Here is a 57061-nt window from a genome sequence, read left to right as displayed (position 1 = left end):
GACTCGCGCGAGCAAACCCGCATGCCCATCTCGGAGCTACACGGTTACATTGCCCAGGCCGTAAGCCCGGCCCGTATTTTCGAGCAGCTGTAAGGCTGACAGACGGTTCTAAAAGCGAAAAGCCCCGGAAAATCCGGGGCTTTTTCATTGGGCGGGTGGTAAGGTTGGGGTGGGTGCGAAAGAACGTTACTGGCCGTTCAGCCAGGAAGCGGCCTCGCGGCGCGACGTGAAGTAATTAAACTCCACGCGGTCGGGCACGAAAGTGGTGCCACTGGCCGGGCAGTTGCTGATCTGGTACTGGTACTGTCCCTCGCTGAGCACGGCCGCAATGAACACGGGGCGCACCAAGGGCTCCGGGAGGCAGCGGGTAAGCGGCTTCAGGAGCAGCTCTTCCTGGTTTTCATCGGAAGGCGCGTTGCGCTTGAGGTCCAGCAGCAGTTTTCCTACGTTTTGCTTTAGCATTTGCTCCAGCGCGTGCTGGTAAGCAACACCGAAAGACAAGTCGAGGTGAGTCGCGTTAAAGCTCAGGTGCAGGGTGTCGGCAGACGCGTTGTAGCTCAACGACGCCTCAGGGGTGTGGTATAGGGTCATCTGGTGAGAAGAGCAGCTTCTGCATACGGTGGTTGCATCGGCTGGCGGCGAAAACTACGAGCTTGTACGGGTATTTCAACCTAGTGAGTTACATATACTTACCTAATTGATGAATTTTCGTGCTGGCGTCCAATCAGCTCAAAAAAATAGCCCACAAGGCATTGTGTACCTTTGCCCCAATTTTCCCGCTGTAGCCGATGTGGAGTAAGCTTGCCCTGCTGATTATCAAGAACCGCCGCCTGCTGGTTGGGCTGCTGGCCATTATTACCGCGTTCATGGCTTATAAGGCCAAGGACGTGGAAATGACCTATGATTTTGCTCAGGTCGTGAGCCCCGACGACCCGGACATGGTGTACTTCCAGCAGTTCAAAAGGACCTTTGGCGAAGACGGCAACGTGCTGGTGCTGGGCCTGCAGGACAGCAACGTGTACAAGCTGGGCAACTTTAACGAGCTGCGGCTGCTGACCGATACCCTGGCTAAGGAAGAAGGCGTGAATGGCGTGCTGTCAGTTACCAAGCTCATTCAGCTGACCAAGGACACGGCCAATCAGCGTTTTGCTACGGCGCCCATTTTTCGTACGGTGCCGCAAACGCAGCAGGAGCTGGACTCGCTCATGCGCATTGTGAACCGGCAAGAGTTCTACAAGGGGCAGCTGATCAGTCCTACAACCGGGGCCACGCTGCTGGCCCTTACCATGGACCCCAAGTACCTGAATTCCTCGCGGCGGCAGGCGGTAATGACCAATATTCTGGCCCACGCCGAGCGGTTCACCCAAAAAACGGGCATCCGATTGCACTACGCCGGCTTGCCCTACGTGCGCTCCACCATGACCAGCAAGGTGGCCGGCGAAATGAAGTTCTTCCTGATTTTGGCCGCGCTGGTGACCAGCGCCACGCTGCTGGTGTTTTTCCGCACGTGGTCGGCGGTGGTGTTTCCGCTGCTCATTGTGGGCGTGGCAGTTATCTGGTGCGTGGGCACCATTGTGCTGCTGGGTTACAAAATCACGCTGCTTACCGGTCTGATACCGAGTATCCTCATCGTAATCGGTATTCCGAACTGTACTTACCTGCTTTCCAGGTACCACTACGACTACCGAATATCGGGCAACCAGGTGCTGGCCATGGTGCGCGTGGTGCGCAAAATTGGCTTGGTAACGCTGATGAACAACACGGCCACGGCTACGGGCTTTTTCGTGTTCTGCTTCACCAACATTGCCATTCTGTACCAGTTTGGCTGGGTGGCTACCATCAGCATTTTCGCGGCGTTTTTCATCTCGATTATCCTGATTCCCATTGTATTCACTTACCTGCCGCCACCCACGCCCAAGCAGCTTGAGCACCTCGATGCCAAGCCGCTAACCAAGCTGCTGGAGTTCTTCGATTACCTGGTGCTGGAGCGCCGCGGCCTGGTGTACGGCATTGCGGTGGTGCTTAGCTTGCTGGGGGCGTTGGGCGCTTCGCGGTTGCAGTCGGTGGCCTACATGGTGGACGACCTGCCCAAAAACTCCTCGGTTAACTCCGATCTGAAGTTCTTTGAGCAGCACTTCAACGGCATTATGCCGCTGGAAATAGTGGTGGATACCGGCAAGAAGCGCGGCATTCTGAAGCTCAAAAACCTGGAGCGCATCGACCGCCTGGAAAACTACCTGCGCACCCAGCCCGAGCTTACCTCGCCCATCAGCATCGTAACGTTCCTGAAGGCCGCCACGCAAACGTTCTACAACGGCGACCCGCAGTACTACCGCCTGCCCGATAATTCCGAGCGCAACTTTATTCTGAGCTACCTGGCCCGCTCGCAGGGGCAAGGCGGCACCGGCATGGATAACAAGCTGCTGCGCTCTTTTACCGACTCTACGGGCCAGAAAGCCCGCATTTCGCTGAAGATTGCCGACATCGGCTCGCGCAACCTCGATACGCTGCTCATCAACAAGATTCAGCCACAAATAGCCGAAATATTCAACGGCACGGGCGTGGACGTGAAGCTAACCGGCACCACCATTCTGTTCACCAAAGGCAACGAATACATCATTGGTACGCTGCGCAACAGCTTAATTCACGCGTTTGGGCTGGTCGGCCTCATTGTGCTGGTGTTGTTCCGCTCCATTCGGGCGGTGTTTTTCACGCTGCTGCCCAACTTCGTTACGCTGCTGCTCACCGCCGGCCTGATGGGCTACTTCGGCATTGCGCTGAAGCCCGCCACGGCGCTTATTTTCTGCATTGCGCTGGGCATTGATGGCGACAACTCCATTCACCTACTGGCCAAATTCAGGCAGGAAATGGCCGCCAACGGGCGCCGCGTGAAAGCCGCCATCAGCACCACACTTAGTGAGGCTGGTACCAGCATGATCTACACCAGCATCGTGCTATTTGTTGGCTTTAGCATCTTCGCTTTCAGTGAGTTCGGCGGTACCAAAGCCCTGGGTTTGCTAATGTCGGCCAGCTTGCTGATTACCAACTTCTCGAACCTGATTTTGCTGCCGGCCCTGCTGGTCACCTTCGAGCACGGCAAAGACGAAACCATCGACAGCGCCCTCATTCAGCACTACGACGAGCAATACCACGAAGAAGACGACGACCTGGAGTTGAACCTGGATAAAATGACCGTGCAGCCGCGCGCCATCAACGGCCCAAATTCCGATGCTAACCGTTTGTCTTCTTAAGGTGTTAGCCCTGATAACAACTCACTCACGAACTATCAAAATCGAACGTCATGCCGAGCCCGACATGACCGACCTTTTTGATCAGCTGCCTTAGTTTTCCCGATGAAATACCCCGAATACAAGCAACCCTTCGACTACGCCAAAGTAGGTTCCGATATCCTCGATTGGTGGAAGCAGAACGGCATTTTCGAGAAGAGCGTGAGTACCCGCGAGGGCAAGGAAACCTTCGTGTTCTACGAAGGCCCGCCCTCGGCCAACGGCGCCCCCGGCATCCACCACGTAATGGCGCGCACGGTAAAGGACATCTTCTGCCGTTACCAAACCCTGAAAGGCTTCCAGGTAAACCGCAAAGGCGGCTGGGACACCCACGGCCTGCCCATCGAGCTGCAGGTGGAAAAGGAGCTGGGCATCACGAAGGAGGACATCGGGAAGAAAATCAGCATTGAGGAGTACAACCAGCGCTGCCGCGAAACGGTAATGCGCTTCAAGCACCAGTGGGACGAGCTGACCGAGAAGATGGGCTACTGGGTCGATCTGAACGACCCGTACATCACCTTCGAGCCGGAGTACATCGAAAGCTGCTGGGCGCTGCTCAAGAAGCTCTACGACAAGGGCTTGCTCTACAAGGGCTACACCATTCAGCCGTACTCGCCGGCGGCCGGCACCGGCCTGTCGTCGCACGAGCTGAACCAGCCCGGCACTTACCGCGACGTGAAGGACACGACCATCGTGGCCCAGTTCAAGGTGAAGCGGGATGAGAAGTCGGAGAAGCTGTTTACGGGAGCTGATGGCAACGCCGAAACCTACATCTTGGCTTGGACGACTACGCCCTGGACCCTGCCCGGCAACACCGGTCTGGCCGTAGGCAAGAACATTCCGTACGTGCTCGTTCGCACCTTTAACCCTTATACCCACGCCCCCATTCGGGTTGTGCTGGCGGAGGCGTTGGTAGGTCGTCATTTCACCGAGAAGGGCAAAGACGCTTCGTTGGAAGACTTCAAGCCCGGCGACAAAGTGCTGCCCTGGCGCATTGAAGGCCAGTTCAAAGGTTCTGAGTTGGTGGGTATCAACTACGAGCGTTTGTTCGGCCAAGACAAAGGTTTCCCGGCCTTCGAAGGGGAGGAGCGGGCTTTCCGCGTGATTCCCGGCGACTTCGTAACCACCGAAGACGGTACCGGCATCGTGCACATCTCGCCCACGTTCGGCGCCGATGACTTCAAGGTGGCGCAACTCAACGACGTGCCCGCGCTGCTGCTCACCGATGCCGAGGGCAAGCCCACGCCCATTGTCGACCGCACCGGCCGCTACGTGCCCCAGATGGGCGAATTTGGCGGCCGCTGGGTGAAAAACTACGACGGCCACGACGAGTCGGGCGCCGACTACAAGACCCTCGACGAAAGCATTGCCATCCGCATGAAAGGCAACGGCCGGGCTTTCAAGGTGGAGAAGTACGAGCACACCTACCCACACTGCTGGCGCACCGATAAGCCTGTGCTCTACTACCCGCTCGATTCGTGGTTTATCAAGACCACGGCCGTGAAGGACCGCCTCATCGAGCTCAACAAAACCATCAACTGGAAGCCCGAAAGCACCGGCACCGGCCGCTTCGGCAACTGGCTGGAAAACCTGGTGGACTGGAACCTGAGCCGCTCGCGCTACTGGGGCACGCCACTGCCCATCTGGCGCACCCAGGACGGCTCGGAGGAAATTTGCATCGGCTCGGTGGAGCAGCTTAAGCAGGAGATTGATAAGGCCGTAGCGGCCGACATCATGACCCACAACCCCTACGCCAACGGGGAGAAAATAGACCTGCACCGGCCGTACGTCGACGATATCTTCCTCGTGTCGCCCTCCGGCCAGCCCATGTACCGCGAGACGGACCTCATCGACGTGTGGTTTGACAGCGGCGCTATGCCCTACGCCCAGTGGCACTATCCGCTGGAAAACGAAGGCCAGTTCAAGAAGAATTTTCCGGCCGATTTCATTGCCGAAGGCGTCGATCAAACCCGCGGCTGGTTCTTTACCCTGCACGCGCTGGGCGTGATGCTGGAAGACTCGGTGGCGTTTAAAAACGTCATTGCCAACGGCTTGGTGCTCGACAAGAACGGCAACAAGATGAGCAAGCGCCTCGGCAACGCCATCGACCCGTTCAAAACCATCGACCAGTTTGGTCCCGATGCCACGCGCTGGTACATGATTGCCAACGCCCAGCCCTGGGACAACCTCAAGTTCGACCTGGCAGGCATCACGGAGGTGCAGCGTCGCTTCTTCGGCACGCTCTTCAACACGTACTCGTTCTACGCCCTCTACGCCAATCTCGACGGCTTCCAGGCCCGCGAATTCGACCGCGTGCCCTTGACCGAGCTGAGCGAGCTGGACCGCTGGATTCTGAGCAAGCTACAGTCGCTCATCCTCGAAGTGCAGGGCCATTTCGACAACTACGACCCCACCAAAGCCGCCCGCGCCATCCAGGATTTCGTGACTGATCAGCTCTCCAATTGGCATGTGCGCCTCTCGCGTCGCCGTTTCTGGAAAGGCGAGCTGACGGCCGACAAGCAAGCCGCCTTCGAAACCCTGCAGCAGTGCCTCGTGGTGGTGGCGCAGTTGATGTCGCCCATTGCGCCCTTCTTCGCCGAGTGGCTCTACAAGAACATGACCGACGGCATGCGCGCCGAAGCCGTGGAACGCGGCACCCCGCTGCGCTACGAATCGGTGCACCTCACGGAGCTGGTTCAGGCCGAAGAAGCACTGATTGACAAGGCCTTGGAAGAGCGCATGGACCTGGCCCAGCGCATCAGCTCGCTCACGCACTCCCTGCGCAAAAAATCGGTGCTGAAAGTGCGCCAGCCGCTGCAGCGCATCCTCGTGCCGGTGCTTACCGAGACGACGCGCGAGCAGGTAGGCAAGGTGGAAGACCTGATTTGCGCCGAGGTGAATGTGAAGCACGTGGAGTTCCTCGACGATACTTCAGGCGTATTAGTGAAGTCAGTTAAGCCCAACTTCAAGCGCCTCGGCCAGCAGTACGGGCCGCGCCTGAAGGCTGTGGCCGCCCGCATTCAGCAGATGACGCCGGAGGAAATTAGCCAGCTCGAGAAAGCCGGTCAGCTGGCGGTAGAAGTTGAAGGTCAGCCGGTAACGCTGGCACCCGACGACGTGGAAATCCGCACCGAAGACCTGCCAGGCTGGCTCGTGGCCACCGACGGCCCGCTCACCGTGGCCCTCGACGTGACTTTAACCGACGAGCTGCGCCATGAAGGCGTGGCCCGCGAGCTGGTGAACCGCCTGCAGAACCTGCGCAAGGACAGCGGCCTGGAAGTGCAGGACAAAATCCGCGTGACGCTCGGCGCCGATCAGCCCGAGCTGGTGCAGGCCGTGCAGAACTACGGCGACTACATCCGCACCGAAACCCAAGCCCTGTCACTCGATCTGGCCAGCGGTTTAGGCGACGGCACAGTGCTTGAATTCGACGAGTATAAAGTGCCGGTGCAATTGGAAGTCGTAAAAAGCTGATCATTCAATCCTCCAGAACGTCATTCCGAGCATGTTGCGCATCAAGCAAGGGACCGAGGAATCTCGCGTGCTGAATTCAGGTAGTAACCTGCTCTTTCACAGGAAGACTACTATCCGGCAAGATGTCTCAACTGCGCTCGACATGACGTTCGGCATTTTAACGGGCAACTCCCGTTAATTTCGCTGTCCGGCACACCGGCGCATAAAACGCGGCCGGGGTAGTTTGAAACGGTTCAAAATCCTTGTTTTTCGGTCCGAAAGGATCAATTCGTCAGCACAAAGCTCAGCGGAATTTTATGCTGCAGAGTATGTAATTGGGGTGTGATGTTGTGCCATTCACAGTGCAATTTCTGCTCGCGGCCAGATCAGCCTTAACATGAAGTATTGGAAATACTACCTGCTCGCATTGTTGGTCATCGTCATCGACCAGGTGGTGAAATGGGCCGTGCACGCCTACATGCAGCCGGGCATGCCGGGCGAAATCCCGCTCCTCGGCGACTGGTTTAAGCTGCATTACACGCTGAACCCCGGCATGGCTTTCGGCGTGGAACTACCGGCTCCTTATGGTAAAGTCCTGCTGACTTCGTTCCGCTTGCTGGCTGTTACGGGCATCAGCTACTACATCTACCACCTCTGGAAAAGCGGCGCGCCGAAAGGCCTGCTCTGGTGCATATCAGCCATTTTGGGCGGCGCCATCGGCAACCTTGTTGACTCTATTTTCTACGGGAAAATCTACGATAACGCCCCCTTCGGCGCCCCCACGCCGTGGTTTCACGGGCAGGTTATCGACATGTTCTACCTCGACTTGTACGAGGGCTTCCTGCCGGCTTCCTGGCCGCTGGTGGGCAACATGCACGTCTCGCTCTGGCCCATTTTCAACGTAGCCGACGCCGCCATTTTCCTGGGTGTGGTCTTCATTCTGCTCAACCAGAGCAAGTTTTTCCAGCACCACGAAGAGCAGAAGCAGGTGCAGCAGCCCGAGCCAAGCCAGCACCGACCCGATGCAGAAGCAGCGGAGGTGGTGTAGGTTTCAACTTGCACCGCCGGTTTGGTTGACTTAAGACAGCCCGCACTAAATAGTGCGGGCTGTTGTGTTTTATAGGCTTAGTCAGTTGAAGGCTCTCGATTGAGTTATCTTGAAACTATTATTTACAACTCTCAGCAATGAAAAGGCGGCTAGTATTCTACGTAGTGGTTAAAGACCTAAGCATTTGGGTTTTGTATTTTATAATTCTCAAATACAATCTTACGAACCAGGCTGGTAGTGAAGATATGCTGAATTTCTTACCTGAAAACTCCTATATCATTGCCTTCTCGATGATTACAGCCGCCTTGTATACAACTTGGTTGCCTTTGGTAATTGATATTTTTCTGTTGATTACGCTTGCTAAAGTCTTTGAGATAAGAATTGAGAAGCGAATCTGGTTTTTTGTAGCAGGCGCTGCTTTGCATCTTCCCATAGCTGCTTTTTGGAAGGTTACTGAAGTGCAAAGCAGAGTTACTATGGATGCTGCTTTCAACGCTAGCATACTGCTTAGCTTCTTGATTGCGGGACTAGCGATGTTGGTAGTTCAGTCAAAGCAACAGAGAGCAACAGATTGGCACAACAGGTCCTTCGACGTGTAAAGACCTGGAATTTCACCTAACCCAAACCAACAAATAGGGCCTGCGTGGCTCTCGTGCGGGTTGTTGAATTTTTACGCCAATTCCTGCCGTTCTTGCAGCTACGCAAGCTAAAGTCTGTGCTATTTCCTGTGTCGTATCCGCTTCTCTCCGTCCGCAACCTGACCATCGACTTCGCTTCGCACCGCGGCAATATCCGCGCGGTTGAAAACGTGTCGTTTCAGCTCAGTGCGGGCGAAACGGTGGCCATTGTGGGCGAGTCGGGTTCGGGCAAATCGGTGACGTCGTTGGCCCTGCTGGGGCTGATTCCCATGCCGCCCGGCCAGTTGAGTGGGGGAGAGGCGCGGTTTCAGTCGGAGGCGCTGGGCGGCGAGGTGGATTTGCTGCGGCTCTCGGAAAAAGAGCTGCAAAAGGTCCGGGGCAACGAAATTTCGATGATTTTTCAGGAGCCCATGACTTCCCTGAACCCCGTGCACACCTGCGGGGCGCAAGTGGTGGAGGCCCTGCGGTTGCACACCAGCCTGAGCAAGCAGGAGGCCGCGGCCCGCACCATCGAGCTGTTCACCGAAGCCCAGCTGCCGCGCCCCGAGAAAATCTTCAAGGCCTACCCGCACGAAATCAGCGGCGGCCAGAAGCAGCGCGTGATGATTGCCATGGCCATGGCCTGCCAGCCCGCCATCCTCATTGCCGACGAGCCCACCACCGCCCTCGACGTAACGGTGCAGGCCCGCATCCTGCAGCTCATCGACGACTTGCGCCGGCAGCGCAACACGGCCGTGCTTTTCATCACCCACGACCTGGGCGTGGTAGCTGAAATAGCCGACCGCATTCTGGTGATGTACCGCGGCAAGGTGGTGGAGCAGGGCCGCGTGCTCGACATTTTCACTAACCCGCAGCACCCCTACACCAAGGGCCTACTGGCCTGCCGACCGAAATTGTCGTTGGGTCAAAAAAGATTGCCCACCGTGGCTGATTTCATGCGGGAAGATGCCGCCGGTAGCTTTTTTAGTACCGGAACCGCTTCACTGCAAAGCCCTGCTAACGAAGACGCTGTACTAGCCGGCGGCGTACCTGTAATTGAACCCGATTCCTCCAAATTGTTTCCCGTGGAACATTCCGATGTTCCACGGTCCGAAGACGCTTTGGTAGGTTTTGAAGCCGCGCCGCTATTGGAAACCGGCCAGTCCGTACCCGATGCAGCCGCACCATCCGTAGCCACTGCTCCCGTCGAGTCAGTCGCCGCGGATGTACAAGCAGGAGGAACGCACACCGCTTCCTATCACACCTCCACCGGCGAGCTGTTGCTGAGCGTGCAAAACCTGCACGTGCACTTCCCCATTCGCAAAAGCTTTTTCGGGCGGGCTACCGAAGTCGTGCGGGCTGTCGATGGCGTGAGCTTCGACATTAACCGCGGCGAAACCGTGGGGCTGGTAGGGGAGTCGGGCTGCGGCAAGACCACGCTCGGCCGGACCCTGTTGAGGTTGGTGGAACCAACTTCGGGCAGTATTCTGTTCGATGGGGATGACTGGGCCAAGCTGCCAACCGGGGAGCTGCGCCGTCGTCGCCGAGACTTTCAGATGGTGTTTCAGGACCCGTACGCGGCTCTGAACCCCATGATGACCGTGGGCGAAGCCATATTGGAGCCGATGCGCGTGCACAACGTGGGCGGCACCGGCAAACAGCAAAAAGACCGTGTGCTGGAACTGCTGCGTACCGTGGGCCTGAAAGAGGAACACTACCTGCGTTACCCGCACGAGTTCAGCGGCGGCCAGCGCCAGCGCATTTGCATTGCGCGGGCTTTGGCGCTGCAGCCGAAATGCATCATCTGCGACGAATCCGTCTCGGCGCTGGATGTATCGGTGCAGGCGCAGGTGCTAAACCTGCTCAACGACCTCAAGCGCGACTTCGGCATCACCTACCTTTTCATCACCCACGACCTTTCCGTAGCGCGGTTTATGAGCGACCGGCTGCTGGTAATGAACGCGGGCAAAATCGTAGAGCAGGGCCCCGCCGCTCAGGTCTACGCGAACCCCCAGCACGAGTACACCCAGCGCCTGCTGGCCGCCATTCCCAAAGACGAGCCGGCCGACATCCGCGCTGCCGTAGCAAGGCGGCAGCTGGCGTAGGAGGGAAGCCACACCGAGGCTAAAACCAGCCCGTCATGTCGAGCTTGTCGAGACATCTCGCGTGCTGACGTGCGAGAGTAACTTCACTATCCGGCGAGATGCCTCGACTGCGCTCGGCATTACGAGACCAGAAGCAGCCATTACAATCCTTTTAATCACAACAATTAATTAACCCCATTCCGACTGCGCCTACAACCCCGAGCGTAGCGTATAGCGCCTAAAAACCGCTTTAACCCTGGCGCCCGCCTCACGTGTATCACCTGCGCAGCACGTCAACATCCCGTGAAGTATTCAGAAGTTCTGATCTTTCGCACAACTTAAGTGGGTCGAGTTTCGAACACTAGACCACTTTCACCCCGTCGGGCGCAACAAAAATGCGCCGGCACCCATATTCATCCCGCAGGCCCGCCCGAAACGCGGTGCGCATCGGCCTGCTTTTTTCAGCTAATTCGCCGCCCGTCAGAAACTACCAAAGCAGCCCGGCGGCGACCCTTTTCAACATGAAGAGAAACAACGATTCGGACGCCCCGCGCCCTCAGCGCGACCCGGCCCGCCGCCGTGACCAAGCCGCCCCGGCTGGCATCAACAAGACCCTCGTCTTCCGCATCTTCGCCGATAACCCCGGCAAGGTGTTCAACTATCGTCAGCTGGCGCGCCGCTTAGGCGTAACCACCAAAGAGCAGCGCGACGAGATTTTCGACGTGCTTAAAGGCCTCAAGAAAAGCGGCCACATTGCCCTACTCAGCAACGACGACTACCGCCTGGTAGAGCTGCCCGGTCGCGCCTCCACCTCGGAGCGCCCCGACCGCGACATGCCCGCCAAGGACCGTGGTCCGCGCCGTGGCCAGCCGGCCGAACCTACAACCGGCTATCAGCCGCGCACCGAGCGTCCGGTGGAAGAACCTTCCGACGACCTGCAGGCCACCGGCCCGCTGGTGCACCGTCGGCGTTCGGCTGGTTTCGATTTGCCCGGCACCACCGACCGCAGCCGCCGCCCCGGCAGCCTGCGGGAACACCGCGCGCAACACGGCCCCACCATTACCGGGACCGTGGACCTGGCCAACACCAAGTTTGCCTTTATTGTGAGCGACGAGCTGCCCGAGGACCTGCGCGTGTTTACCGACCGCCTAGCCTTTGCCATGGACGGCGACACCGTGAAAGTGCGCATGGGCCAGAACCGCGACGGGAAACCCACCGGCGACGTGGTGGAAGTGCTCGAGCGCGTGAAGGAAGAAGTGGTAGGCCGCATTCAGATGCAGGCCGGCTTCGGCTTTGTGCAGCCCGACTACAAGAAGCTGTACTTCGACGTGTTTGTGCCACCGCACGCCTTGGGCGAGGCCCAGGACGGCGACAAGGTGCTGGTGAAGATTACCGAATGGCCCACCGAAGCCGGCCGCCAGCCGGTAGGCGAGGTGGTGCGCACCTTCGGGCCCGCCGGTGGCCACGAGGCTGAGATTAACGCCATCATGGCCGAGTACGGCCTGCCCTTCGAATTCCCCGAAGAGGTGGAAGCTGAAGCCAACGCCATTCCGATAGACATTACGCCGGCCGAAATTGCCAAGCGCCGCGACTTCCGCCATATCACCACCTTCACCATCGACCCCGTCGATGCCAAGGACTTCGACGATGCCCTGTCGCTGCGCCAGCTCGAAAACGGCCACTACGAAATCGGGGTGCACATTGCCGACGTGACCCACTACGTGCTGCCCGGCACGCGGCTGGAAAAGGAAGCCAAGCACCGCGCTACCTCGGTGTACCTGGTCGACCGCACCATTCCCATGTTGCCCGAGCGCCTCTCGAACGGGCTTTGCTCATTGCGCCCGAACGAGGACAAGCTGACCTTCTCGGCCGTGTTCGAGCTCGACGAAAAAGGCAAGCTTTACGACTCCTGGTTTGGCCGCACCGTTATTCACTCCGACCGCCGCTTCACCTACGAAGAGGCCCAGGAGCGCATTGAATCGGGCGAGGGCGACTTTGCCGACGAGGTGAACCTGCTCAACCGCATTGCCAAGCAGCTGCAGGCCGAACGCTTCCGCAAGGGCGCCATCAGCTTTGAAGCGCCCGAGGTGAAGTTCAAGCTCGACGAAGAAGGCAAGCCGGTGGGCGTGTTCATCAAGGAACGCAAGGACGCGCACAAGCTGATCGAGGAATTCATGCTGCTGGCCAACCGCAAGGTGGCCGACTACGTGTTCCGCCTGAAGCCCCGCAAGCCGCGCCTCACTATGGTGTACCGCACCCACGATGCACCCGACCCCGACCGCTTGGAGAACTTCGCGCAGTTTGCGCGGCAGTTCGGCCACAGCCTGCAATTCGACGAAAACACGAACGTGAGCAAGGTGCTCAACAAGCTCACGGCGGAGGTAGAAGGCAAGCCCGAGCAATCGGTGATTCAAGCCCTGGCCGTGCGCGCCATGTCCAAGGCCATTTACACCACCGAGCCGCTGGGTCACTTCGGCTTGGCCTTCGACCACTACTCGCACTTCACCTCGCCCATCCGTCGGTACCCCGACATGATGGCCCACCGCCTGCTGGAAGACTACCTGCACGGCGCCAAGAGTGCCGATGCCGACGACCTGGAAGCCACCTGCAAGCACGCCTCCGAGCGCGAGAAGCGGGCCGCCCAGGCCGAGCGTGCCAGCATCAAGTACAAGCAAGTCGAGTTCATGGCCGAGCACGTGGGCGAGAAGTTCACCGGCGTGGTATCGGGCCTTACCGAGTGGGGCATGTACGTGGAAATGGGCGAGACCAAGAGCGAAGGCATGGCCCGCCTGGCCGATATTCCGGAGGATTACTTCGAATTCGACAAGGACAACATGCGCGTGATTGGCCAGCGTACCGGCCGCATCATCAAGTTCGGCGACAAGGTGGAAGTCGTCGTGAAAGCCGCCAACCTGCTCGACCGCACCATCGACTTGGAACTGGTAACGCCTGGCGGCGGCACCAACCAGCGCCGCGAAGGCCGCAGCAAATCCGACGGCTACGCCGGCCGCAACCGCGACGACCGCCCCCGTGGCGGCGGCAGCGGCGGAGGCCGTCCCGGTGGCAAGTCGGGCGGAGGTAAGTCTGGCGGCGGCGGCGGTGGCCGCAAAAACCGCAGCCGCTACCACGGCTAGCTAGTGCTTTAAGAAGATAAAAATCGACCCCACTGGCGCGCTGCCGGTGGGGTCGATTTTTTTGGTGGATTGCACAACTACAGCTACCGGAATACTACCGGATGGGCAATTTCAATGTCGTCGGGCTGTCCGTCGAGTTTGCCTCCCTCAAACCCCTTCAAGTTACTTATCAACTCCACTGCCGCCACGTCGTGGCGTGGATCAAGTCCGTTGCCTGGCTTTACGTGTACGCCGGTTATGCTACCGTTTTGCAACACAGTAAACGAAACCAGCACCTGCCCTGAAAGCCGTTTGCCCTTTGGGCGTTTCAGGTTCTTGCGGATGTAATGGTTCAGGGCCTCTATTCCTCCGGGGTATTGCGGCATTTGTTGAACGTGAAAGAGCCTCTCAGTTGTGCCAGTTGGGGGACTAACTACAGTTTTTGACTTCTCGGCGGGCTCGTCTTTAGCGACTGATTTTTTTGGAGGAGGGTTATCAGTGGGAACCTGAGTGGGTATCTGCCAGCGGTTGTAGGATCGTTGCGCGTGTACCCATTGTGGTAGCAGCCCGAGAGTCAAAACGATGATCCACGGCATAGGGCGAAGTAGCATGCTTAAAACGGATTTGGTGGTGGTAATACAATGCAAGCTGCTTGTGCCGGTTAACGTACCGCATGGCTTCTTAGTGCGGCTGAAACCCTTTCTCCAAACTCCGGTTACCTCCCCACCCGCAAGCAACCCCAGGCGTGCCGCCCCGCCTCCGTACCTTGTAGCCAAAATTGCCGCCTGCCCCCGTGGATCTTTCCGTATTCTCCAGTGCCCTCACCACCGCCCTAGCCGCCCTGCGCTACGGCGAAACCCCCGAAGAACTTTACGAGCCCATTCGCTACAGCATGCGCATGGGCGGCAAGCGCATCCGGCCGCTCCTCACCCTGCTCGGCGCCCAGCTCTTCACCGACAATTGGCAGCCCCTGGCCCTCAAGCCCGCGCTGGCCGTTGAGGTCTTCCACAACTTCACGCTGCTCCACGACGACATCATGGACCAGGCCCCGCTGCGCCGCGGCCAGCCCACGGTGCACACCAAGTGGAACCCCAACGTGGCTATTCTTTCCGGCGACGTGATGCTGGTGCGCGCCTACGAGCTGCTCTTCGACATCGAGCCCACCCTGCTGCGCGAGATGCTCCAGCGCTTCAGCCAAACCGCCGCCGAAGTCTGCGAAGGCCAGCAACTCGACATGAACTTCGAGACCGAGCCGCAAGTCAGCATTGCCCAGTACATCGACATGATCCGGCTGAAAACGGCCGTGCTCCTCGGCTTCGCGCTGGAGCTGGGTGCCCGCCTCGGCGGTGCTTCCGTTGAAGATGCCGACCACCTCCGCCGCTTCGGTACCGACATCGGCATTGCCTTCCAGCTCCGCGACGATTTGCTCGACGTGTATGGCGACGCGGCCACCTTCGGCAAGCGCGTGGGCGGCGACATTGTGAGCGACAAGAAGACCTTCCTGTTGCTTACCGCCCTGGAGCAGGCAAACGAGCCCCAGAACGCCACGCTACGCTCCTGGCTAGGTCGGAACACCCTCGAAACCGCTGAAGCCAAAGTAGAGGCCGTTACGGCCGTTTACGATCAGCTCCAGATTCGCCCGCAAACCGAGGCCCTCATCAACGAGTACTTCCAGGACGCCCTCTTTCATCTGGACGCCGTGCAGGTGCCCACCGAGCGCAAAGCCCTGCTCCGCGGCCTGGCCCTGCAGCTAATGGAGCGCGAGAGTTAAGAAGCCAGTGGTGAGTGTCAGTTGATAGTTGTCAGTTATCAGTTGTCGGTACAGGCCTTGGCGCTATGTATTGTTTACGCAGAAGCAAGCCGTGGCCCTTGCCCACGCGCTTTCCACCACCGACAACTGACAACCATCAACACCTAACCACTCCTTCATGCAATTTGATGCTGTCCTGATTCTGATCGGCGTAACCTGCGCCGTTTCCATGTACGCGTGGTCGAACCCCGGCCTTACCGAAAGCTGGATCATGTCGCCCTACCTCGTGCGCAAGCGCAACGAATGGTACCGCTTCATCACCTCCGGTTTCCTCCACGCCGACATCTCGCACCTGGCGTTTAACATGCTCGCGTTTTATTCGCTGAGCCGCCCGGCCCGCTACTTCTACGCCGATGCCTTTGGCCCCACCAACGGGCTGTTGCTTTTCCTGCTGCTCTACCTCGGTGGTATCGTCGTCTCCGACATTCCCACCTACTTCAAGCACCGCGACGATTACGACTACCGCAGCCTGGGTGCTTCGGGCGGGGTGTCGTCGGTCATCTTCGCCAGCATCCTGCTCATGCCCACGGCCAAGCTGATGATTTTTCCCCTGCCGCTGGAAATTCCCGGCTTCATCTGGGGCGCTATCTATTTGGCCTATTCCTACTACCAGTCCCGGCGTATTGCCGCCGATGGTATCAACCACGATGCCCACTTCTATGGGGCGCTGTATGGTATTGTACTCACAATCATAATGTTACCACAATCCATCCTCAATTTCTTCCTACAAATTCGCCAGTTTCTCGCTTAGTGTTCTATTAGTCAATTAGTTACGCCGTCAGCCAGCTTCTTTTATATCCTATGTCGAATACTTGCGTACAAAGTGGCAAATCATTCCCCCACACCACAAACGCAACCAATTCACATGAATCGTTCTTCTGTCCTCGCCGTACCCTTTCGTCCTTTTGCGGTATTGTTCGCTGTCATTTCCAGCTTTGTTCTCAGCAGCTGCTCGCGCCGCGACAGTATGGGCGGCTACACTGTTTGGGGTGCTCTTGTTCTGATACTGGACATTGTGGCCATTCTTGACGTTCTGCGTCAGCCTTGGTCGCTGGGTAAGAAGCTGCTCTGGGTTGCCATTATTATAATTCTTCCTGTGCTAGGCTTAATTCTGTACTACCTCATGGCTGGCCGGGGTAAATCATAAAATTCGCTTTCCACGTGAAACGCAAAACGGCCCGGTGTGCTACACACCGGGCCGTTTTGCGTTTATATCCTTTTAAACCAGCTTGGCTTCTCTCAGGCCTGCGTGCCCATTAGCGGCCGCCGAACACCTTGTTCTTTTCGAGGCGCGCCACGTGCTTGAGCATCTCACCGAGGTTGGTTACTTCGGTCACCTGCCAGTAGTCGCCACGGTCGCGCATCTTCACTTCCAGAACCATCGTCGTGTCGAATTTCGGCTGAGTAAATTCCAGCCCTACCAGGGCTTGCTCACCTTGTTCGTTCACGTACTTCACGCCCTTGAAACTGCTTTCCGGGCTCACCACTTTGCTGGCCAGTCCCGCCATCGAAACTTTCACCAAGCGTTGCGGAGTGCTTTCGGCTGCCGCTTCTAGTGAGCCGGTTTCCACAAAGTGCTGTACTTCCTTGCGGGCCGCGCGCGCAATCTGCGGCTTGGCCAGGCCCAGGGCGCCCTTCGTTAGAAAGCTAGCCGGGTTCAGCATGCCCAGTATGCTGCTCTGGGCTGTTACCTGGTCTACCAGGCTGCCGGTAACGCTTTCCACATTCACGTATTTCTCGAAGGTGGCAACGTCGTGGTCGTTCACGGCTTTTGCCGCCTGGGCCAGCGCGTATTTCGGTCCGGTCGTCAGGTCGCGGTAAAACCAGTAGCCGCCTGCCACCACGGCAATTAGCAATAGGACTAGCAGAAGTCGTTTCATGTTGTTGGGGTTAGGATTGGATCCTCAAAAATATCCCTTTGTTGCCAGCGCCCTACTCTCAGGTCTGGTTAAGTCTTTTAAATTCCGCAGGTAAAAGCAGCGCTTTCTCAACCGATTACAGCCTACTTCCAGTTCCTGCTTTAGCCGGCTGGCATTCCGCTCCTCCGCCTTCTGGTCATTAATACTCGGCCTGCCTTCTTTGCGTATGCCGCATACCGTTGTATTTATCAATGCCCAAAATCCATGCCCGCACACCGCCCCCATGTTTACGGTCACCGTGGTTGCCGGGGCCTACGCCCCGAAAATACCTTGCCGGCGTTCTTGCACGCCCTGCATTGGCCTATATCGGGTTTAGAGCTTGATGTAGTCCTCTCCGCCGATGGCCAGGTGGTCGTATCGCACGAGCCGTGGCTAAACCATCTGGTTTGCCTTGGTCCCGATGGTGAGCAACTCACGCCTGAACGAGGCAGGGCCTTCAACCTATACCAGGAGCCCTACGAACGAATTCGCCGCTGTGATTGTGGGCAGCTGCCACACCCGGCGTTTCCCGAGCAGCAGAGCCTGCCGGCGTACAAGCCCCTGCTAAGTGAAGTTTTTGCGGCAGTAGATGATTACGCGCAGCTCCACTGCCTACCATTGCCCCGCTACAGCGTCGAGCTTAAGAGTACCGCTGCTACCGATGAACTCTTCCATCCGAAGCCCGCGGCCTTCTTGGATGCCGTACTAACGGTGATAAGCCAAGCCGATTTCAGTAACCGCGTAACCCTGCTTTCCTTCGACCATCGGGTGCTGCAAGAGGCTCGGCAAGCAGTGCCGGCATTGCCCACTTGTCTGCTCATTGAAGACCAGCTGCCCTTAGCCGAACACCTGGAGCAACTCGGGTTTCAGCCGACATTTCTAGGTCCCGATTTTACCTTACTCACCGACGAATTCCTGCGCTTGTGCTCTGGTCTTAACCTACCCATCATAGCCTGGACGGTTAACGAGCCTTCCGACATGCTTCGCCTGACGGAGCTAGGTATATATGGCTTCACCACCGATTATCCTGACCGTGCCGCCGCTGTATTGAGGTTGTAACGCTGCCTCGAATTTCTTACTCAGCACAGCCTCTGCACACGAGCCACTTCGCTGCTATCAGCCGGAGTGGCTCGCTTGTTTTTACTTCCTGTTTACCACAAAATTTTACAGTGCTTCGCTCAGCCCTCCGCATTGCAGTTGGGTCCTACTCCCAAGCCCTCTATTTCACTGCTTTGTAACGTGTAAAATACACGCAATTTGTAACTGTATCAGTTGTAACGTGTAAATGTAAAGTGTATCATGTCTCATTTTCGGTGTTACACTTGATGTATTGTATCACAAATGACACAGTTTGTATTTTGTTACATCGAACAAAAGTGTCATCTTTACACTCTGCTCTGAAATACCTCCCCCTTGAATGGCACACCACGGCGAAATCCTGCAGGAAGCAATTAAAAACAGCGGAATTTCCATCAGCCACCTGGTGCAGGAACTGGGTATTACACGTCCTACGATATACCGTAAGTTCAAAGAGGCAACACTTGATTACAGCTTTGTAAAGCGGGTGGGGGAGGTGATACAACACGACTTTACAAATGATTTTGACACACCTGTTCAGTCTCAGTTACACTTTACACCGCCTGTTGTAACACCTTCCACTGTAACACGTCAACAGGTGTTACAAGCTGTGGATCAAGACTGTACAAAGGCCTTAATGGCGCTTCAAGCCAAATACATTGCCCTGCTAGAGGCTTATAATGAGCTACTGTTAAAGATGTACGGGCCTAAGTGAACAGCTAATGTTTCACGTGGAACATTTTGTTCTATTGCTGTAACAACCAGTTTAGCCACACGTAGCGGGCTAGCTAAAATCTGGAGCTTATAAAAGGTAGGTTCGGTGAATAATAGCAACACGGAAGACACTCATACAAACAAGGGTTAATAGTTCACTTATTAAAGGTTTGGGGGTAAAGGCAACTGGGTGGCGGCAACCCAAAACGAGGCAAGTAGGGGCTTCTCAAAATCAATACTAAGGCCAGCAAGAGCCAGGTCTCGTAAGTTCAGGAGCAGGCAGGTGAGTATGAAAGCAGGGCCCTAAGTCGGCAAACGGCGGCTGGTAGAAGTGGCTTTGCTCAGCTGAAGAGGATATAAAAAAGAAGCGCCCGGCTTCAGAAGAAACCGGGCGCTGGAGAAGTCGAAGTGAGGAGATATTATAGAAACACCACCTCCTGAATTAGCTGCTCACCTACCTCTTTGTTGATAACATCGGCAACCTTAGACTTTGCCATAAACAGCTCGTGCTTGAGTGGCGAAGAGGTGAGGCGCACAAAGAGTTTTCCATTTCGGAAGTAGACCTCCTGGGTTTTCAGCGCCACGGCGCGTCCCATGATTCGCTCCCAACTCGATACCACGTGCACCTCGTTTAACTTACCCTGCAGGCGGTAAGCCTTGAGCAATGCCTGAATACCGTCCTTAAGCGGAACGATATCGGCCTGCCGGGAATTCTCGGGTTTGCTGCGGTTTTTCAAGGTCAAAATGTTACAATAATGCGCGGAGGGCATGAGCTGCACCCGTGGGCAAAGGTACGGCCGGGCGCAGCCTAAACGGGTGCCACCGTGCCTTGATGTACCCGGAAACGGGCAATTTGTTCCGAGAGGCCAGCCAGTACCCGGTCGGTGCGGTCGAGGTGAGTATCAGTCAGAAAAATTTGACCGAAAGTGTGGTTCGCTACCAACTGCAGAAGCCGGGTTATGCGACGCTCGTCTAGGCGGTCGAAAATATCGTCGAGCAGGAGCAAGGGCTTGTGTTGCTTGCGTTCCGCCATGACCTCAAACTGAGCCAGCTTGAGCGCAATGGCGTAGGACTTCTGTTGACCCTGGGAAGCATAATGCTTCACCGATAGGCCGTTCATTAGAAACGTGTAATCGTCTTTGTGCGGCCCCACCGTGGTACGTTGAAGGCTTAGGTCCTTACGCTCATTTGCTCGCAGAAGGGCGGCAAAGCTCTCGTCTGGAAGCTGGCTTTTGTAATCAAGCGTTACCTCCTCGCGGCTGTCAGAAAGCTCCAGGTAATGCCGTTGGAAAACCGGAATGAAAGTCGTTAGAAACTCTTGCCGAAGTTGAATGAGCCTTTCACCAGCCGGCACCATTTGCTCGTCGAGCACCTGCAAATAGTCGCGGTCGAAGGTGTGGCGTTCGGCAAATTGCTTCAGCAAGGCGTTGCGTTGTCGGAGTAAAAAGCTGTATTGAATAAGTAACTCCAAGTAGACATGATCAAGTTGCGACATCAGGCTGTCGAAGTACTTGCGCCGCTCCTCGCTGCCTTGCCGGATTATATCGGTGTCGTAGGGAGAAATTAAGACGACGGGGTAACGCCCGATGTGGTCGGATAGCCGTTCGTAAGGCTGCTTGTCGTGCGTAATCACCTTCTTCTGCCCAGCCCGTAAACTGCACTGAATGGTATCGGTAGAGCCCGTGTCGGGCATGGAGAATGAGCCCTTAACCACGAAGAAATCGGCGTCCTGCTTCATTGACTGGGCATCGGCCGTAGAAAACGCGCTCTTGGTAAGCGAAAGGTAATGAATGGCGTCGAGGAGGTTGGTCTTGCCGCTGCCGTTCTCGCCCACAAAGCAGTTAATGTGAGGGGAGAAACTAAGATTGGCCTCGTCGTAGTTCTTAAAGAATAGGAGGTGCAGCGAGTCCAGGGTCATGCAAGAAGGGCGTTTCGGAGTTGCAATGCTTTTACGTACTTTCGCATTCCAAAACGCGAACAAGAACAGCTACTAATGGCGGATACGAAAGTAAAGGCTGCCTCGAAGGCATCCAATTCGGCTGGTAAAGCGAAAACCAGTGCTAAGGGTTCGGCCTCCAAGTCGAACGGTAAAGCCATTGAGTCCGCCGAGCAACAGCAACCCGATCCGGTTTTGCCGGTGCAGGAAGGTGCAGTGCAGGCCGCCGGAGCAAAAGCCGGCAAAGCCCAGAAGCAAACCCCAAGCAAAGGCGCCTTCTCCAAGGAAACCTACATGAAGTGGTTCGAGAGCATGATGCTCATGCGCCGCTTCGAGGAGAAGGCCGGTCAGCTGTACGGTCAACAAAAGATTAAAGGTTTCTGCCACCTCTACATTGGCCAGGAAGCCTGCGTAGCCGGTGCCGTATCGGCCCTGCGCGAAGGCGACAAATACATTACCGCCTACCGCGACCACGCCCACCCACTAGGATTGGGCAGCTCGCCGAACGCCATCATGGCCGAGCTGTTTGCCAAGCAAACCGGCTGCTCGAAAGGCAAGGGCGGCTCCATGCACATGTTCGACAAAGAAGTCGGGTTTATGGGTGGCCACGGCATTGTAGGCGGTCAGGTACCAATGGGTGCCGGCATTGCTTTTGCCGAGAAGTACAACAAGACGGGCAACCTCTGCATCTGCTACATGGGCGACGGCGCCGTACGCCAGGGTGCCCTGCACGAAGCTTTTAACATGGCTATGCTGTGGAAGCTGCCGGTCATCTTCGTGGTGGAGAACAACGGTTACGCGATGGGTACTTCGGTGCAGCGTACTTCAAACGTGACGGAGCTGTACACTATTGGGGAGGCATACGACATGCCCTCGGAGCCCGTGGATGCCATGCACGTAGAGGAAGTTCACAACGCCGTAGCCCGCGCCGCCGAGCGTGCCCGCGCCGGCGAAGGCCCTTCTTTCCTGGAGTTCAAAACGTACCGCTACAAAGGCCACTCCATGTCGGACCCGGCCAAGTACCGCACCAAGGAAGAAGTGGAAGAGTACCGCATGCGCGACTCCATCGAGAACGTGCGGCTTACCATTTTGGAGCAAGGCATGGCGTCGGAAGACGAGCTGAACGCCATCGACGAAAAAATCAAGGGCATCGTGATGGAGTCGGTTGAATTCGCCGAAAACTCACCTTACCCACCTGCCGAAGAATTGTACCGCGACGTGTACGTGCAGGAGGACTATCCCTTCATCCGCGAGTAACCAAGCAAGCCGTAAGCCGGTCAAAACGCAAGCCGGCGCTTTTTCTTCTACATGTCTAAGATTCCCTACACGGGCCAGTCGCCGCAAGCACGGCAAGGCCAAGTGCCGCAACAGCAACCGACCGAAGGCCAGCCGGGCCTGAATACGCCAGTGGAACATCCGCTGATGGAAGACCCGGATGCCTTGGCTGCCCGCTTAGGGGAGTCGGAGGAATTTGTGCGCCGTAACAAGAACATCCTCTTCGGTGTTCTGGCCGCCATCGTATTAGCCGTGGTGGCTGGCTTTGGCTATTACACCTGGCGCAAGTCGCAGGACGAGAAAGCCCAGACTGCCATGTTCCAGGCGGTAAACTACTGGGAAGCCGATTCGGTGAAGAAAGCCCTCAAGGGCGACGGACAGTACGACGGACTGGAAACCATTGCTACAGAGTACAGCGGTACCAAGGCAGGCAACCTAGCCAACTTCTATGCCGGTGCTGGCGCTCTGAAGGAAGGCCAGTACGCCAAAGCCATTGACTACCTGGAAGACTTCAGTTCCGACGACTTCCTGATCCAGGCTCGCGCTTACGCCCTCATCGGCGACGCCAACATGGAACTGAAGAAGTATGCCGAAGCCGCTAACTACTACCAGAAAGCGGCCGACCACAACGCCAACGAATTCTTCACGCCGGGCTACCTGATGAAGCACGCCACGGCCCGAGAAATGGCCAACGATTATGCCGGCGCCGTTCAAGATTACGACCGCATCATCAACGACTACCCCACGGCCGCCGAGCTGAACGATGCCAAGATTATGCGTGCCCGTGCGCAGGCCATGGCCGGCACTGCTGCCAAGTAGTCTGCCCGTTTAAGTAGAATGGCAAGCGCCGCTTCCTCCACGGAAGCGGCGCTTCTATTTAAAGACCGCACCGGTGCTTCAGATCCAGAACCGGAAGAAAGCGGATATTTGCGCCCTGTAACCGAACCCTGTTCCGCCCTTATGGCCACATCCCTGAAAAACCTAAGCGACTACACCTCCGACCACTTCCCCGACATCAGCGACAAACGTTTCGGACTGGTGGTAGCCGAATGGAACCGTGCCATAACCGATACCCTGGCCCAAGGGGCGTACGAAACACTTATCAAGCACGGCGCCAACCCCGACAACATCTTTCGCAATACAGTACCCGGCAGCTTCGAACTCGGACTAGGTGCCCAATTGCTGGCGCAACACGAGGAAATAGATGCCGTGATTTGCTTGGGGGTAGTAATTAAAGGCGAAACTCGTCACGACGAATTCATCAGCCACGCCGTGGCGCAGGGCCTCATGAATGTAGGGCTAAAGTTCAACAAGCCTGTCATCTTTGGGGTACTAACCACCGAAGATGAAGCCCAAGCCTGGGACCGGGCCGGTGGCAAGCACGGCAACAAAGGCGTGGAGGCGGCTGTAACCGCTATACACATGCTGGGCTTCTGAGTGATAAAAGCTCAAGCGTAGCTGAATCGAAGCCAAATCCGTAGCTTTGCGGCCGAAAACGGAGTGAACTTACCTCCGGTCACCTACCAACCACAGCAGTTGAGTAACGCACAAGGGCAACTAATACGGCCGCGCTACTGTTGGGGTTTCAGAAGGCGGTGTTCCGGAACTAAGAATACTTTGTAACCCGTTTATTACGAATAACTTACATCATTTTCCTGACCCACCATGAGTGAAGAACCCCTACGCTACTCCCGGGAAGATCTGGCCGAATTTGAAGCCATAATCCAGGAAAAGCTGACCGCAGCACGGAAAGAAGTGTCATTTATCAAAGAGACACTAAGCCGTCGTAACGATTCGGGCACCGACAACACCGCTTCGCAGTCTAAAATGCTGGAAGACGGCGCCGACACGGCTGAAAAGGAAAGCCTGAATCAGTTGGCTTCGCGTCAGATGAAGTTTATTCAACAGTTGGAAAACGCCATGATCCGCATCAAAAACGGAACCTACGGCGTGTGCATCGGCACGGGCAAGCTCATTTCGAAAGAGCGCCTGCGGGCCGTACCGCATACCCAACATTCCATTGAAGCTAAAATGGCACGCCGCGACTAACCGTTGCCTGCCTCTCAGCCGCCGCCCGGATTTGCCGGCCGGTACTTCGCTCCTCGGGGCGGGGCCGTCCAGTGAATCCGGGCGCTGTTTTCAGCCTACGCCTCGTTGCATAGCGCACCAAAAACTTGGTCGGTAACGTTTAGTTGCCAAGCCGTCATACCCTTTTACTGCCCGGCAGCGATGCCGTGCGCCTGATCCTCCCCACCATGGGCAAGAAACAGCATTCATCCCGCCCCGGCAGCCGCCCGGGCCGGCCCGATTCCACGCCGCGGCACAGCGGTAAAGCCTCTTTTGGCGGCGACGACCGCCGCCCGGCTCCGCGTCGCGACGCGGGTTCTTCTGATTTTTCGTCGCGTCCGGCATTTGGCCGCCCCTCAGATAAGCCCAGCTTTGGTAAGCCCTCGTTCGGGAGCCGCCCCGGTGGTAACGACGACCGGCGCTTCGGCGGTGGACCGTCGGCTCGTCCGTTTGGCGGTAACAGCCGCTTTGGCGGTGACGACCGGCCCCAGCGCCCTTTTAAGCCCAAGCCCGCCGATAAAGACGATGCCGATGACTTCATGCGCGGCCGTTTCAACAAGCCGCCCCGCCCCGCCGCGCCCGATGACGCCGCGTCGCGTCGGTTTGAACGCCGTCCCGAGGGCGACGACCGCAACCGCCGCCCGGCTGGCCGTAGTTTTGGCGAAGAGCGCCGCTCGTTTGGCCCGCCCAAAGGCAACCGTTTCGGAGACGACCGTCGTTCGTTTGGTTCAAGCCCAAGCAACGATGACCGCCGTCCGTTCGGTGGCAACCGCGACACGGAGGATTTCAGCGACCGTCCGAAGCAGTTGAAAGGTGGCGACGACCGTCCTGTGCAGCCTGCCCGCTACGAAGACCGCCGCGACCAGCGCCCCAACCGGGGAGATGCTCCGCAACGCTTCGAGCGCAACGACCGACGTGCCCCCGGCGGAGCTTTTGGCCGCCGCGACGAAGGCCGCCCCAGTGCCGATGACCGTGGCACCAGCCGCTTCGAGCGTAACGACCGTCCCAGCCGCGACGACCGGCCGGGTAGCAGCAGCCGTTTTGGCGGCGTTGAGCGTACGGAACGTGGTGCGCGTCCCGAGCGCCCCAACAAGCCATTTGGAGGCCGCGAGGAGCGGGGCAACCGCAACGACCGGTTCGGCCGTTCCGATTCGGTGGGTGAAGCCCCATCGTACCACAACCTGAAGCACTACGAAGAGGACAAAACGCGCGGTAACAAGCGCCGTCGCGACGAGCCCGAAACCGACGGCTCGGTACGTCTGAACCGCTACATTGCCAACGCCGGCATCTGCTCGCGCCGTGAGGCCGACGTGCTGATTGAATCCGGAGAAATTCGGGTGAACGGAGAGGTGGTAACCGAGCTGGGCTACAAAGTGCAGCCCAGCGACACGGTGCATTATGGCAAAACCAACCTGAAGCGCGAGAAGCAGGTGTACGTGCTGCTCAATAAGCCCAAGGATTTCCTGACCACGACCGACGACCCCGAAGGCCGCAAAACGGTAATGGACTTAGTGAAGAATGCCTCAAAGGAGCGCATCTTCCCCGTTGGTCGCTTGGACCGAAACACCACCGGCCTGCTGCTGTTCACCAACGACGGCGAGGTAGCCCAAAAGCTGAGCCACCCGTCGCACCGCAACAAGAAGATCTACCAAGTGGAGCTGGACAAGCCCATTACGGAAGAGCACTTGGCGCAGATAGCCGCTGGCATTGAGCTGGAAGATGGCAAAGCAGAAGTAGATGATGTGGCTGCCGTAGCCGGCAACCAGCACTTTGTGGGCATCGAAATCCATATCGGGCGTAACCGCATTGTGCGCCGCATTTTCGAGCATTTGGGCTACGAGGTGAAAACCCTGGACCGGGTGCAGTACGCTGGCTTAACCAAGAAGGACCTGCCCCGTGGCAACTGGCGTTACCTGACGGAGAAAGAAGTTATCCGGCTGAAATATTTCATGTAAGGCGCAACCTGCGCCGCCATTACGCTGCTCATAGCCAAAAACGAAGCGGGCATACCTGCCCGCTTCGTCTGGTATGTATGGTTTCTCTCGTTCTCGATATTGGTAACACCGCCGCCAAGTTTGGCTGCTTTCGCGGCTCTGCCGTGGAGGAGGTAGGAACCGTCGCGTCGGTGGAAGAATGGAAGCAGGTGGTAGTGCGGGTTAAGGCCGAGCAAGTGCTGTTGGCCTCAGTGGCCGGCCCGGCCGAAGCCTGGGCCGAGGATTTGCCAGCATCGGTGACCAAAACCACGGTGTTTCGGCCGGGCCACACGCCGGTGCCGGTGCAAAACGCGTACGCAACCCCCGAAACTCTCGGCGCCGACCGTTTGGCGGCGGCGGTGGGTGCTGCCTACCTTCTGCCAGCGCGTAACCTATTGGTTTTAGATGCCGGCACCTGCCTGAAATACGACTTGGTGACCGAGGAAGGAACCTACCAGGGTGGGAGCATAGCACCCGGGCTGCAGATGCGGCTGCGGGCCATGCACGCCTTCACCGACCGTTTGCCCGAATTGGTCTTACCCGGATCGGAAGCAACTACTGCCTTACCTTTGACGGGAACCGACACGCGCTCTGCTATGCTGAGCGGTGCCCTGAACGGGGCCGCTGCCGAGCTGAATAGCATAGTGGACGAGTACCGGGCGCAGTTTCCCTCGTTAGCCGTGGCGCTAACCGGAGGAGACGCGGCGTTTTTTGAATCGCGGCTTAAAGGCCGCACCTTTGTATTTCCCGAGCTGGTATTGCTTGGGCTTCACCGCATATTGGTGCATAATGCTGGTTAACAAACTGACTGCGCTGGGCCTGCTGAGCCTACTTGGAGCCGCTTCGGCTGCTTCGGGACAAGGTTTGGGCAATTCCCCATACACACGCCTGGGCCTGGGCGACGTCAACCCCAACACCGGCGGCGTCCGGCAACAAGGCATGGGCGGCGTGGGCATTGCTGCCCCTAACAGCGCTCAGGTAAACGACCTGAACCCGGCGCTGCTCTACTACACCAACCGCACCACCTTCGAAATGGCGGCCGTGGGCCAGCTTAAGCGCCTGCGTAGCGGCAATGCTTCGCAGATTGACGGTGGCGCTTCGTTGAGCTACCTGTCGTTTGCGGTACCTCTCTCGCGCCGCTGGGCCATTGCAGCGGGTCTTCGTCCCTATAGCACCGTGGACTATACCTCTACCGTCATCAGCCCGGTTGATGGCGACCCTACGGCCCGGGTGCGGCAGGAGTTTTCCGGCAGCGGCGGCTTATCCGAAGTGCACTTAAGCCAGGGTATACAGGTGGCCAAGGGACTCAGCGTGGGCCTGTCAACGTCCTACCTCTTTGGCTCCGTCGACCAGACGACTACGGCTTTGTTTGCCGTGGAGAACCAGCCGCTGGAAACGCTGAGCCAAGCTGCCGTCATCGAGAATGTCGAGTACTCCGATTTTGCGCTGCGGGCGGGTACCCACTACCGACGCGAGCTAAACCCGAAGCTGGTCGCCAACCTCGGTGCCGTGTACACGATGCAAACCACGCTAACTGGTTACCGCCAACGTCGGGCCGAGCGCCAAGACGTAAGCGGTAATACCATTGAGGTACTGGAGCTGAAGTCCAACACCCGCGGCAGCACTGTGGTACCGGCCACGCTGCAAGTAGGCTTGGGCTTGGATAATGGTCGGAACTGGACGATTGGCCTGGATTTATCGCGCCAGGAGTGGTCGAAGTTCCGTTCGTTTCGGGAGGAAAACCAACCCGGAGTGAATGCGCTCTACAACGATACCTGGCGCGCTGCCGTGGGCGGCGAGTTCACGCCTGACCCCGGTTCCGTCGACAGCTACTTCAAGCGGATGTCGTACCGCTTCGGGCTGAGCATGGCCCAAATGCCGTACCGCCCGGGAGGCCAAACCCAATACGACCGCGCCGTTAGCTGGGGCTTTATGCTGCCCTTCGCGGCCTCGGCCCTCGACGCAACTTACCTGAACCTGTCGTTTACTTACGGGCAGCGCGGCAACGACGACGTAATTACCGGAACGGCGCGCAACATCAAGGAGGAGTATATGCGGGTGCAGTTGGGCGTGTCGCTCAACAACCGCTGGTTCCTCAAGCGCAAGATTGAGTAACCGATGAAGAAGCGGGCAGGGGAGTGGCTGCTGGCCGCGGCAATCGTCAGCGGCTTGTTGGCGGGGTGTAATGATGAAAAGGAGGGCGTTCAGGCCAAACAGGTATACACTGGACCCATCCTGGAAACCAACAATGCCACCACGCTCTTCAGTGACTCGGCGCGGCTGCAGGTGCGCTTGGAGGCGCCGCTGGAACAGCAGTTCGATAACGGCGACTTGGTGTACCCAAAGGGCGTAAAAGCCACTTTCTACGAAAAAGACGGCACCACCATAGTCAATACCTTGGTGGGCAAGTACGGCCGCTACACCCGCGCCACCAACCTGTACGTGGTGCGCGGCGATGTGCGGGTGCGCAACGAAGTGAAGGAGCAAAGCTTAGCCACCGAAGAGTTATTCTACGACCGCGCCAAAGCCCGCATCTACACCAAGCCGGAAATGCCGGTACGCGTGCAAACGCCCACCGAAGTGCTGACCGGCAAAGGCTTGGAAGCCAACGAAGACTTTTCGCGCTACCGTATCTTTAAGCCCGAGGGCGTGTTTACCGTCGAGCAAGATGCGGCTGCCCGGCCCTAACCAAATTCGCGCGTGAAAACTCCCACCCCAGACCGTGGCCTACTGCGCACCGTGGCTTTTTCTCTGGCCGTGGTGTTCCTCATCATTGGCATGTACCAAACGGTGCTGGAAAATAGTTTGCCCCGCAATTACTGGCTGTTCATGCTCTCGGCGGTGTGTTTGCTGGTATATCGGCAGCTGCGGCCAGTACCCGGAGACCTGCCTTCCACGCCACCTTCCCCACCCGCGCGCACCAAAGCCGGCAAGCCCAAACCGGGTGGTAAAGCCCGTCGCTAAGCCCGGCCTCAGCCCAAAACTTTTGACTATTGGCCGGAAACGGGTTATTTTGCACGTCTTTCCGACCTTTCTCTTTGCTGCTTACACTCAACTAAATGGCTTTAATTAACACCATACGGGAAAAATCAGGCTGGGCCGTTGGCGCAGTAGCCGTCGGGATGGTCCTGTTCATCGTTGGTGGTGACCTCATTGGAGGCAACAACAACTTCTTTAACCGCCAGGATACTTCGGTGGGCTCGGTAGACGGCGACGATGTTAACCTGGACGAATTCAATGCCATTCTGGAGCAGTCGAAGGAAGCGTACGTTAGCCAAAACGGCCGGCAACCCACCGAGCAGGAACTGCAAGGCTTGCGCGACCAAGCGTGGAACCAGATTGTATTCCGCCGCGCCTTCCAGCCCGAGTTTGAAAAGCTGGGCTTGCAAGTGACGGATGAAGAACTGACCGACATGGTGCAGGGACGCAACATTCACCCCACCATCAAGCAAGCGTTTACCGACCCGCAAACCGGACAGTTCGACCGTGCCAAGGTGCTGGAGTACCTGCGCAACCTCGACAAGATGCCCCCGCAGCAACAAGCCGCGTGGTACACGTTCGAGCAAAACCTGCCGCAGGAGCGCATGGGCAACAAGTACTATGCCCTGATGAAGAACACGGAGTACGTTACGTCGGCCGAAGCCCAGCGCTACTCCGAGGCGCAGAGCGCCAAAGCCAACATCCGTTACCTGTTCGTGCCGTACTTCAGCATTTCCGATTCGGCCGTGAAGGTGCAGGACTCGCAGCTGCAGGACTACATCAACCGCAACAAGGGCCGCTACAAGGTGCAGGAAGGCCGCGACATCGAGTACGTGGTGGTATCGGTTACGCCTTCGAAGGAAGACTCAGTAACGGTTCGTCAGACGGTTGATCAGTTGACTACCCAGTTTCAGACCGCCCCGAACGACTCGCTGTTTGTGCGCCTGAACTCGGATCAGCCGTACAACGGTGCCTTCGTTTCACCAGCCGAACTGCCCGAAAAGTTGCGCCAGCAGCTGCCCCTGCAGGCAGGCAAAGTGTACGGTCCGTTTGCTGAAAACGGCACCTTCTCGCTTTACAAAGTAACCGGCACCAAAGCCGGCGCTACCTCGGCCGCCCGGGCCAGTCACATCCTCATTAAGCCCGAGGGCGCTACGCCCGAGGCCGATGCGGCTGCCAAAGCCAAAGCACAAGGCATTCTGGATCAAATCAAAGGCGGTGCTGATTTCGCCGCTATGGCTAAACAGCACGGCACCGACGGTACCGCCCCGCTGGGCGGCGACCTGGGCTGGTTCTCGTCGGGCCGCATGGTTCCCGAGTTCGAGAAGGCCGTATTCGGCGCTAACGCGGCCGGTTTGCTACCCACGCTCACCAAAACCTCGTTCGGTTACCACATCATCAAGATAACCGCCCCGAAAACCAACCAGACCTACCGCGTAGCCGCCGTAACGAAGAGCATTGCCCCTTCCGACGCTACCAACGACGCCGCTTACCAACGCGCCCAGGAACTGAAAGGCCAAGCCAACGATTTGGAGAGCTTCCGCAAAGCCGTAGCTGCCGATAAAACCCTGCAAAAGCAGGAGGCCAAGGGCGTAGGTGCTTCCGATCAGGTTGTGGGCAGCCTGCCGAACGCCCGCGAAATCATCCGCTGGGCCTACGACAAAAAGACCGAAGTAGGTAGCGTTTCCGACGTGTTTACGGTGAACGACCAGTACGTTATTGCCGCCGTAACCGGTACCCGCGCTAAAGGCACCGCCGACGTAGCCAGCGTGAAGCCCGAGGTTTCGACCTTCGTGCGTAACGAAGAAAAGGCCAAGCAGATCATGGCCAAGCTGAAAGGCAGCACGCTGGAGCAAATGGCTTCGGCCTACGGCTCCACGGCGCAGGTGCGCACCGCCGATGACGTAGTGCTCGGCCAAGGCGTAATTCCCGGCCTGGGCGCCGAGCCTGTAGCCGTGGGTACCGCCTTCGGTTTGAAGCCGGGTCAGCGTTCGGCCCCCATTCAGGGCGAGCAGGGTGTACTGGTAATCGAGCTGGTTGCCAAACCGGCCGTTACCCCGGCTCAGGACGCGCAAGCTTCCCGCACGCAGCTACAGAACATGCGTACCTCGCGTGCTACCGGTGCCATTTACGAAGCCATCCGCGAGAAATCCGACGTGAAAGACGAACGCGTGAAGTTCTTCTAAACGCCTCGCCATCCGCATCCGTCGAAGGGCCGTATCTTACCGCAGATACGGCCCTTTTTCGTGCGCAACGGTTGAGCTGGGTTTCGCTTCTTTGCCGAAGTTGGCCGACGGAATGAAATCCGCGTCGTGAGCGTTAGCGCCCGTACCTGGGGCGCCGACGGCGGGCCGGTACTACCTCGATTACGGATCCATGCGCGTGTTGCTTGAAGTACAGAAATACAGCCGCTCGGCGGTAGTGGCCCTGGCGCTATTGGGCGCCAGCACCGCCATTGCCCAAAACGCACCCGATGACGGTTCGCTCACCCTGGCCCGTGAGTTTGCCCGTCGGAGCGAGTGGCTGAAGGCCGAAGCCTTGTTCAGCGACTTGCCCAACGAGGTGCAGCAGGCTCCCAATGTGCTGCCCGAATATTTGCGCGTGCTGTTTGAGCTGAAGAAGTACAAGGATGCCGAGAAGCTAGCCAAGAAAGCCGTACGCAAGAACCCCAACGAGCCAACTTTGGGCGTAATGTTGGGCAGCGTGTACGCCGCCAGCGGCGACACTGCCGCTGCCAGCCGTCAGTACGTACAGGTGCTTACCCGCTTGAGCCCTAATCAAGTGCTGCCCGTGGCTACCGAGTTTCAGGAGCGCGACCTTACGCGCTGGGTGCAGCGCACCTACCTGCGCGGCCGTGAGCTGGCCAAAAACGACGCCGAATACAGTCCACAGCTGGTACAGCTGTACACTCGCACCGGCAACACCGCGGGCCTCCTTAGCGAAACCCTGCGCCTCGTGGACCAAGACGAGCAGCAACTGCCCTTTGTGCGCAACATGCTGCAGAACAGCCTGCGCACCGATCAGGACTTTGACACGCTGGAAAAGCTGCTGCTCACCCGCACCCAGCAGCAGCCCGAACGCGCCGGCTACGCCGAGCTGCTGCTGTGGCTTTACCAGCAGCGCCGCGACTTTACCGGCGCTATGGTGCAGGCCAAGGCCCTCGACCGGCGCCAGCGCACCGAGGGCAGCCGCGTAATGGACGTAGCAGCCATAGCCCAGCGCAACAAAGACTACGATGCCGCCATCGAAGGCTACCAGTATGTAGCCCGCGAGTACCGCGCCGGGCAGTTTGGGCAACTGGCCCGGCAGCGTCTCATTCAGGCCCGCGAGGAACAAGTACGCAACACGTTCCCCGTTGACCGCACCAAGCTACAGGCGCTGGTAGCGGAATACCAGCAACTCCTCACCGACTACGGCCGCACCGCTCAAACGGCGGAAACGCTCCGAAACCTGGCGCTGCTCTACGCCTTTCAGCTCGATGAAAAGCAGCAGGCCATGCAGCTGTTGCAGGAGGTAATAAATCTGCCCCGTGCTGATGCGGCCTTGGTTGACGAGGCGAAAATTGCCCTCGGCGACATTTACCTGCTGCGGGCCGAGCCTTGGGAAGCTACCCTGCTGTACTCGCAGGTGGAGAAGTCGCGTAAGGATTCGCCGTTGGGTTACGAAGCCAAGCTGCGCAACGCCCGCCTGAGCTACTTCGCCGGCGACTTCAAGCTGGCCCAGAGCCACCTCGATATCCTGAAGCTGGCCACCAGCCGTGAAATTGCCAACGACGCCATGCAGCTCAGCTTGCACATTGGCGACAACACCGCCATGGACACCGCGGGCGTGGCCCTGCGCGACTACGCTGCCGCCGAGCAGCAGGTGTTCCAGAACAAGCTGCCCGAAGCCATCAAAGCCCTCGATGCGCTGCTGACCAAGTACCCTGGCCACGCCCTCACCGACGATACCTGGTACCTGAAGGCCCAGCTCCAGCGCCGCACCGGCGACTACGCCGGCGCCGTAACCACGCTTACGCGCATCACCGAAAACCCGAAATACGACATCCTCTCCGACGACGCCCTGTTTTTGACGGCTCAAATAGAGGAGGAAAACCGTCAGGACCGATTGAAGGCCCAGGAGCTATACACCAAGCTTCTCACCAAGTACCCCGGTAGCATTTACGTGGCCGAGGCCCGCAAGCGGGTACGCAAGCTCCGAGGCGACGCCGTGCCGCAGTAAAGAGCCGAACCCTAGCCGAAGAACACGAACATCAGAACCAGCGCTAAAATGAATACCAAGTACATCAGCCCGTCGCTGAGGATGTACTGCTTGTAGCGTTGGTAAAAGTCGCGGAGGCGCTGCATAAGGGTAAACGGGGTAGCCGAGGCAGTAAACATACGGAAACCGGGCGCCGCGCACCGCTGCGAGGGGTTTTCTTCGTACTTTTGAAGATACTGCTGCCGCGCCGTACCGCTGTTCCCTATGTTAAAACGCTGGATCCGTAAGCCCGCCCCCGATCCGCAACACGTACGCGACCTGGCGGCGGCCCTGCGCGTCAACGAATCCATTATTGCCCTGCTCTGCCAGCGCGGCATGTGCACCTTCGACGAAGCCAAGGCATACTTCCGCCCGGCCGTGGATACCCTACACGACCCCTTGCTGATGCGCGACATGGACCGCGCCGTGCAGCGCCTCACCGAGGCCCTGTTTCAGGAAGAAAAAGTGCTGGTGTACGGCGACTACGACGTGGACGGCACCACCTCCGTGGCACTGGTTTACTCGTATCTGCGTCCGCTCTTCGGCCCAGCCCGCATCGATTACTACATTCCCGACCGTTACTCCGAGGGCTACGGCATTTCTACGCAGGGCATCGACTGGGCCGCCGACAACGGCTTCAAGCTGATTGTAGCCCTCGACTGCGGCGTGAAATCGGTGGATAAGATTGCCTACGCCAACGAGCGGGGCGTGGACTTCATCATCTGTGACCACCACTTACCCGGCGACGAGTTGCCGGCCGCCGTGGCCGTGCTCGACCCCAAGCGCGCCGACTGTGCGTACCCGTTCAAGGAATTGTCGGGCTGCGGCGTGGGCTTTAAGCTGATGCAGGGCTTGTGCCAAGCCCAAGGGTTCGACGAAGGCCCGCTGCTGGAGCTAACCGACCTGCTGGCCGTGAGCATTGCCGCCGACATCGTGCCCATTGTGGGCGAGAACCGCACGCTGGTGTACCACGGCCTGCGCCGCCTCAACGACCACACCCGCTCGCCCCGCGCCGGATTCGACGCCCTGCGGCAGTTGGCCGGCCTACGCGAGGGTCCACTCACGGTGAGCAGCCTGGTATTCGGGTTTGCCCCGCGCATAAACGCTGCCGGGCGCTTGGGCGACGCCAAACGAGCCGTGTCCATGCTGCTGGCTGAAACCGCCGAGGAAGCATTGGCCAAGGCCAACGTGGTAGACAAAACCAACACCGAACGTCGTGGCTTTGATACCCGCATTACCGAGGAGGCCCTGCACATGATTGAAACCGACCAGGCCCTGCGCGGTGCCCGGGCTACGGTGCTTTTCAAGCAGGACTGGCACAAAGGTGTTATCGGCATTGTAGCCTCGCGCTGCCTTGATAAGTATTACCGCCCCACGGTTATCCTTACCGAATCGAACGGCAAGGCCACCGGCTCGGCCCGCTCGGTACGCGGCTTCGATGTGCACCAAGCCATTGTGGAATGTGCCGATTTACTCGACCAATACGGCGGCCACATGTATGCTGCGGGCCTCACCATGCCGCTGGAAAACGTGGAAGCCTTCCGGATACGCTTTGAAGAAGTGGTGGCCGCCCGCATTACCGACGAGCAGTTGATTCCGCCGGTGGAAATCGACCTGCCGTTGCGCCTCGCCGACGTGTCGTGGAGCTTTTACAACTTGCTGCACCAAATGGAGCCCTTCGGCCCCGGCAACACCAACCCCGTGTTCGAATCGACGGACGTGCGCATTGTGCCCGGCTCGGCCAAAGTGGTAGGCAACTCCCACCTGAAGCTGACGCTGGTACAAGACGGTTCGGGTCCGGTGGAAGCCATTGGGTTTAGCCTGGCCGACCATTACGAACGCATCACGCGGGGCCAGCCGTTCAGCGTGTGCTATACCGTGGACGTGAACGAATACCGCGGGCAGAAGACCTTGCAGCTGCGCCTCAAGGACATCGGCTGGGAATAGCAAAGAGGAACAAACCTGCTGCTAGTACTCAAAAGCGCCCTTCTTTCGAAAAGGAGGGCGCTTTTGCATTTGCGGCTGCGCGCAATCCGGTACCTTTAACGGAACGCTGCCCTCATGCCTGCGGTGTGTTTCCTCATGAAAGCAACTCTTCTGGCCGCTAGCTGCGGCTTACTGCTGGCGGTGGCCGGCCATGCCCAAACACCCGTCCCGGGTGCGGGCTACCGCATCAGCGTGGATACCCGGCCGGCGGCTACGTCGGATCAGCTAAAGGTGGTGGTGAACACGCCCCTCGTTACTGAAAACGAGGTGACCTACGTGATGCCGAGCGTGGTGCCGGGCTCGTACTCCAAGAAAGACTACGGCCGCTTCGTGCAGGGTTTTCAGGCCCTCGACGCGAAGGGCAAGAAGCTAAAGGTGCGGCAAGACGGACCGAACTTGTTCGTTATTGAGAAGGCCCGCAACCTAGCCCGGCTGGAGTATCGTGTGAATGACACCTGGGACGCCTCCTTCAACGACAATTACGTGTTTCAGCCCGGCGGTACCAACTTCGACGCGGGTGCCGCCCAGCCCAACTTCGTGCTGAACCACTACGGCCTTTACGGCTACTTAGAAGGCAGCGCCGCCAATTACAAAATGCGGCCCTACGAGGTAACCGTGCTCCGCGACCCAACCCTGTACGCCGCTACTTCCTTGCCTACGCAGCGCACGCCTCAGCAAGATGTGTTTACCGCTGCCGACTACGTGACCCTATCCGACGGACCGGTACTCTACGCCCGCCCCGACACGGCCAGCCTGGCCGTGGGCGGCGCCCGTATTCACGTGGCCGTAACCTCCGAAAGCGGCAACGTACACGCCCCCCAGGTACTCGAAATCATCCGGCCGATGGCCGAAGCGCTGGGGGAGTTCTTCGGCCAAATGCCCGTGCCGCAGTACCATTTCCTGATGTACTTCCCCGACTTCCAGACCTCGAAGGTGATAAACCGCCAAACGGGGTCTTACGGGGCCATGGAACACTCGTATTCGTCGCTGTACTTCATGCCCGAGCGGCAAACCGAGGAGCAGCTGCGCGAGATGGTGCGCGAAATTGCCTCGCACGAGTTCCTGCACATGCTGGCGCCGCTCAACGTGCACTCGCGGGAAATCGGGGAGTTCGACTTCCGCAACCCGAAAATGTCGCAGCACCTGTGGCTGTACGAGGGCGTAACCGAGTACTTCGCCCACTTGGTGCAGGTGCGCGCCGGGCTCACCACCGAATCCGATTTCCGCAAAACCATGCGCGGCAAAATTGAGGACGCTCAGAAGTACCCAGCCGCTTCGTTTACCGAAATGAGCCGCCGTATTCTGGAGAAGCCCTACGACGCCATGTACGACAACGTGTACCAGAAAGGCGCCCTCATCGGCTGGCTGCTTGATATTCGGATTCAGGAATTAACCCAGGGCAAGCAAACCCTGCGCGACGTGCTGCTGGCGCTGCGTGAGAAATACGGCCCCACCCGCTCGTTCGAGGACGCCCAGCTGATTCCCGAAATCGTGGCCCTCACGCACCCGCAGCTGCAGCAGTTTTTCGACGCCTACGTGGTAGGCGACCAGCCCCTGCCGCTCACCGAGTACCTCGACAAAATTGGCTGGCGCTACGTGGCCAGCGCCCCGGCGAGGGTAAAGGCCTTTGGTAAGCTGGGTTTCCGCTACAACAACGGCAAACAGCAGTTTGAAGCCGCGGAAACGGATGCCAACGACAACGTCTTCGGCCTCCAGAACGGCGACGCCATAGTGGCCGTGAACGGCAAGCCCGTAACCCTGCAAAGCGCCGAGCAGCTGCTGCGCCCCCTGCTGGAACCTGCCGACGCCCCCGTGCGCCTCACCTACCGCCGCGGCGCCGGCCCCAGCGTGGACCGCGAAGCCGCACCGCGTACGTACGAGGTTGAAATCAAGAACCAGCTGGAGCCCAACCCCAGCGCCACGCCGGCTCAGGTGCAGTTGCGGCGCCAGATGCTCGGTACCAAAAGCTAGATCAAAGCGGCTTGCACTGCTGGCGACATGAGGGCTGTGTAGTTGCCAAACGGTACGGCCAAAAGGTTCGGAGTGAAGCTGCTGCTTATGCAAACGTGAAGGCACGACCTCCCACGCTCAGTCGTTCCATGCCCGCCGCCTGAACTCCAAGCCCCCCGCGTTACCTTTGCCTCCCATGATTCTGCGCGCCGAACACCTCGTCAAGAAATACAAGCAACGCACCGTTGTTAACGACATGAGCCTGCACGTGGAGCAGGGCGAAATCGTGGGCTTGCTGGGCCCGAACGGAGCCGGCAAAACCACGTCGTTTTACATGACGGTGGGCATGGTGAAACCCAACTCGGGCAAGATCTTCCTCGACGACCAGGACATTACCACGATGCCCATTTACCAGCGTGCCCGCCTCGGTATTGGGTACCTAGCGCAGGAGGCCTCGGTGTTTCGCGACCTGTCGGTGGAGGAGAATATTCTCTCGGTGCTGGAAATGACCAAAATGACCAAGCAGGCCCAGCGCGACAAAGTGGAGGAGCTGCTCAACGAGTTCAGCCTGACGCACGTGCGCAAAAACCTGGGCCGCGTGCTCAGCGGTGGCGAGCGGCGGCGTACCGAAATTGCCCGCGCCCTGGCCGTCGACCCCAAGTTTGTGCTCCTGGACGAGCCCTTTGCCGGCGTCGACCCCATTGCGGTAGAAGAAATCCAGGGCATTGTGGCCAAGCTCAAGCACAAGAACATCGGCATCCTCATCACCGACCACAACGTGAACGAGACGCTTAGCATCGTGGACCGCGCCTACCTGCTCTTCGAAGGCAAGCTGCTGAAAGCCGGCACTGCCGAGGAACTGGCCGCCGACGAAACCGTGCGCCGCGTGTACCTGGGCAAGCACTTCGAGTACAAGCGTAAAATCTAGGTAAATCCTTCAGCGCTGGGTTAGGAGCAGCCGGTAGTTCCTCAGGGAGTTACCTTGGGGCGTTGTTTTCCGTACCAAGCCACGTTCAGACTTGCTACCAGTCCGCTTGAGGAGGAAGCAGGTAACCGAGAAATGACCAGCCATACATGATTGACGAACTTCTGTCCTGGGCTTTAAAGCAACGTTTGGGGCGGGTGGAGCAGGTGCGCAGCCAGCCCCACGAGCTGCAGGCCCAGGTGCTGAAACAGTTGCTGCATACTGCCCGAAACACGGCCTGGGGCCGCGAGTACGGGTACACCGACGGGTTATCGGCCGCTGAGTTTGCCAGCCGCGTACCCATCAGCAGCTACGAGCAGCTGTATCCACGCATCGAGCAGGTGTTGCGCGGCGAGGCTGATGTGTTGTGGCCTGGCCGGGTGCAGTGGTTCGCCAAGTCTTCGGGCACCACCAACGCCCGCTCCAAGTACATTCCCGTTACGTCTGAGTCGCTGGAAAACGGCCACTACCGCGCCGGCCGCGACATGGTGGCCCTGGCTGGTTCCCTGTACCCGGAGGCCGGGATTCTGCGCGGCAAAACCCTGGCGCTGGGCGGCTCGCACGGCCCTAACCCTTTCCGCCCTACGGATGCCCACTCGCACGTTGGCGACGTGTCGGCGGTGATTATGCACAACCTGCCGCGCTGGGCCCAAAGCCGCCGTACGCCGCCGTTGGAGCTAGCCCTGCTCGATGAGTGGCAGGAGAAGCTGGAACGCATGGCGCGCCACGTGCTGCACGAAAACGTGGTGACACTGGCGGGCGTGCCCACCTGGATGATTCTGCTGCTGCGGCGCGTATCGGAGTTAGGCGGCGGCCGGCCCATTCCCGAAATCTGGCCCAACCTGCGCTTGTTTCTGCACGGCGCCGTGGCGTTCGGTCCCTACCGCGAGGTATTCCGCCAGCTCATTCCGCACGAGCAGATGCGCTACCTCGAAATCTACAACGCCTCTGAAGGCTACTTTGCTTTCCAGGACCAGCCCGACAGCTCGGATATGCTCCTGCTGCTCGACCACGGCGTGTACTACGAGTTTATTCCCGCAGCTGAGCTCGACCACGAACAGCCTCGTGCCCTCACCCTGGAGCAAGTGGAAGTAGGCCCGAGCTACGCTCTCGTCATCAGTACCAATGCCGGTTTGTGGCGCTACCACATCGGCGACACCGTGCGCTTCACCAGCTTAGCGCCGTACCGCATCCGCATTTCGGGCCGCACCAAGCATTTCCTGAACGCCTTCGGGGAGGAAGTGGTGGTAGAAAACGCCGAAGCTGCCGTAGCCGCTGCCGCCGAAGCCACCGGCGCCCTGGTGCGCGACTTTACGGCGGCGCCCATTTATTTCGAGGCCGGAGCCGGCTCGCGCGGCGGCCACCAGTGGCTCGTTGAGTTCGTGCAGCCGCCCGCCAGCGCCCAGCAGTTTGCCGAAGTGCTTGATACTACCCTACGCCAGATTAATTCCGATTACGACGCCAAACGCCACCGCGACATGGCTCTGCAGCCGCCCGTGCTTACCGTGGCCGCGCCGGGTACATTCGAAGCCTGGCTGGCAAAAAAGGGCAAACTAGGAGGGCAGCACAAGGTGCCCCGACTAAGTAATTCGCGCGAACTGCTGGAGGCACTGCTTGAACAGAAATCGTAGACAAATAATCATAGCTTGAAGCGCGGGCCATTATCAAGCCCTGCCTCACGCGCATGTGTCTGTCGTTCCGTGCATTTACTCCCACAAGAATAGGCTATGGGCTAAAGCTTCTTTGGCTAACCAGCGGCCTGATAGTCAGTAGTTGCCATAGCACCCACGGTCCCATCGGCTTTTGGTCACGCAACCGATTCGATGAGGCAGGCCGGCGCCAAGGGCCTTGGCATGAGTACTACGATGCGGCGGAAACCATTCGCGTTTCGCGTGGCCGTTACCAGCAAGGGCGCCCGGTAGGCCGCTGGACGTACACGCACCCGGCCGGCCACCGCTGGCGCAAAGAACAGTACCGCCAGCATGGAGTGGTAAACATCCGAGACTACCATCCCAACGGTAAGCTAGCGGCCCGGGGGCAGGCCCGACTCGACACCCAAACCGATACGCTGCACTATTATTGGTTTGGGACGTGGCAGCGCTATGATACCACAGGCCAAGTAGTTTCCCGCGAAATCTACCAACAAGGCGTACTGCAAGGCACAGAGTTGGTAAGGCTGAAAAAATAAAAAGCCTATCAATACGCGGGTATAAACCGAGAGGTTGTAAAAATCGGATACTGCTATATTTTTTATTGTTGAAATAATATATTTTGGTGCAACTGTTTCCACCTAACGGTCACGCCCATTGCCCACTTTTACTGTTTCCTCCGCCCACGCTTCCCGCACCTACACCTCCCGCCGCAAGCGTAACCGCTCTTCCGAAACCAGAGACATATTAAGCTCCCGCGCTATGGTAGGCCTGCTTGGCTTACTCGTTGTGGCCTTAATCGTCAGCCTTGGCATAATCGCCTCGCAGCCCGAAGCCGACACCAATACCCCGTCGGAGTTCGTTTTGGCCAACGGCAACTAAGCCATTCGAAAACAAAACACGTCGGGCGGCTCTCAGCAATGCTAGAGCCGCCCGGCGTGTTTTGTTATATCGCAGAATCGGAAAGGCTTACTGATCAAGAATCCGGCCCAAGCCACCTAATACGCCGCCGCTTTCCTTCTGGGCATTTGCCCCGTTGGGCATCAGCGCCTGGATCAGCTTCTTCACCGGCATCGACTGTAGCCACACGCGGCCCGAGCCGCGTAGCGTGGCCAGCATCAAGCCTTCGCCCCCAAAAATCATCGATTTAAGGTTCCCGGCCCGCGCCACGCTGAAGTCTATACCGGGCTCGAAGGCCACTACGCAGCCTGTATCCACGCGCAGCATTTCATTCCGCAGCGTACGCTCTATAACGGTGCCGCCGGCGTGAATAAAGGCTTTCCCGTCGCCGGTCAGCTTCTGCAGAATAAAGCCTTCGCCGCCAAAAAAGCCCGAACCCAAGCGCTGATTGAAGTGAATGGCCAGTTTGGTGCCCCGGGCTGCCGCCAGAAAGCCATCTTTTTGCACGATGAGGCCGTTGGGTAGCGTAGCCAAATCCAAAGGCATGATGGAGCCGGGATAGGGGGCTGAGAAACCTACTTTGGCCTTACCGTGGGAACCAGCATGAGTAAAGTGAGTCATAAACAGCGACTCACCCGTAATAAGGCGCGAACCAGCCGACATCAGCTTGCCAAAGAACCCTTGGTCGGGCTCCGAGCCGTCGCCCATGCGGGTATCCCAGGCAATGGCTTCGTCCATGTACACCATGGTGCCGGCCTCGGCAATAACGGTTTCACCGGGGTCCAGCTCTACTTCAAGCACTTGAATGTCGTGGCCGAGGATGCGGTAGTCAACGTCGTGGGAACGCATGTTAGGGATAGAAATGATGGTGCGGCAAGTATAACGAAGCTGTAATAAATATGCGTCCCCGGCTGTGGCGCACCCTCAGTTTTTACCCAGGGCACACCGCAACCGGGGACGCGCATCGGTTCTCAAACGGATAATTAATCGGCGTCGGGGGAGGAGGGTAACGTTGTGTCGTCCTCGGCGCCCTTCTTTTTCTTGGCCTCCTTGGAAGTACGGCGCATAAATTCCTCGTCCGATTCCTCGGGCTCTTCTACCAAGCCTTCTTCCAGCGGAAGCTCTTCTTCCTCTTCCTTTTCGCCAAACTGCCCGTCGCGGTTTACCAGTTTTTTGTCGCGCACGTGGCGGTTCAGAAACTCGTTGATCTGCTCAATGGAATAGCTAGAGGTGATTTCGCCCAGGGGGTTCACCTTAATTTCAAAGCCTTCCAGCTCTTTGTGCACCCGCGGCTTTTTATCCGGGTCCTGCTGCTTTTTCTTAACGGGTTTCTTAGCCATGAGGGTCGCATCTGAAGGTGAGACTACGCCAACAGTACCCAAGGGCTCAAAAAAGCCAGCAGGGCCGCCGCGTAGCCTTTCAACTACGCAACGGCCCTGCCTACGGATGCACGAAATACCTGATGCCGACTATTAAGCGGCCGATGGGGTGAGTTTAGTAACCGCCGCTTGGATGCGCTCGGCGGTTTCCTCTGGACCCAGAATGCTCATGATGGCCATCAAATCGGGGCCGGCGGCGGCACCGGTTACGGCTACGCGCAAGGCCTGCAGCACTTGGCCGAGCTTCATGCCTTGGCCTTCTACCACCTGGGTTAACAGGGCCTTGATGGCGTCGGGCGTGGTGTCGGCGGCCGCAGGAAGCTCCTGAGCGAAGGCCGCGAGGGTACCAGCTACCTGGGCGTTCCACTTTTTGCTGATAACCTGCTCGTCGTAGCTGGTGGGGCGCTGGAAGAACAGCTGGGCCTCGCGGGCCAAATCGGCCGGGAAGGTGGCGCGTTCTTTCACCAAGGCCGCAATCTGTTCGGCTTTGTCGGCGGGTACATTGCTGATGCCTTGCTTCTCTAGCGACTCCAGCAGGTACTGCGCCAGCTCGCCGTCGGGCTTGGCACGCAGGTACTGCTCGTTGTACCAGCGTACTTTGTTTTGGTCGAAACGGGCCGGCGACTTGCTCACGCGCTCAATCGAGAAGGCCTCAATCAGCTCGTCCATGGTAAACAGCTCCTGCTGCGTGCCGGGATTCCAGCCCAGGAAAGCCAGGAAATTGATGAAGGCATCGGGCAGGTACCCCGATTCGCGGTAGCCGCTGCTCACGGTAGGCTGGCCGGTTTCGGAGTCGGTGCCGTGGAACTCCAGCGGGAAAACCGGGAAGCCCAGCTTATCGCCGTCGCGCTTGCTCAGCTTGCCGGTGCCGTCGGGCTTCAGCAGCAGGGGCAAGTGGGCAAACTGCGGCATGGTGCTTTCCCAGCCCAGGTAGCGGTACAGCAGCACATGCAGCGGGGCCGAGGGCAGCCACTCTTCGCCCCGAATCACGTGGGTGATTTCCATCAGGTGGTCATCTACGATGTTCGCCAGGTGATAGGTCGGCATGCCGTCCGACTTCATCAGCACCTTGTCGTCGATGGAAGAGGAGTGCACCACTACCCAGCCGCGAATCAGGTCGTTGAAGCGCACTTCTTCCTTGCGCGGGACCTTCAGGCGAATCACGTAGGGCGTGTTGCTTTCCAACAGTTGCTGCACCTCCGTTTCGGGCAGGGTGAGCGAGTTGCGCATTTGGGTGCGCGTGATGCTGTTGTACTGCGGATTGGGCACCTTGGCAGCCGTGAGGCGGGCGCGCATGGCGTCCAGCTCTTCGGGCGTATCGAAAGCGTAGTAAGCGTACCCGTCGTTAATCAGCTGGTCGGCGTACTGACGGTACATGGGCTTCCGCTCGCTCTGGCGGTAGGGTGCGTGCGGGCCGCCCTGCTCAATACCTTCATCAATCTCGATGCCGCACCAGCGCAGCGAATCCATGATGTACTGCTCTGCGCCGGGAACGAAGCGGTTTTGGTCGGTGTCCTCGATGCGCAACAGCATCTTGCCGCCCAGCTTGCGGGCCAGCAGGTAGTTATACAGCGCAGTGCGCACGCCGCCGATGTGCAGCGGACCGGTAGGACTGGGCGCAAACCGCACCCGAACTTCTCTTTCCATACGAAAACGACAATGTCGGCCGCGACTTACCTGCCGGGGCCAAAACGCGGCGCAAAGGTACGCATAGGGGAACGAAGGATGGAGGTAAAAACCGATTGAATGCGGCTCAAGCCAGCAACCACACAATCCTTTCGGGCCTTATGCGCTAACAATATCCAGATCGAAGTGCGCCAAGAGCCCGGGCAGACTGTGCAGCGCAAACCGCGCATGCTTCACCTCGTTTTGAGCCGGGTCCAGACTTACTTCCTGGGCCGTAGTAAAGTCGGTGCCCAGCAAGCGGGTTTGGCGAAATACCGTGCGCCGGAGCATGCAGTCCTGAAAAACGGCTTTGGAAAGATCCGCCTGCGTGAAATCGGCTTCCTGCAAGGTGCAGCCCACGAAGCGAGTGTTGGGCAGCACCCGGCCCTGAAACGAAGCGTAATCGAGTTGGCACTGGTCAAAATGCACCCCGAACAGCATTTCCCGGCACGCATGGAACGGCAAGCCCAGCAGCTTGCAACCCACAAAGGCCACGTTCTGGAAGGCAGTATTGCCAATGTTTGCGCCGGCCAGGTTGCAGTTCTCGAACAAACACTCGCTAAAGCGCCACCCACTCAGGTTGGTCTGGCTAAAATCGAATCCGATGAAGTGGTACTCCTCGAATTCCCGCTGTCGGGCTAGCTCCGGCGGAAAGGTGCGCGTCAGAACCTGCTCGGACGGGAAATAGGCTGGCTTACGCAGCGGTTTGGGAAGCTTTGCGGCAGCAGTTTTGCGCATCAGTCACGGTTCTTGAAGCCCAGCCACAGCGCCAGTCCAAGCAGGGTAATACCGGCCCGGATAACCCAGCCAATGGTAGCGCCCCACTGCTCAATCCAGCTCAGGAAAATGAAGTTCATGCCTGTGAAGGGCAGTACCAACGATATCAGCCCCACCAGCAACAAACCGAGTCCAAGTTCTTTCATAAGAAGCGGTACGCCCACTTGTGCAGGCGTACCGCCTCAACGGCAGTTCAGATGCCGGTATTGTGCTTGGTGGCTAGCTCGTTATTTGACCGCAATGCAGGAAATTTCCACCAGCACATCTTTGGGCAGGCGGCTTACTTCTACGGTTTCGCGGGCAGGATAGGGGCCGGAGCCAAAGTAAGAGCCGTACAGTTCGTTAATAGTGCCGAAATGGCCGAGGTCTTTCACAAAGATGCTGCACTTCACCACGTCCTGCAGCGAATAGCCGGCTTCGGTTAACACCGCTTGCAGGTTGCGCATTACCTGGTGCGTTTGGGCCGTTACGTCGCCTTCGCCGAGGATTTGGCCGCTTTGCGGATCCAGGGCAATCTGGCCCGAAACGTACACGGTATTGCCGGCTTTCACGGCTTGGCTGTAGGGGCCGATGGCGGCCGGGGCGTTGCTGGTTTGGATGATGGTGTTGCTCATAAGCGGGAGGATGCGGACCGAAGCCCTACTTTCGTGGCCTGAACTTAGTTAAAACCATGCACCTACTCGTCCTCGATGGCCACCACGTAGCCGCGGAGCTGCGCCAAAAATTTGGCCCTCAGCACCAATACACTTTCGTGCCCGAAGCCGATACGCGCCTCGTCGATGACGTGGAGCCAGCCATGCAGGTGCTCGACGATGTGCTGCCAACCATAGACGTGGTGTTCGATTTCGGCAATTACGGCCCGCTCTACGAGGAGCGCGAAGGCGTAGTGGTGTTCGTGGAAGCTGCCACCGAGTCGTTGGCCTCTCGCTTCGGCGGTCGTAACCGGCCGTCTTATCCCGTATTCGGCTTTTGCGGCCTTCCTACGCTGCTCAACCGCCCGTTGCTGGAAACCAGCTTGCTCGCAGCATCCGATGCCGATAGGCTAGCCGAAATCTGTGCCACTTTAGGTACCGACTTCCAGGTAGTGGAAGACCGTGTGGGCCTTATAACGCCTCGCGTAATCTGCATGATCATCAACGAAGCGTGTTTCACCCTGCAAGAGGGCACGGCTTCCGTGCGCGACATTGACCTGGGCATGAAGCTGGGTACCAACTACCCTAAAGGACCTTTCGAATGGGCCAATGCCATCGGAGTTGCGCGGGTGTACGAAGTATTGGAAGCACTGTGGCAGGACACGCACGACGAGCGGTACAAAATCTGCCCACTCCTCAAGCGCATGGTGCAGCAAGGGGAATCATTTGCCCTCTAGACTTACCTTAGTAACACAAAAAAGAGCCGCTTCGGATGCTTCCGAAGCGGCTCTTTTGCAATAATTAACTCAAGCTTACTCTACCGTTACCGACTTCGCCAGGTTGCGGGGCTGGTCAACGTTGCAACCACGCAACACCGCAATGTGGTACGACAGCAACTGCAACGGCACCACCGATACCAGCGGCATCAGCGCTTCTGAAGTGTGAGGAACTTCCACCACAAACTCAGCCATCGATGGAATAGTCGTGTCGCCCTCGCTTACTACCGCAATGATGCGGCCTTTGCGGGCCTTTACTTCCTGAATGTTCGATACAATTTTCTCGTACGAACTGTCCTTGGTGGCAATAACCACCACCGGCATATTCTCGTCGATGAGGGCAATAGGACCGTGCTTCATTTCTGCCGCGGGGTACCCCTCGGCGTGGATGTAACTGATTTCCTTGAGCTTCAACGCACCTTCCAAAGCCACCGGGAAGTTATAGCCACGGCCCAAGTACAGGAAGTTGGTGGCATCCTTGAAGATTTCGGCAATCTGGCGGATTTCAGTATCCAACCCCAGTGCCTTTTCTACTTTTTGTGGAATCGTGTACAGTTCCACCATCAGTTCACGCAGCTTCACGTCGGAAAGCGTACCGCGGCGGTGGCCCACAATCATGGCCAGAATAGTCAGCACCGTTACCTGAGCCGTAAAGGCTTTAGTAGAAGCGACACCAATTTCCGGGCCGGCGTGAGTGTAGGCACCAGCATCAGTAGCCCGAGCAATGCTCGAACCGACCACGTTGCAGATACCAAAAATGGTTGCACCCTTGCTCTTCGCCAACTCTAGGGCTGCCAGCGTGTCAGCCGTTTCGCCCGATTGAGAAATGGCAATAACAATGTCGCGCTCCGACAGCACCGGATTGCGGTACCGGAACTCCGAGGCATACTCCACTTCTACCGGAATGCGTGCGAAATCCTCAATGAGGTATTCTGCTACCAAGCCGGCGTGCCAGGAAGTACCACAAGCCACGATGATGATGCGCTGGGCATTCATGAACTTCTGCTCGAAAGCGCGCACGCCGCCCATGTTCAGGTGACCGGCTTCCAGCTCCAGACGTCCGCGCATCGAATCCAGAATCGATTTGGGCTGCTCGAAGATTTCCTTCAACATGAAGTGGTCATAGCCGCCTTTCTCAATGCTGTCGAGCTCCATCTCCAGCTTCTGAATGTAAGGCGTCTGTACAACGTCTTCCTTGCTGCGCAGATCGAGCTTGCCGTCGCGAATAACCGCAATTTCGTAGTCGTTAACGTACACGACCTCGTTGGTGTACTCAATAATCGGAGTCGCGTCGGAGGCAAGGAAAAACTCGCCTTCGCCAATTCCAATTACCAGCGGCGAGCCTTTCCGGGCCGCAATGAGCTGGTTGGGCGCATCGTTGCTAAGCACAACAATGGCATAAGCCCCAATTACCTCGTGCAGGGCCAAACGTACGGCTTCTTCCAGCGAGCATTTGTTCTGCTTCTGAATTTCCTCAATGAGGTTTACGAACACTTCCGTGTCGGTATCAGAATGAAACTCGTGGCCTTGCTGCTGCAGGTGCGTCTTCAGGGCCGCGTAGTTCTCAATGATGCCATTGTGAATAATGGCGATACGCTCCGACGTAGAATAGTGCGGGTGCGCATTTACATCATTCGGCTCACCGTGCGTGGCCCAGCGGGTATGGCCCATGCCGATGTGGGCGTGGATATCCTTGTCGGCGATAAACGCCTCCAGGTCAGCTACCTTGCCTTTCTTCTTATAGACATTTAACTGTCCATTAAGCAAAGCAATACCAGCCGAGTCGTAGCCGCGGTATTCGAGGCGGCGAAGGCCTTTCAGGATGATGGGACAAGCCTCGCGGTGTCCGATGTAAGCAACTATTCCGCACATACGGCGTCAGGAAAAATAAAAGTCAGCAAAGAAACAGAGGCGGCCCGGAGGCAAAGCTCGTGCCAAAACGGCAACTTCCCAGCGCTAGGGCTTAGGCGTCGAGTAGTATACCCGCAGGCGAATGTCGGAGGCGTTCAGTACGGCGCGGTCGAGGGAGAGTTGGCCTGCACTAAGCAAAGTGGGCCGCAAAATAAAGCCCGAAGGCAATTCGCCCTCCAATTGGTTACTGATGTAAGCTTGCAGGTAGGCCGTTAGCGACATGCTATAGGCGCGGTTACCGTTGCCAATATCCACCACCGTTAACGCTCCGGGGTTATCGGTTCCCCGTGGATTCTGCCCATCGGCTTGAACAACGCGTTCTTTGGGCTCGGCTACCACAACACGTTGCAGAATTCGGTTGCGTTTGTTCGCCTCGAAGAGGTACAATTGATTGGGCAGCGCAAACTGTACGTTGGAGAGCGGCCGAATAGGTACAATCAGTTCCGCGCGGTTAATAATTAACCCCTGGGGGCCACGGAGGGCGTTCAAATCAGGAATGGTGAGCTTGGCAGCCAAGCCAGTTCCACCTTGAGCGTACACCAGATTATTCGACAAATCCGAGCGTACGGAATCGGCATCGGTGTTCAGGCCGGCAAATCGGCCACCGGCCCGATTATAGTCGATGTGCGTGAAATAACGAGGCGCTGCGGCACCGCTGCCGTTAGCCGCTGCATCACCATAGTACAAGCGGTACCTCAAACTGCGGGGTCTTCCGGGGCCCGTTACGGAGAAGTAAAAAAATACCTCGGCTTCTGGGGTACGGTTGAATCCCAAGATGGTATTCTGCATCGACGCAGCCGGAGCCAACGCGAAGCCGGGCCAAATTCCGTTCAGCGTCTGCTGAGTGAAGCCGCCACGGTTCAGTTCGTTAAATACGTTGACAAAGAAGGGATTGGGATTGACCTTCTTGGACAACGTCATGTGCAGCGGTACCTGTACCAAACGCGTGGTGGTATCGGTAGCCGAACCAGGGGCAACCAACTGACGACTAACCGGATTGAGCTTCACGGGACCTGTTAACGCAATCGGAGCTCCAGTTGCGGGAATGGCGGTATTGGCGTTATAAACAGCCGTTTCGCTCAGCCTAGTAGTCAGTCGACGAACCTCAAAGCTGGCTGGCGTGCTGATGCCGTAAACCTTGTTGATACCGGCGTACAGTACAACGGAATCCAAGGTGGCACCGGTAAACGCTGAAGGCAGCGAGTCGCCGCTCACAATCAGGTTTAGGGCTGAGCTTGCCGTGATGGTGGCCTCGGTGTTCACGTCACGCAATCGGCCAGCCAGCCACAAGTCGCGCTTAAGCGTGGGCAGCGAATCCTGCAGAATGGTGGAGGCCGTTACCGGAAAGTCGCGGTACTGGGTGGTGATGGAAGTAGTGCCGGGCAATTCAAGGCCCAACTCATTGGGGTCTTCGCACGAACCGAGCGAAAACAAAGCGGACGTCAGCAGCATAGCTCCTAACGTCCGCGAGGCAAATAGCCTAGTTGGCCAATTCATTATACAGCGTGTAGTAGGAATTGAGCAGGTTCTCGTCGTCGGCAACCTGCCCGATGTTGCGACCTTTCGCGTACTCACTGAAGAGCGCGTTTACGTTGTCGCTGAAATCTTCGTCGGAACGTACCACTGAGTCGGCGTATTCCATGCCAATCTTGATGAAGCCCTGAAAGTCAGCCGACTGCAGTGCGGCCAGCATCGAGTCATCAATGTCGAGCATCTTGGCCTTCTCGATGATGTTGCTGTCGAATTTGTAGTCGAATTCATTGTTGTACACAGTGAATATCGACTTCGCATCCTTGAAAATCGGGTCCTTTTTGTAGGTCGTCTTCAGGTATAGCGGCATCAAACCGGTCATCCAGTCGTTGCAATGCACAATATCCGGCGACCAGCCTAGTTTCTTTACTGTTTCGAGTACACCTTTGCAGAAGAAAATGGCGCGCTCGTCATTGTCGGGGTGAAACTGGTCGTTCTTGTCGCGCAGTACCGATTTGCGGTGGAAGTAGTCCTCGTTGTCGATAAAGTACACCTGCAGCTTGGCGTTCGGAATAGAAGCTACTTTGATGATGAGCGGCTTCTCGTCTTCGCCCACTGCAATGTTGATGCCCGATAGGCGAACCACCTCGTGGAGGCGGTTTTTGCGTTCGTTAATGATACCGAAGCGCGGAACAAAAATGCGGATTTCCATCCCCATCTCCTGCATACCTTGCGGCAGGCGCCGCAGGAACTCCGCTACCCGGGTCGTTTGCAAAAACGGATTGATTTCCGTGGCAGCATAGAGTATTCTTAGCTTCGACATACGGGGTGAAAGAAGAGGTTTGGAAAAGGATATACCATTGGGACGCACAAAATTAAACAATTTTGCCCGATAAATCCACTATATCACCCACCCGACCCTCACAAAGGGCCTCTGTTTTCATGGAGATACTTGAAACTGCCGCCGCGTTGCAAGCCCGTACCGAAATGTGGCGCCGCGACGGTTCCCGCATCGGCTTTGTACCCACCATGGGTGCCTTGCACGACGGCCATCTGGAATTAGTGCGAGCCGCTGTGGCCGAGAATGATGTGGTGATTGTCAGCGTGTTCGTGAACCCCACGCAGTTCAACAACGCCGAAGACTTCAATAAGTATCCCCGGGTACTCGAGTCCGATACAGAACTCTTGCGCAACACGGGCTGCACCGCCCTCTTTGCCCCCACTCCTGAGGAAATGTACCCACGCCCGGCCGTGCTCCAGCTGGATTTTGGACCGCTGGAGCGCGTGATGGAAGGAGCCCACCGGCCGGGCCATTTTAACGGCGTGGGCATTGTGGTCAGTAAATTATTTCACTTGGCCCGCCCACACCGAGCTTATTTTGGCCAGAAGGATTGGCAACAGGTTGCCATTGTGCGACAACTGGTGGCCGACCTTGGCTTTGACGTAGAACTGATTGCTGCTCCTACCGTGCGTGAAGCCGACGGCTTGGCCATGTCGTCGCGTAACCGTCGTCTTTCGCCGGAAGCACGACAAGTAGCGCCGCGTTTACACGAAGCCCTGCTGCTGGCCGCAGCGCATCTGCCGGCCGGTACTGCTGTGGCCCAGGCCGAAGCACAGAAGTTCCTTGGGGGCTTCCCCGGCATTGAGCTGGAGTATCTGGAAATAGCCGATGCCCAAACCTTGCAGCCCGACCTTACGGCTGGGGGTGATGTAGTCATTTGCCTAGCAGCTTGGCTGGACGGGGTACGCTTAATCGACAACGTGTTGGTTCACCCGGCGTCTGTTACGGCGCAAAGAAATTCCGGGGGGCAGGCATAAGCTGCCGGGCGCTCGGGCGCCGCTTTGTATCTTTACCGGCCAAATTTACCGGCCTTGCCATCTATGCAAATCGAGGTTCTTAAATCCAAAATTCACCGCGTAAAGGTTACGCAGGCCGAGCTGCACTACGTGGGCAGCATTACCATCGACGAAGACCTGCTCGACGCCGCAAACATGGTGGAAAACGAGAAGGTAACCGTGGTAAACGTAAACAACGGTGAACGACTGGAAACCTATACCATCAAGGGCGAACGGGGCTCGGGCATGATTTGCCTGAACGGCCCGGCGGCCCGGCGGGTAGCGGTGGGCGACATCATCATCGTCTTCTCGTACGCCCTCATCGATTTCGCCGTAGCGCGGCAACACCAGCCAACGGTGGTATTCCCCGATCAGCATAACCGGCTGGGGTAGGCCTCGCGGCCACTCTGCTTAGCCGAGGCCTTGATAACTGCGCTATGAAAAAGCTCATCGACATTCTCAAATACGCGCTGTTATTGGCCCTGTCGGGACTACTGATGGCGTATGCTATACGGGGCCAGGACTTAAGCAAAATTGGCCAGGCGCTGCGGGAGGCTAATTACTTCTGGATTGGCATCACGGCGTTGGTGTCGGCACTGGGCTACTTCAGCCGGGCTTACCGCTGGAAAATGCAGCTCGACGCTTCCAATCACCGCACTTCCTACTGGAACGTGTACCATGCCATGATGGTGGGTTACCTAGCCAATCTGGTGCTGCCACGCGCTGGCGAAGTTATTCGCTGCTCAGTGCTGCGGCGCATGGGCGGCGTGCCCGTGAATGTGTCGTTAGGAACGGTTATTACCGAGCGGATTATTGACGTGCTGGTGCTCTTTCTGCTGCTGGGTACGGTGCTGTTGCTGGAGTTCGGCAAGTTCTGGGATTTCGTGGCCTCGGCCGTGGCCGACAAAGCCGGCATTATAGAGCAACGCGGAGCGCTACTGCTGAGCATAGGCATAGTGCTGCTGATACTGGGTGTTATTGTGTTGGTACTGGGTATTCGCAATCTGGAGCGGCTGCGTCGTAACCGCTACTTTACGCGGGCAGCGGCTTTTGTAAAGGGCATTCTGGCCGGGGTATTCAGCCTGCGGAAAGTGAAGCGCCAGGGCCTGTTCTGGTTCCACACCTTCTTCACGTGGCTGGTATACTTCCTCATGGATTACCTCGCCTTCTTTGCCTTTGCAGCTACGTTGGGCCTGGGGCTTATGGCGGCCTTATCGGTACTTACGTTTGGGGCGTTTGGCATGGCGGCTCCGGTGCAAGGCGGCATCGGGGTGTTTCACCTCATGGTAAGAAACACGCTGTTAGTGTATGGCTTAACCAAAGAAGCCGCCATTGCTTACGCTTTGGTGGTACACGGCTCCCAAACCATTTTAGTGGTGCTAATGGGCGGCATCAGCTTTGTAGCCAGCGCCATGAAATCGGGCCGTGGGGTTTCCCTGCTAAACCCAGAACCTGCCGAAACGACTGCTTTGCATGCCGACCAAGGATAAAATCGTCAGCCCCGAACAGCTCCGTGAGCAGCTCGCCGCGTGGCGCCGCGAAGGCCGCCGGGTGGTATTTACCAACGGCTGCTTCGATATTTTGCACCTCGGCCACGTCGATTACCTGGAAAAGGCCCGGGCGCTGGGCGATGTGCTGGTGTTGGGACTGAATACCGATGCTTCGGTCAGCCGCCTAAAGCCCGGCCGGCCCCTGCAAGACGAAGTGTCACGTGCGCGGGTGCTGGCCTCTCTTTTGTTTGTAGACGCCGTGGTGCTGTTCGACGAACCCACCCCGCTGGAACTGATTCAACTCGTGCGGCCCGATGTGCTGGTAAAAGGAGACGACTACGCCATCAGCGGAATTGTGGGCCACGAGTTTGTGTTAAATAACGGCGGGCAGGTGCTTACGGTGCCCTTGGTGCAAGGCTACAGCACCACGCGCATCGTCGAGCGCATCACCAAAGGACTGGAGCCGTAAAGGAGGGAGCATGTGCCTCCTCCCCGGATGCCACGCCGCTCACCTTTAAGAACCGCTCAAGACATGGCTTTTAACTCGTTTTACATCCTGCTGATTGGCTTCACTCTGGTAAGCCTGCTCATTCAGTGGCGCCTGCGCAGCAAGTTTTCGCAGTATTCCAAAATCGGGCTGAGCTCCGGCCTGTCGGGCAAGCAAATTGCCGAGCTGATGCTGGCCGACAACAAAATTCACGACGTGCGCGTGGTGTCGGTGGAAGGCCGGTTGTCGGACCACTACAACCCCACGGACCGAACCGTAAACCTCAGCGCCGAGGTGTTTGATGGCCGCTCGGCGGCCGCCGCGGCCGTGGCCGCCCACGAATGCGGCCACGCCGTGCAGCACGCCACGGCCTACAACATGCTGCAGTTCCGCTCGGCCATGGTGCCGGCCTTAAGCGCCGTATCGCGCTTTATGCCGTTTGTTCTGCTGGCTGGGGTGCTGATGATTCGCACCACCATGATTCCGTTGGGCCTGGGCATTGCGCTGTTCTCGCTCACCACACTCTTCAGCTTTGTGACGCTGCCCGTGGAGTTCGATGCTTCCAAGCGTGCCCTGGCCTGGATTGACCAGCGCGGCATTGTAACTACTCAGGAGCACGCCATGGCCAAAGACGCCCTCTGGTGGGCTGCCATGACCTACGTGGTGGCGGCCATCAGCTCCCTGGCCACGTTGCTGTACTACGTAAGCATTTTCATGAGCGGCAACCGCCGCAGCTAAGCGGCGCCGGTTGTTATAGCTCATTGGTAAGCGGTACCCTGGCTGTACAGCCAGGGTACCATTTTTTTCCAACCTACAGGCCGTTACTGGGTTTTACTGTGGTGTTTGCAATGCCGGGCTTCGGCCCGATATCCAACCTCCGGGTTGGAAAGCTGTTGTAGGCATGCCTACTTTTGATGCACCGTTCTCTAGACGGTCTTTCCCGTTCCCTTTCTAATCGATTCCCCGCATGAATTTTCAGTTCACCGAAGAACAACTCGCCGTGCAGGCTGCCGCCCGCGAATTTGCCCAGAACGAGCTGTGGGCTGGCGTTATCGAACGCGACGAGCACCAGAAATTCCCCGCCGAGCAAATCAAGAAAATGGGTGAACTGGGCTTTATGGGTATGATGGTGAGCCCCGAGTACGGTGGTGGCGGCATGGATACCGTGTCGTACGTGCTGGCCATGGAAGAAATTTCCAAGGTCGATGCCTCCTGCTCGGTTATCATGTCGGTGAACAACTCGCTGGTGTGCTGGGGCCTGGAGAAGTACGGCACCGAGGAACAGAAGCAGAAATACCTGCCCCGCCTGTGTTCGGGTGAAATTATTGGTGCCTTCGCTTTGAGCGAGCCTGAAGCCGGTTCCGATGCTACCATGCAGCGTACCACTGCCGAAGACAAAGGCGACTATTACCTGCTGAACGGCACCAAAAACTGGATTACCAACGGCACCACCGCCTCGGTGTATCTGGTGGTAGCCCAAACCAACCCCGAACTCAAGCACCGCGGCATCAACGTGCTGATTGTGGAGAAGGGCATGGATGGCTTTATCCAGGGCCCCAAGGAAAACAAGCTCGGCATCCGCGGCTCCGACACCTGTTCGCTGATGTTTAACGACGTGAAGGTGCCCAAGGAAAACCGCATCGGCGACGATGGCTTCGGCTTTAAATTCGCCATGCAGGTGCTAGCCGGTGGCCGCATTGGCATTGCCGCACAGGCACTGGGTATAGCTTCGGGCGCTTACGAGCTGTCGGTGAAGTACTCGAAGGAGCGGAAGGCGTTTGGGGTGCCCATCTCGCAGCACCAAGCCATTCAGTTCAAGCTGGCCGATATGGCCACCAACATTGACGCGGCGCGTTTGCTATGCCTGCAAGCGGCTCACGACAAGGACGCGCACCAAGACTACGCCAAGTCGGGCGCCATGGCCAAGCTGTTTGCTTCCAAAGTGGCTATGGACACGGCTGTGGAAGCAGTACAAGTTCATGGTGGCTACGGCTTTGTAAAGGAATTCCACGTGGAGCGCATGATGCGCGATGCCAAAATCACCCAGATTTACGAGGGAACTTCTGAGATTCAGAAAATTGTAATCTCGCGGGAAATTCTCAAGTAGATTTCGAATTGCCTTAAAGTCAGAACTCTTGCACAAAACCCAGCCAATTTTTTGGCTGGGTTTTCGTTTTTGTGAATTTTTATATCTTCTTTTGCATTGTCTAGTAGCAGCCGCACCCACGGTTTCCTCAAACAGCCACCCGCCTACCGCACCCAAATATGGAAGATTACAATAAAGTCATCGAATCTTTAGGGGTTCGATATATAAAAGCCAAAAACCTGGTATTGCAGCAGCCTTTTACGGTTCGCAATTCCTACGACGTCGGCAACAATCTGATCCTGTTGCACAAAGGCCGTATTACCTTCGGTGAAGATGAGCAGGTCATTGAAGAAGGTGACATGTTGTTCATCCCGGGCGGCCGTGCTACCCGCGTGACCTACGGCGAGACGGGCGGCAAAGTCATTACCAACGATGACCTGATCAGCAACAAGGACAAGTTCTTTCATTCGAACGATGACTTGGACCTGATTGGTGATGCTGAGGAAAGCCACTCGTTCGTATCGTTTGAGGCCAAGGTGTTCGATTCGGTGAACTTCTTCGCCTCGCTCGACGTGCCAGCGTTCCTCATCAGCGGCAATTCCAAGCTGGCCAACCTCATCATTAAGGTGGTGGAAGAAAGCCTGCAGGAGCTTCCCGGCCGTGAGCGTCTGGTATCCATTTACACGGAGAACATCGTGGTGGAAATCATTCGCTACATCTTGAAGAACAAGATGTTCGTGGAACAGTTGGCCACCAACAGCACGTACTTCAAGGATCCACGCCTGATCGACCTGTTTAACTACATCAAGGAAAATCTAGGCGGCGACCTGTCGAACAAGGTACTGTCGAGCGTAGCCAACGTATCGGAAGACTATGTGGGCCAGTACTTTAAAATGCTGACGGGCATTAACCCGCAGGACTACATCGAGTACCAGCGCATGGAGCGCGCCGTATTCCTGCTGCGCACCACCAAAAAGAGCATCCGCGACATCGGTAAAGAGGTCGGCTACAAAGACACCGCTTACTTCTGTCGCCGGTTTAAAATGATGTTTGGTATTCCGGCTGGTAAGATGCGCCGTCGTGAATCGGCTATGAACATTTAATGGCAAACTAAACCCCAGCAAAAAGCCCCGAGTCGGAAACGGCTCGGGGCTTTTTGCTGGGGTCTAGTTTGCTTCAGCTAATTCAAAAGTGCGCTAGGTACGGCGTTAAAGGTGCGTACCACCCGCGATACTTCGCTCAGGAACGTAGGCTCTTTCTCGATTTGGTTGCCGATTACAATTACGTCGGCACCAGCAGCCAGGGCCGCATGAGCCTTTTCGGAAGTATTGATACCGCCGCCTACGATAATGGGCGTATCGACGACTTGGCGTACGGCCCGAATCATGGCCGGAGCCACGGGGTACATGGCCCCACTGCCGCCGTCGAGGTACATGAGCCGCAGGCCCAACTGTTCGCCGGCCATGGCAGTACAGGCGGCAATAGCGGGCTTATCGTAGGGCAGGGGAGTGGTGCCGCTCATGTAGCTGGCCG

At 57.7% G+C, this 57061-nt stretch carries 53 protein-coding genes (2 of these 53 running past the window's edge); 37 read left to right on the top strand and 16 right to left on the bottom strand.

Features of this window, described 5'->3' with window-relative positions; translation table 11 throughout:
• Window positions 1-93, top strand: partial view of a glycine--tRNA ligase gene (locus tag ABD903_RS19255; protein WP_345226937.1) — the final stretch only. It extends 1428 nt beyond the left edge of the window; the window shows 93 of its 1521 coding nt (coding positions 1429-1521); its start codon lies beyond the left edge, outside the window; its stop codon occupies window positions 91-93.
• A gap of 93 nt (window positions 94-186) precedes the next feature.
• Here the strand turns inward: ABD903_RS19255 and ABD903_RS19250 are convergent, their stop codons facing one another.
• On the bottom strand, window positions 187-591 hold the full coding sequence (locus ABD903_RS19250) for a hypothetical protein (RefSeq protein WP_345226936.1): 405 nt from the start codon (window positions 589-591) through the stop codon (window positions 187-189).
• A gap of 197 nt (window positions 592-788) precedes the next feature.
• Here ABD903_RS19250 and ABD903_RS19245 point away from each other — a divergent pair, with 197 nt between their 5' ends.
• From ABD903_RS19245 to rnr, 6 genes are all read left to right on the top strand, one after another.
• Window positions 789-3251 carry an efflux RND transporter permease subunit gene (locus ABD903_RS19245; protein ID WP_345226935.1) on the top strand — a complete coding sequence of 821 codons (2463 nt, stop codon included), beginning with the start codon at window positions 789-791 and terminating at the stop codon, window positions 3249-3251.
• 102 nt (window positions 3252-3353) lie between these two features.
• A complete protein-coding gene (gene ileS, locus ABD903_RS19240; RefSeq protein ID WP_345226934.1) occupies window positions 3354-6761 on the top strand; it encodes an isoleucine--tRNA ligase in 3408 nt (1135 codons plus the stop codon).
• Between the two features lie 376 nt (window positions 6762-7137).
• Window positions 7138-7788 (top strand): lipoprotein signal peptidase, encoded by a 651-nt coding sequence (locus ABD903_RS19235; RefSeq protein WP_345226933.1) that lies wholly within the window; start codon window positions 7138-7140, stop codon window positions 7786-7788.
• Between the two features lie 245 nt (window positions 7789-8033).
• A complete protein-coding gene (locus tag ABD903_RS19230) occupies window positions 8034-8387 on the top strand; it encodes a hypothetical protein (protein WP_345226932.1) in 354 nt (117 codons plus the stop codon).
• Between the two features lie 128 nt (window positions 8388-8515).
• Window positions 8516-10510: an ABC transporter ATP-binding protein gene (locus tag ABD903_RS19225; protein ID WP_345226931.1), complete on the top strand. Its 1995-nt coding sequence runs from the start codon at window positions 8516-8518 to the stop codon at window positions 10508-10510.
• Between the two features lie 500 nt (window positions 10511-11010).
• On the top strand, window positions 11011-13623 hold the full coding sequence (gene rnr, locus ABD903_RS19220; RefSeq protein WP_345226930.1) for a ribonuclease R: 2613 nt from the start codon (window positions 11011-11013) through the stop codon (window positions 13621-13623).
• 83 nt (window positions 13624-13706) lie between these two features.
• On the opposite strand, the gene ABD903_RS19215 is transcribed toward rnr, so the two are convergent.
• Window positions 13707-13988, bottom strand: a complete 282-nt coding sequence (locus ABD903_RS19215; RefSeq protein ID WP_345226929.1) for an energy transducer TonB family protein — start codon at window positions 13986-13988, stop codon at window positions 13707-13709.
• 407 nt (window positions 13989-14395) lie between these two features.
• Between ABD903_RS19215 and ABD903_RS19210 the strand changes: the two genes are divergently transcribed.
• The 3 genes from ABD903_RS19210 to ABD903_RS19200 all read left to right on the top strand — a co-directional run bounded on the left by ABD903_RS19210 (window position 14396) and on the right by ABD903_RS19200 (window position 16559).
• Entirely contained in the window at window positions 14396-15373 is a 978-nt protein-coding gene (locus ABD903_RS19210; protein WP_345226928.1) for a polyprenyl synthetase family protein, read from the top strand.
• A gap of 157 nt (window positions 15374-15530) precedes the next feature.
• Window positions 15531-16163, top strand: coding sequence for a rhomboid family intramembrane serine protease (locus ABD903_RS19205; RefSeq protein ID WP_345226927.1), 633 nt, complete (start codon window positions 15531-15533; stop codon window positions 16161-16163).
• A 114-nt stretch (window positions 16164-16277) separates the two neighbouring features.
• Window positions 16278-16559, top strand: coding sequence for a PLD nuclease N-terminal domain-containing protein (locus tag ABD903_RS19200; protein ID WP_345226926.1), 282 nt, complete (start codon window positions 16278-16280; stop codon window positions 16557-16559).
• 109 nt (window positions 16560-16668) lie between these two features.
• Here ABD903_RS19200 and ABD903_RS19195 read toward each other — a convergent pair whose 3' ends face one another.
• Window positions 16669-17292 (bottom strand): DUF2939 domain-containing protein, encoded by a 624-nt coding sequence (locus ABD903_RS19195; protein ID WP_345226925.1) that lies wholly within the window; start codon window positions 17290-17292, stop codon window positions 16669-16671.
• Between the two features lie 243 nt (window positions 17293-17535).
• Here ABD903_RS19195 and ABD903_RS19190 point away from each other — a divergent pair, with 243 nt between their 5' ends.
• Both ABD903_RS19190 and ABD903_RS19185 read left to right on the top strand, forming a co-directional pair.
• Window positions 17536-18369: a glycerophosphodiester phosphodiesterase family protein gene (locus tag ABD903_RS19190; protein WP_345226924.1), complete on the top strand. Its 834-nt coding sequence runs from the start codon at window positions 17536-17538 to the stop codon at window positions 18367-18369.
• 358 nt (window positions 18370-18727) lie between these two features.
• The gene (locus ABD903_RS19185) at window positions 18728-19102 is read left to right on the top strand and encodes a DNA-binding transcriptional regulator Fis (protein ID WP_345226923.1); all 375 of its coding nucleotides are present in this window, start codon (window positions 18728-18730) and stop codon (window positions 19100-19102) included.
• Between the two features lie 418 nt (window positions 19103-19520).
• Here ABD903_RS19185 and ABD903_RS19180 read toward each other — a convergent pair whose 3' ends face one another.
• Window positions 19521-19838 (bottom strand): DciA family protein, encoded by a 318-nt coding sequence (locus ABD903_RS19180; RefSeq protein ID WP_345226922.1) that lies wholly within the window; start codon window positions 19836-19838, stop codon window positions 19521-19523.
• A 71-nt stretch (window positions 19839-19909) separates the two neighbouring features.
• Entirely contained in the window at window positions 19910-21019 is a 1110-nt protein-coding gene (recF, locus tag ABD903_RS19175; protein ID WP_345226921.1) for a DNA replication/repair protein RecF, read from the bottom strand.
• Between the two features lie 312 nt (window positions 21020-21331).
• Here recF and pdhA point away from each other — a divergent pair, with 312 nt between their 5' ends.
• The 11 genes from pdhA (at window position 21332) to ABD903_RS19120 (ending at window position 33552) form a co-directional block, all read left to right on the top strand.
• Window positions 21332-22294 carry a pyruvate dehydrogenase (acetyl-transferring) E1 component subunit alpha gene (gene pdhA, locus ABD903_RS19170; protein WP_345228105.1) on the top strand — a complete coding sequence of 321 codons (963 nt, stop codon included), beginning with the start codon at window positions 21332-21334 and terminating at the stop codon, window positions 22292-22294.
• A gap of 51 nt (window positions 22295-22345) precedes the next feature.
• Window positions 22346-23131, top strand: coding sequence for a tetratricopeptide repeat protein (locus ABD903_RS19165; RefSeq protein WP_345226920.1), 786 nt, complete (start codon window positions 22346-22348; stop codon window positions 23129-23131).
• 141 nt (window positions 23132-23272) lie between these two features.
• Entirely contained in the window at window positions 23273-23749 is a 477-nt protein-coding gene (gene ribH, locus ABD903_RS19160; protein ID WP_345226919.1) for a 6,7-dimethyl-8-ribityllumazine synthase, read from the top strand.
• Between the two features lie 228 nt (window positions 23750-23977).
• Entirely contained in the window at window positions 23978-24361 is a 384-nt protein-coding gene (locus ABD903_RS19155; protein WP_345226918.1) for a TraR/DksA family transcriptional regulator, read from the top strand.
• 185 nt (window positions 24362-24546) lie between these two features.
• Entirely contained in the window at window positions 24547-26334 is a 1788-nt protein-coding gene (locus ABD903_RS19150) for a pseudouridine synthase (RefSeq protein ID WP_345226917.1), read from the top strand.
• Between the two features lie 77 nt (window positions 26335-26411).
• Window positions 26412-27152, top strand: coding sequence for a type III pantothenate kinase (locus tag ABD903_RS19145; RefSeq protein ID WP_345226916.1), 741 nt, complete (start codon window positions 26412-26414; stop codon window positions 27150-27152).
• Complete coding sequence (gene bamG, locus ABD903_RS19140) at window positions 27142-28467, top strand: BamG family beta-barrel-assembly machinery protein (protein ID WP_345226915.1); 1326 nt, start codon at window positions 27142-27144, stop codon at window positions 28465-28467. The genes ABD903_RS19145 and bamG overlap by 11 nt, the downstream gene beginning before the upstream one ends.
• A 3-nt stretch (window positions 28468-28470) precedes the next feature.
• A complete protein-coding gene (gene lptC / locus ABD903_RS19135; protein WP_345226914.1) occupies window positions 28471-29040 on the top strand; it encodes an LPS export ABC transporter periplasmic protein LptC in 570 nt (189 codons plus the stop codon).
• A 12-nt stretch (window positions 29041-29052) separates the two neighbouring features.
• Complete coding sequence (locus tag ABD903_RS19130; protein WP_345226913.1) at window positions 29053-29316, top strand: hypothetical protein; 264 nt, start codon at window positions 29053-29055, stop codon at window positions 29314-29316.
• 95 nt (window positions 29317-29411) lie between these two features.
• Window positions 29412-31517, top strand: a complete 2106-nt coding sequence (locus tag ABD903_RS19125) for a peptidylprolyl isomerase (protein ID WP_345226912.1) — start codon at window positions 29412-29414, stop codon at window positions 31515-31517.
• A 190-nt stretch (window positions 31518-31707) separates the two neighbouring features.
• Window positions 31708-33552 carry a tetratricopeptide repeat protein gene (locus tag ABD903_RS19120; RefSeq protein ID WP_345226911.1) on the top strand — a complete coding sequence of 615 codons (1845 nt, stop codon included), beginning with the start codon at window positions 31708-31710 and terminating at the stop codon, window positions 33550-33552.
• Between the two features lie 11 nt (window positions 33553-33563).
• Here ABD903_RS19120 and ABD903_RS19115 read toward each other — a convergent pair whose 3' ends face one another.
• A complete protein-coding gene (locus ABD903_RS19115) occupies window positions 33564-33710 on the bottom strand; it encodes a hypothetical protein (RefSeq protein WP_345226910.1) in 147 nt (48 codons plus the stop codon).
• Window positions 33711-33795: 85 nt separating this feature from the next.
• Between ABD903_RS19115 and recJ the strand changes: the two genes are divergently transcribed.
• The 6 genes from recJ (at window position 33796) to ABD903_RS19085 (ending at window position 41001) form a co-directional block, all read left to right on the top strand.
• The gene (recJ, locus tag ABD903_RS19110) at window positions 33796-35517 is read left to right on the top strand and encodes a single-stranded-DNA-specific exonuclease RecJ (RefSeq protein WP_345226909.1); all 1722 of its coding nucleotides are present in this window, start codon (window positions 33796-33798) and stop codon (window positions 35515-35517) included.
• A gap of 135 nt (window positions 35518-35652) precedes the next feature.
• A complete protein-coding gene (locus ABD903_RS19105) occupies window positions 35653-37527 on the top strand; it encodes a M61 family metallopeptidase (RefSeq protein ID WP_345226908.1) in 1875 nt (624 codons plus the stop codon).
• A gap of 175 nt (window positions 37528-37702) precedes the next feature.
• Window positions 37703-38434 carry an LPS export ABC transporter ATP-binding protein gene (gene lptB / locus ABD903_RS19100; RefSeq protein ID WP_345226907.1) on the top strand — a complete coding sequence of 244 codons (732 nt, stop codon included), beginning with the start codon at window positions 37703-37705 and terminating at the stop codon, window positions 38432-38434.
• 146 nt (window positions 38435-38580) lie between these two features.
• Window positions 38581-40101, top strand: a complete 1521-nt coding sequence (locus ABD903_RS19095; RefSeq protein WP_345226906.1) for a GH3 auxin-responsive promoter family protein — start codon at window positions 38581-38583, stop codon at window positions 40099-40101.
• 53 nt (window positions 40102-40154) lie between these two features.
• Window positions 40155-40658: a toxin-antitoxin system YwqK family antitoxin gene (locus tag ABD903_RS19090; RefSeq protein ID WP_345226905.1), complete on the top strand. Its 504-nt coding sequence runs from the start codon at window positions 40155-40157 to the stop codon at window positions 40656-40658.
• Between the two features lie 118 nt (window positions 40659-40776).
• Complete coding sequence (locus ABD903_RS19085) at window positions 40777-41001, top strand: hypothetical protein (RefSeq protein ID WP_345226904.1); 225 nt, start codon at window positions 40777-40779, stop codon at window positions 40999-41001.
• A gap of 87 nt (window positions 41002-41088) precedes the next feature.
• Here the strand turns inward: ABD903_RS19085 and ABD903_RS19080 are convergent, their stop codons facing one another.
• From ABD903_RS19080 to ABD903_RS19055, 6 genes are all read right to left on the bottom strand, one after another.
• Window positions 41089-41868, bottom strand: a complete 780-nt coding sequence (locus tag ABD903_RS19080) for a TIGR00266 family protein (protein ID WP_345226903.1) — start codon at window positions 41866-41868, stop codon at window positions 41089-41091.
• A 134-nt stretch (window positions 41869-42002) separates the two neighbouring features.
• The gene (locus ABD903_RS19075) at window positions 42003-42359 is read right to left on the bottom strand and encodes a hypothetical protein (RefSeq protein WP_345226902.1); all 357 of its coding nucleotides are present in this window, start codon (window positions 42357-42359) and stop codon (window positions 42003-42005) included.
• A 132-nt stretch (window positions 42360-42491) separates the two neighbouring features.
• Entirely contained in the window at window positions 42492-44045 is a 1554-nt protein-coding gene (gene gltX, locus ABD903_RS19070; protein WP_345226901.1) for a glutamate--tRNA ligase, read from the bottom strand.
• 138 nt (window positions 44046-44183) lie between these two features.
• Entirely contained in the window at window positions 44184-44801 is a 618-nt protein-coding gene (locus ABD903_RS19065; RefSeq protein ID WP_345226900.1) for a pentapeptide repeat-containing protein, read from the bottom strand.
• Window positions 44801-44986: a hypothetical protein gene (locus tag ABD903_RS19060; RefSeq protein ID WP_345226899.1), complete on the bottom strand. Its 186-nt coding sequence runs from the start codon at window positions 44984-44986 to the stop codon at window positions 44801-44803. Before ABD903_RS19060 ends, ABD903_RS19065 begins: the two co-directional genes overlap by 1 nt.
• Before the next feature lie 81 nt (window positions 44987-45067).
• Window positions 45068-45454, bottom strand: coding sequence for a RidA family protein (locus ABD903_RS19055; RefSeq protein ID WP_345226898.1), 387 nt, complete (start codon window positions 45452-45454; stop codon window positions 45068-45070).
• A 56-nt stretch (window positions 45455-45510) separates the two neighbouring features.
• Here ABD903_RS19055 and ABD903_RS19050 point away from each other — a divergent pair, with 56 nt between their 5' ends.
• A complete protein-coding gene (locus ABD903_RS19050; RefSeq protein ID WP_345226897.1) occupies window positions 45511-46209 on the top strand; it encodes a 3-hydroxyacyl-CoA dehydrogenase family protein in 699 nt (232 codons plus the stop codon).
• 75 nt (window positions 46210-46284) lie between these two features.
• On the opposite strand, the gene glmS is transcribed toward ABD903_RS19050, so the two are convergent.
• The 3 genes from glmS to ABD903_RS19035 all read right to left on the bottom strand — a co-directional run bounded on the left by glmS (window position 46285) and on the right by ABD903_RS19035 (window position 50452).
• Window positions 46285-48120 carry a glutamine--fructose-6-phosphate transaminase (isomerizing) gene (gene glmS, locus ABD903_RS19045; RefSeq protein WP_345226896.1) on the bottom strand — a complete coding sequence of 612 codons (1836 nt, stop codon included), beginning with the start codon at window positions 48118-48120 and terminating at the stop codon, window positions 46285-46287.
• Window positions 48121-48204: 84 nt separating this feature from the next.
• Window positions 48205-49611 carry a DUF4270 family protein gene (locus ABD903_RS19040; RefSeq protein ID WP_345226895.1) on the bottom strand — a complete coding sequence of 469 codons (1407 nt, stop codon included), beginning with the start codon at window positions 49609-49611 and terminating at the stop codon, window positions 48205-48207.
• A 28-nt stretch (window positions 49612-49639) separates the two neighbouring features.
• Complete coding sequence (locus ABD903_RS19035; RefSeq protein WP_345226894.1) at window positions 49640-50452, bottom strand: glycogen/starch synthase; 813 nt, start codon at window positions 50450-50452, stop codon at window positions 49640-49642.
• Between the two features lie 119 nt (window positions 50453-50571).
• On the opposite strand from ABD903_RS19035, the gene panC reads away from it, so the two are divergent.
• The 7 genes from panC to ABD903_RS19000 all read left to right on the top strand — a co-directional run bounded on the left by panC (window position 50572) and on the right by ABD903_RS19000 (window position 56631).
• Window positions 50572-51447: a pantoate--beta-alanine ligase gene (panC, locus tag ABD903_RS19030; RefSeq protein WP_345226893.1), complete on the top strand. Its 876-nt coding sequence runs from the start codon at window positions 50572-50574 to the stop codon at window positions 51445-51447.
• A 63-nt stretch (window positions 51448-51510) separates the two neighbouring features.
• Window positions 51511-51858, top strand: a complete 348-nt coding sequence (gene panD / locus ABD903_RS19025; RefSeq protein WP_345226892.1) for an aspartate 1-decarboxylase — start codon at window positions 51511-51513, stop codon at window positions 51856-51858.
• 44 nt (window positions 51859-51902) lie between these two features.
• Complete coding sequence (locus ABD903_RS19020) at window positions 51903-52955, top strand: lysylphosphatidylglycerol synthase transmembrane domain-containing protein (RefSeq protein ID WP_345226891.1); 1053 nt, start codon at window positions 51903-51905, stop codon at window positions 52953-52955.
• On the top strand, window positions 52939-53424 hold the full coding sequence (gene rfaE2, locus ABD903_RS19015; RefSeq protein ID WP_345226890.1) for a D-glycero-beta-D-manno-heptose 1-phosphate adenylyltransferase: 486 nt from the start codon (window positions 52939-52941) through the stop codon (window positions 53422-53424). Before ABD903_RS19020 ends, rfaE2 begins: the two co-directional genes overlap by 17 nt.
• Window positions 53425-53487: 63 nt before the next feature.
• Window positions 53488-54180: a zinc metallopeptidase gene (locus tag ABD903_RS19010; RefSeq protein ID WP_345226889.1), complete on the top strand. Its 693-nt coding sequence runs from the start codon at window positions 53488-53490 to the stop codon at window positions 54178-54180.
• A 229-nt stretch (window positions 54181-54409) separates the two neighbouring features.
• Window positions 54410-55549 carry an acyl-CoA dehydrogenase gene (locus tag ABD903_RS19005; RefSeq protein WP_345226888.1) on the top strand — a complete coding sequence of 380 codons (1140 nt, stop codon included), beginning with the start codon at window positions 54410-54412 and terminating at the stop codon, window positions 55547-55549.
• Between the two features lie 158 nt (window positions 55550-55707).
• Complete coding sequence (locus ABD903_RS19000) at window positions 55708-56631, top strand: helix-turn-helix domain-containing protein (protein ID WP_345226887.1); 924 nt, start codon at window positions 55708-55710, stop codon at window positions 56629-56631.
• A gap of 77 nt (window positions 56632-56708) precedes the next feature.
• On the opposite strand, the gene ABD903_RS18995 is transcribed toward ABD903_RS19000, so the two are convergent.
• A protein-coding gene (locus tag ABD903_RS18995; RefSeq protein WP_345226886.1) for a phosphoglycerol geranylgeranyltransferase crosses the window boundary here: on the bottom strand, window positions 56709-57061 show its end. It continues 421 nt past the right edge of the window; only the last 353 of its 774 coding nucleotides appear in the window; its start codon lies off the right edge, out of view; it ends in the stop codon at window positions 56709-56711.

This window comes from Hymenobacter koreensis, from assembly GCF_039541855.1.
Taxonomy (GTDB): Bacteria; Bacteroidota; Bacteroidia; order Cytophagales; family Hymenobacteraceae; genus Solirubrum; species Solirubrum koreensis.
Note: the sequence above shows the minus strand (reverse complement) of the source record. Positions and strands in the feature narration are given on the sequence as shown.

Excerpts from the sequence above, each read along its gene's own strand:
- ABD903_RS19250 (WP_345226936.1), bottom strand. The coding sequence starts at position 591 with ATGACCCTATACCACACCCCTGAGGCGTCGTTGAGCTACAACGCGTCT.
- ABD903_RS19245 (WP_345226935.1), top strand. The coding sequence starts at position 789 with ATGTGGAGTAAGCTTGCCCTGCTGATTATCAAGAACCGCCGCCTGCTG.
- ileS (WP_345226934.1), top strand. The coding sequence starts at position 3,354 with ATGAAATACCCCGAATACAAGCAACCCTTCGACTACGCCAAAGTAGGT.
- ABD903_RS19235 (WP_345226933.1), top strand. The coding sequence starts at position 7,138 with ATGAAGTATTGGAAATACTACCTGCTCGCATTGTTGGTCATCGTCATC.
- ABD903_RS19230 (WP_345226932.1), top strand. The coding sequence starts at position 8,034 with ATGCTGAATTTCTTACCTGAAAACTCCTATATCATTGCCTTCTCGATG.
- rnr (WP_345226930.1), top strand. The coding sequence starts at position 11,011 with ATGAAGAGAAACAACGATTCGGACGCCCCGCGCCCTCAGCGCGACCCG.
- ABD903_RS19215 (WP_345226929.1), bottom strand. The coding sequence starts at position 13,988 with ATGCCGCAATACCCCGGAGGAATAGAGGCCCTGAACCATTACATCCGC.
- ABD903_RS19205 (WP_345226927.1), top strand. The coding sequence starts at position 15,531 with ATGCAATTTGATGCTGTCCTGATTCTGATCGGCGTAACCTGCGCCGTT.
- ABD903_RS19200 (WP_345226926.1), top strand. The coding sequence starts at position 16,278 with ATGAATCGTTCTTCTGTCCTCGCCGTACCCTTTCGTCCTTTTGCGGTA.
- ABD903_RS19195 (WP_345226925.1), bottom strand. The coding sequence starts at position 17,292 with ATGAAACGACTTCTGCTAGTCCTATTGCTAATTGCCGTGGTGGCAGGC.
- ABD903_RS19190 (WP_345226924.1), top strand. The coding sequence starts at position 17,536 with ATGCCCGCACACCGCCCCCATGTTTACGGTCACCGTGGTTGCCGGGGC.
- ABD903_RS19185 (WP_345226923.1), top strand. The coding sequence starts at position 18,728 with ATGGCACACCACGGCGAAATCCTGCAGGAAGCAATTAAAAACAGCGGA.
- recF (WP_345226921.1), bottom strand. The coding sequence starts at position 21,019 with ATGACCCTGGACTCGCTGCACCTCCTATTCTTTAAGAACTACGACGAG.
- pdhA (WP_345228105.1), top strand. The coding sequence starts at position 21,332 with ATGAAGTGGTTCGAGAGCATGATGCTCATGCGCCGCTTCGAGGAGAAG.
- ABD903_RS19165 (WP_345226920.1), top strand. The coding sequence starts at position 22,346 with ATGTCTAAGATTCCCTACACGGGCCAGTCGCCGCAAGCACGGCAAGGC.
- ribH (WP_345226919.1), top strand. The coding sequence starts at position 23,273 with ATGGCCACATCCCTGAAAAACCTAAGCGACTACACCTCCGACCACTTC.
- ABD903_RS19155 (WP_345226918.1), top strand. The coding sequence starts at position 23,978 with ATGAGTGAAGAACCCCTACGCTACTCCCGGGAAGATCTGGCCGAATTT.
- ABD903_RS19145 (WP_345226916.1), top strand. The coding sequence starts at position 26,412 with ATGGTTTCTCTCGTTCTCGATATTGGTAACACCGCCGCCAAGTTTGGC.
- bamG (WP_345226915.1), top strand. The coding sequence starts at position 27,142 with ATGCTGGTTAACAAACTGACTGCGCTGGGCCTGCTGAGCCTACTTGGA.
- lptC (WP_345226914.1), top strand. The coding sequence starts at position 28,471 with ATGAAGAAGCGGGCAGGGGAGTGGCTGCTGGCCGCGGCAATCGTCAGC.
- ABD903_RS19125 (WP_345226912.1), top strand. The coding sequence starts at position 29,412 with ATGGCTTTAATTAACACCATACGGGAAAAATCAGGCTGGGCCGTTGGC.
- ABD903_RS19120 (WP_345226911.1), top strand. The coding sequence starts at position 31,708 with ATGCGCGTGTTGCTTGAAGTACAGAAATACAGCCGCTCGGCGGTAGTG.
- ABD903_RS19115 (WP_345226910.1), bottom strand. The coding sequence starts at position 33,710 with ATGTTTACTGCCTCGGCTACCCCGTTTACCCTTATGCAGCGCCTCCGC.
- recJ (WP_345226909.1), top strand. The coding sequence starts at position 33,796 with ATGTTAAAACGCTGGATCCGTAAGCCCGCCCCCGATCCGCAACACGTA.
- ABD903_RS19105 (WP_345226908.1), top strand. The coding sequence starts at position 35,653 with ATGAAAGCAACTCTTCTGGCCGCTAGCTGCGGCTTACTGCTGGCGGTG.
- lptB (WP_345226907.1), top strand. The coding sequence starts at position 37,703 with ATGATTCTGCGCGCCGAACACCTCGTCAAGAAATACAAGCAACGCACC.
- ABD903_RS19095 (WP_345226906.1), top strand. The coding sequence starts at position 38,581 with ATGATTGACGAACTTCTGTCCTGGGCTTTAAAGCAACGTTTGGGGCGG.
- ABD903_RS19090 (WP_345226905.1), top strand. The coding sequence starts at position 40,155 with ATGTGTCTGTCGTTCCGTGCATTTACTCCCACAAGAATAGGCTATGGG.
- ABD903_RS19080 (WP_345226903.1), bottom strand. The coding sequence starts at position 41,868 with ATGCGTTCCCACGACGTTGACTACCGCATCCTCGGCCACGACATTCAA.
- ABD903_RS19075 (WP_345226902.1), bottom strand. The coding sequence starts at position 42,359 with ATGGCTAAGAAACCCGTTAAGAAAAAGCAGCAGGACCCGGATAAAAAG.
- gltX (WP_345226901.1), bottom strand. The coding sequence starts at position 44,045 with ATGGAAAGAGAAGTTCGGGTGCGGTTTGCGCCCAGTCCTACCGGTCCG.
- ABD903_RS19065 (WP_345226900.1), bottom strand. The coding sequence starts at position 44,801 with ATGCGCAAAACTGCTGCCGCAAAGCTTCCCAAACCGCTGCGTAAGCCA.
- ABD903_RS19060 (WP_345226899.1), bottom strand. The coding sequence starts at position 44,986 with ATGAAAGAACTTGGACTCGGTTTGTTGCTGGTGGGGCTGATATCGTTG.
- ABD903_RS19055 (WP_345226898.1), bottom strand. The coding sequence starts at position 45,454 with ATGAGCAACACCATCATCCAAACCAGCAACGCCCCGGCCGCCATCGGC.
- ABD903_RS19050 (WP_345226897.1), top strand. The coding sequence starts at position 45,511 with ATGCACCTACTCGTCCTCGATGGCCACCACGTAGCCGCGGAGCTGCGC.
- glmS (WP_345226896.1), bottom strand. The coding sequence starts at position 48,120 with ATGTGCGGAATAGTTGCTTACATCGGACACCGCGAGGCTTGTCCCATC.
- ABD903_RS19040 (WP_345226895.1), bottom strand. The coding sequence starts at position 49,611 with ATGCTGCTGACGTCCGCTTTGTTTTCGCTCGGTTCGTGCGAAGACCCC.
- ABD903_RS19035 (WP_345226894.1), bottom strand. The coding sequence starts at position 50,452 with ATGTCGAAGCTAAGAATACTCTATGCTGCCACGGAAATCAATCCGTTT.
- panC (WP_345226893.1), top strand. The coding sequence starts at position 50,572 with ATGGAGATACTTGAAACTGCCGCCGCGTTGCAAGCCCGTACCGAAATG.
- panD (WP_345226892.1), top strand. The coding sequence starts at position 51,511 with ATGCAAATCGAGGTTCTTAAATCCAAAATTCACCGCGTAAAGGTTACG.
- ABD903_RS19020 (WP_345226891.1), top strand. The coding sequence starts at position 51,903 with ATGAAAAAGCTCATCGACATTCTCAAATACGCGCTGTTATTGGCCCTG.
- rfaE2 (WP_345226890.1), top strand. The coding sequence starts at position 52,939 with ATGCCGACCAAGGATAAAATCGTCAGCCCCGAACAGCTCCGTGAGCAG.
- ABD903_RS19010 (WP_345226889.1), top strand. The coding sequence starts at position 53,488 with ATGGCTTTTAACTCGTTTTACATCCTGCTGATTGGCTTCACTCTGGTA.
- ABD903_RS19005 (WP_345226888.1), top strand. The coding sequence starts at position 54,410 with ATGAATTTTCAGTTCACCGAAGAACAACTCGCCGTGCAGGCTGCCGCC.
- ABD903_RS19000 (WP_345226887.1), top strand. The coding sequence starts at position 55,708 with ATGGAAGATTACAATAAAGTCATCGAATCTTTAGGGGTTCGATATATA.